Source organism: Cohnella sp. SGD-V74, assembly GCF_003001675.1.
Lineage (GTDB): Bacteria > Bacillota > Bacilli > Paenibacillales > Paenibacillaceae > Cohnella.
In genome coordinates, this window is the sequence record NZ_PVYW01000008.1 from 1 (window position 1) to 57671 (window position 57671).

A 57671-nucleotide genomic window follows, 5' to 3' on the forward strand; every position below is an offset into this window, starting at 1 on the left:
GGGCTTATCCTAACGAATGACACGACAAAGCAAGACACTTCACCTTCTTCTTCGCTCCACTTGGTTCGCATCCAGTTTTCAAGGCGTAAGCCTTGTTACAAATGATCTGGTCTGGTGATGACGGCGGAGGGGTTCCACGCGTACCCATCCCGAACACGACCGTTAAGCCCTCCAGCGCCGATGGTACTTGGACCGCAGGGTCCTGGGAGAGTAGGACGTCGCCAGGCCGGATACATGCCCGAGCAGTCGATGAAGTCGACGACCAGGGCCGGAGTAAACAGAGAAGCACCCTTAGCCGGGTGCTTTTTTGCGTTATTCGGAGGATTGAGCGTCAGCGGGGTAGCGGCATAACGGCCTGCCAGACCGTTAACAGCAGCGAAAGTGCTGGAATCTCCGGGTTAACGGCCTGTCGGACCGCTAAACGGAGAAATTCGCGCAAAAGACGCAATTAACGGTCCACCAGACCGTTAACAAACTAGATTCGCAAGAGGAATGCAGCTAACGGCCTGCCAGACCGCTAAATGGAGAATCGCATACGAACGCCAGAAGAGAACGTTATACTTTGTATCTATCTTTTATACTAATTCCCTGAATTAGGGGGAAGCACCTGGATTAATGAATCATTTGTTATATAGTGGAAGTAACTTGGCACAGAGGGGGGAGTGGTGTGCGCAAAGAAATGTTGGCGATGTTGGCGGCGGCGACGCTGGTAACGGGAGTCGCAGGATGCAAGGGCGGAGAAAAAGAAAAAAGGTTGGACCCGCTAGATAAAGAAGAGAAAGTGTCTATGAAAGTCATGTTTTGGGACAATTCGCTGTTTTACAGGCAGTACGGAAATTTCTTCGCAACGGAGTTTCCGAATGTAGATATTGAAGTTCTTGACATGCAACAGCTGTATTCCGATCCGAATGTAACGGCGGATGAGGGCTTGGACAAGTTCATCGAGGCGAACAAGCCGGACGTTCTGTTGCTGAGCGAAGCTCAATACGCGAAGTATGCCAAGGACGGCAAGCTGCTGGAATTGGATCCGATTATAGAAAAGGACGATTTTTCAATGGACGGCATCCATCCGGCAATGCCGAGCCTGCTGAGGGAACTGGGGGACGGCAAGCTGTACGGGCTCAGCCCCGAGATCGAAAGCGCCGGCTTATTTTACAATTCAGAGCTGTTCGAGAAATATGGCATCGAGACGCCTCGCGATTCGATGAGCTGGGACGAAGTGTTCGAGCTTGCGAAGAGATTCCCGGTGGACGGAGAGAGCGACAAAAGAGTTTACGGTCTTTCGCTGGGAAGCGAAATGACGGTTGGCAATTTCATTCGCACGGTCGGTCAGGCGCAAGGATTGCAATCGGTGAATGCGGATGGAAGCCGGGTGAGCTTTGACACGGCTTCGTGGAAGAAGGTCGCGGAGTCGGTCATTGATCTGATTCGTTCTGGAGCTTATCATGTCCCTGTGGAAGACGAAGCGGGCAACTTTTTAATGGAGGATATCTACCGAAGAGATGTATTTCTCCTCGGCGGCGCGGCGATGCGATTTGGCAAAAACAGAACAGTCATGAAGCTTCGACAGGCTGTGGAAGATCTGAAGTGGGAGCCGATCGAGTGGGGAGTCGTGACGGCTCCGGTCGATCCGAACAATCGCAACCAGAACCGTTATTTCGAACTGGGCGTTCAGATTTATGCAATAAGTACGGAGTCATCGAACGTACGTGCGGCGTGGGAATTCATTAAATACATCAACGGCGAGAAGTATGCGCAGCTCAACCATCGTTCGGTTTTCGGAGGACTTAAAACGTGGACGGACTATGAGGAGGAGCAGGATGGGCGGAGTATGGAACCGTTCCTAAAGCTTGATCCGGCGATGAATGCCGGCAGCGAGCAGCTAAAGGCGCCTCCACGATTTCTTGATCGTTTTTCCGAGATCATCACCTCGGAAGTCGATACAGTTTTATCCGGAGAACAAACATTAGACGAAGCGATGAGGAAAATCCAGGAGATAGGGCAGGAAGAGCTGAAAGAAAATAACGCATCCGACTGAATGAATTTAGACTTCTGGCTAGAAATCGCTGGATGCAGAAAATAGGGGGAACTGTTTTGAAGAAGAAAATAGGTTATGGCCTCATGTCCGCAGCCTTGATGCTCGGAGCGATCGGATGCAGCGGAAACGGAGAAGGAGGCGGCGATTGGGAGCCGCTGGATAAAAACACGGAAACGAAGCTTAAAGTGATGTACTGGAGCATGGAGCAGTTTCAACGGGAATACGGAATGCTGTTTCAGAACGAATTTCCCAATGTAGAAATCGAAGTTGTGAGCAGACAAGGAATCTTCAATGACACGTCCAAATCCAGAGAGCAAATTTTTAATGAGCTTGTGGATAAGGAGCAGCCTGATGTCCTGTTCCTGTTCGAAAACGAATATGAAAGCATGGCGAGGAACGGAAAACTGCTGGATCTCGACGTTCCGATCCAGATGAGTTCGTACGATATGGAAGGATACAACCCGGCGATCCTTTCCCTGCTCCGCAACGAGGGAGATGGCAAGCTTTACGGGCTTAGTCCTTTCTTCACGAGCGAAGCGCTTTTCTACAATATCGATCTGTTCAACAAATATAATGTCGAGCTCCCGCGGGATTCGATGACATGGGACGAAGTATTCGAGCTGGCTAAGAGGTTTCCGACAGACGGAGACGAGAAGAATAGAATTTACGGATTCACGATAGACGGGTTCATGTCTCCTCTGTTTAGTACGCTCAAAATCGGAGCTGCGCAAAATCTGCGTGTATTTAATGCGGAAGCAACTGAAGCCCAATTGAACAGCGACGCATGGCGCAAAGTATTCGAAACCATAGTCGGGGCCATTAAATCGGGCGCATTCTATCTGCCGACGGAAGAGGAGCAAAACAAGCAGATGAGAATGTTGGAAGACGATCGCTTCGTCATGGGCCGGTCGGCAATGACCTTCCAGTCTCCGAGCCAAGTCGGCGCGATCCTTAATGCGAAGAACTCCCTCAAGGACGTTACACCGGTCAACTGGGGGCTAGTCACCGCGCCGGTCGATCCCAACAATCGTACACAGAGCGGCTCATACAATTATAGCGCGGTTTTCGCGATCAATTCGCAATCCGGGAATGCCCAAGCGGCTTGGGAATTCATCAAGTATGCGAACTCGGCGGATTATGCCCAGATCAGGGCGAATTCCAGCAACGGTGAGTTATTCAGCCGCACGGAATTCAATCGTCCTCAGGACGAACGGGATATGGCCGCATTTTTCAAGCTTGAACCGAAGGCCGAACTGCGCAGTGAATTCAAGAACCTTCCCGACGGGTTGGACTGGATGGTAATGGAAATAATGGCCCGAGAGCTTACGGCAGCGGCAAATGACAAAAAAACGTTGGATGAGGCGATCCAGACGATACAGGAGGAAGCGCAAGCGACGCTCGTCAACATGAAAGCCAATCAGGAAAAATAAATCGCTCAGCTTTAACCAAGCTGTCCGCCGGAGAGAATGGAACTCATATTTGTTCAATAAAACCTCCATACTATCCCTGTAAAGCACAGGAGCGGAGGGAGCGTATGTCCGTATTCAAAACGGCAACGCTGATCGGAGTTTGCGTGTCGGCGGTTGTCGCTTGCGGGTACAATCAGGCGCAAGCGCAGCCGCACAAAAAGACGAGGGCATACTACGAAGAGCGGGAAGAAGTCGTATGGGAAGTGCCGATGAAGGAGAAGTTGATCGCCCTGACGTTCGACGACGGTCCCAACCCCGTCACGACTCCGAAAATTCTCGATTTGCTCGCGGCGAACGACGCCAAATCGACCTTTTTCGTAGTCGGCAAACGGATGGACCGGTATCCGGACGTCGTCAGGAGAGAAGCGAAGGAAGGTCATGAAGTCGCGAATCATACATACAATCATCTGTATCTGAACCATCGGATCAGCCAGCAGAGGCTGGAAGATGAGCTTAGCCGGACAGAAAAGCAGATCGTGAGCCTGACCGGAAAACACAGCCTGTGGTTCAGGCCGCCGGGAGGTTTCTTCAACGATTCTGTCGTTCGGATCGCGCGCGAGCGCGGGTATACGATGGTGTTATGGTCGTGGCATCAGGATACGAAGGATTGGAGCTCTCCCGGAACGCGCAGAATTGTCGACAGGGTGCTGAAGAACGTCCGCAACGGCGATATCGTTTTGTTTCACGATCATGTCGAAGGATCCATGCAGACGGTTCAAGCGCTGGAGACGATTCTTCCGGAGCTGAGAAGACGCGGTTACAGGATGGTGACCGTGTCCGAGTTGATTCAACACAAGAAGTCGAATTTGTTGTTGGGAAAACCGCATTCCTGAACAGGAGAGAGAGCCTGCCCCCCATACGGCAGGTTCTTTTTTTATACTCTGAATCGATTTTTTACACATTGACATTAAATCTAGGAAATTTATGAAATTCTCAAGGAAAGTCAGATATGATGAGGGGGAGTTCTATCTATATAGGGGGTTGTTCCGTGAAAAAGAACGTTATTACTTTACTGAGTCTCATTCTGGTACTCGGCTTGCTAAGCGCATGCAGCGGAGGAGGCAAGAAGGAGGGGGAACTGGCACCTCTCGGCAAAGACGAAGAAGCGAAAATCAAAGTGATGTTCTGGGATCAATCCATTTTTTTTCAAGAATACGGGAATATGTTTGCGACACAGTTTCCCAACATTGAGATCGAAGTGGCCAATATGCAGTCGATTTATAACCAAAGCGCTGCGGAGACGATGGAGGAGCAACTGGATAAGTTTCTCGAAGCGCACAAACCCGACGTACTGATGCTTCAAACGGCAGAATACGAGAGACTCGCCCAGAACGGGACGCTGTTTGCGCTGGACTCGGTGATCGGGCAAGACCAATTCGAGACGGAAGGCATTCATCCGGCCATTCTTAAGCTGCTGCGGGAGCAAGGAGGAGGCAAGCTGTATGGCCTGTCCCCGGAGTTCTCCAGTTCTGCGCTCTATTACAATATCGATTTGTTTAATAAATACGGCGTCGAGCTGCCAAGAGATTCGATGAGCTGGGAAGAAGTGTTCGAGCTGGCTAAACGGTTTCCGACGGATGGAGATAAGGACTCGAAAATATATGGCCTCTCAATGGATACATACTTGGACCTCTCCAATCTGATTCAGACCATCGGTTCCGGCCAGGACCTCAGAATGCTGAGCGCGGACGGTTCTTCGTTCAACATTGATACGGATTCCTGGAAAAAAGTATTCGAATCTGTGATTGGCGCTGTGAAGTCTGGAGCGTTATACGTGCCTGATGCAGAAGCCAGAGCATTCAACTTCAAGACGATGGAAGAAATGTTTCAGCGCAATCTGTTCGTGATGGGCAGGTCGGCCATGGCGGTGAAAAGGAGCTACGAGGTGCAGCAGATTCTTCAGGCCAAAGAGATGCTAAAGGAAGTAACTCCAGTGAATTGGGGAATCGTAACGGTTCCGGTTGACCCAAACAATCGGAATCAGAGCAGCTACTTCAACTTGGGCAGCATCTTCGCGGTAAGCTCCAACTCCGCGAATCCGCGTGCCGCATGGGAGTTTGTCAAGTACATTAACGGCGATTCGTTCGCCAAGCTCAAGTCCAAATCTCTCTACGGCAGCCTGCTGAGCCGTACTGAACATAATCCGGATAAGGACGGACGCAGCATGGAGCCGTTCTACATGCTGGAACCGAAGGCCAATGTGAACAACGAGTATACGAAAGCGCCGATTAACTTCTTCGGAGCGCTGAACGCTCTGGTCGAGGCGGAGGTCGACGCCGCGCTGAACGACAAGAAGACGGTGGAGGAAGCTTTAGAGGCGATTCAGGAGAAAGGAGAAGCCGAATTGCTGAAGGCAAGGAAAGCGGCTGAGGAAGCAAGTCCATCTCCGTCGGCTTCGTCCGCGAATTCCGAGTCGGAATCTTCGTCCGAATAGCGGCAGAAGACGGCGTACGGAATCCAAGAGAAAGGCTGCTGCGCGCAATGCATATGGACGGTTGTTTCAGGTATCCTCGGATGCTTGGAACAGCCGCTTTTTATTTTCCGAAAAGAGATTCGGGTGGTCATAACGCATGAACGCGACCGTACATATGTAAGAAGGGGAGAAAGGGGAGAGGGCGATGGAATGGTGGGCGATCTGGCTCATTGCGGCCGGGCTGTTGCTGATTGCCGAGCTGCTGACGCTAACCTATTACATGCTGTGGCTAAGCGCGGGAGCCGTGGTTGCGGCCGTCGTATCCTTATTGGCGCCGGACGACTTTTTGCTCCAATCGTTGATCGGAGGGGGTGCCGCTCTCGCGCTAACGGGCTTGACCAAACCGCTGACGAGAAGGTTCAAGGTAGGGAAGGGCTTTCGCGACACGCATGAGGATTTGGTCGGCAAACAAGGTGTTGTGATCGCGAAGATTTCCCCGGATCGTCCCGGCATCGTCAAGGTCGGTTCCGAAACGTGGAGCGCGGCTTCCAAGGAGGAGCTCGACCTGGATGAACGGGTAACGGTCGTTGGAAGAAGCTCCACCGTGCTCGAAGTTCAAAAAACGGGAGGTAATCCTGAATGATGTACGTCGTATTTCTGATCGTCATCGTCATCGTATTGGTCGTCGTGCTGTCGATCAAGATCGTGCCGCAGCAGAGGGTCGGCGTGGTCGAAAGATTGGGGAAGTTCAACCGGCTGCTGACGCCCGGCGTAAATGTGCTCGTTCCGTTCATCGACAACGTTCGCGTATTCCATGATCTGAGAATCCAGCAAGCGAACGTTCCGCCGCAAACGGTCATTACCAAGGACAACGTCCAGGTGCAGATCGACACGATTATTTTCTACCAGATCGTCGCTCCGGAGCAGGCTACATATGGAATTTCCGATTATGTGTACGGAGTGCGCAACATTACGACCGCTACGCTTCGTCAAATAATAGGGAACATGGAATTGGACGAGACGTTGTCCGGCAGGGAACGAATTTCTTCGAACATTCGACTGGCGCTGGATGAAGCGACCGAGAAATGGGGCGTGCGCATCGAGCGGGTAGAAGTGCTGGACATCAAACCGCCCGGCGACATTCAGGAAGCGATGGATAAGCAGATGAAGGCGGAGCGGAACAAACGGGCGATCGTCCTGGAGGCGGAAGCGGCCAAGCAGGATTTGATATTGCGGTCCGAAGGGGATAAGCAGAGTAAAATCTTGAAGGCGGAAGGCGAGAAAGAGGCGCGCATTCGCCAAGCGGAAGGCTTGCGTCAGGCGCAGGAGCTGGAAGCGCTGGGAGAGGCGAAGGCGATTCTGGCGGTGGCCGAGGCCGAGAAAGCGAGAATCGAGATGCTGCGGGCGGCGGGGCTCGACGAGAAAGTGCTGGCCTATCGCTCGTTCGAAGCGCTCGGGGAAATTGCCAAAGGTCCGGCGAACAAGGTGTTCCTCCCCTCAAGCGTCGCGGAAACGCTGGGAAGCTTGGGAGCGATGAGCGACTTGTTCAAGTCCAAGGGGTAGACATGCGAAAGGAGCTGTCCGCAGGGTTATGTAGAGCGGGTTCCGGGACAGCTCCGTCCTTGTGCTAGAGCACTCTTCTCGCTGTAATGTAACGTTTGGAGTAGCTGCTCAGTTTGCTGACGATAACGCCGTTGACGCTGCCGCCGATCGTGTTATGAATGAATTGTCCGTTGCCAATGTAGATGCCGACGTGATTGACTCTGCCCGGCTTGGATACGCTGAAGAAGACGAGATCGCCTCTTTTCAGATTGCTTTTGGACACGTAGACGCCTTGCTTGCTCTGCGCTTGGGAGCCCCACTTCAGGTTGACGCCTTGCTTGGCGAACACGTATTTCGTGAAGGAAGAGCAGTCAAACCACAATTTGGAAGGATTGTTGACTCCAAATTTGTATTTGACTTTGCCTTTAAGCTGCTGAGCTGCGGAAATGACCGCATTCGCTTTCTGGGTCGACGTCGCGCTTGCCGACACCGTGGTCGCCGCATGAGCGGACGGTTGTTCCAGCGCGCCAATGCCTGTCGCAAGGACCGCGAAGCAGGTCGCGCCGATTGCGATTTTCTTGAGCCGTTGTCCGAAGTTCATGTAAGTTCCTCCTGAAGTTGTTCTAGGTGACAAAATGGAGTATATCATGTTGCTTGTCCCTGTATTGAGAAATTAAGGGCATCTTAATGTTGGGAATATGTGCCGTCTGCCGTCCCCTCGTCTTCGCATTCGCAATCAGCGTTCAAATCGATCGCTTTAGCGATTGACGGTTCGAGGTTTCGTCTTCTATAATTAATAATTATCGGATAATTCTGTATATTTTAAGGGATGAAACGTTTCCATGAGGAAGGAGAGGATGCGCGTGCGGATGCGCGAAACGAATCGGAATCGAATCTTCGTCTTTACCGGACCGGACGGTTCCGGAAGAAAATCGGTTGCGGAAGCGGTCGGCCAAACCTTCGGCATGGAGAAGATCGTTTCTTACGCGACCAGACCTCCCAGGCCGGGTGAAGTGAACGGACAGGATTACGTGTTCGTCAACCATGACGAATACCGGGAGCTGGAGCAGAGGGGCGAATTTCTCGAAAGCGTGGAAATCGACGGACAGTTGTACGGCATTCGCAGCGCGGATATCGAAAGCAAGCTGGATCAGCACGATTCCGTCTATCTGATCTTGAATCATGAAGGCGCTAGCATTCTTAAACATATTTACGGGGATAAAGCGGTACGCCTGTTTCTCTACGTGGATCGGCGGACGGCAGAGGATCGTCAACGCAATTTGGGCCTGCCGGAAGAGGTCATCGCCAAGCATCTGGGGCACTATGAACGTGAGCTGGGCTATCGCGCCTCTTGCGAGCACGCATTCGAGAACTACGATCTGGCTCAGACCACCTACGAGATTACGAACACGCTGGAAACTTATTTGCAGCGGGATCTGGTCGACAAGGATTAAGCGTACTCGGAAACGCCCGTTGACGAGAATGGAAAGACATGGTATTGTAAGGCTACAAATTCAATAAGCGAAAGCGGAAGCACCGCAAATTTCGACGCGTTATGCGTCGGAGTTTGCGGTTTTTTGTTTTCCGGGAAGGAGGCGGACGATGGTCAAGAGGATCGTGGTGGCGGCGGAGGAGCGGGAGTACGTCGCCAAGTTGGCGGAATATTTGCGGGAGGAGGAGAAGGAGTGGGAGGTGGCTGCTTACACGCATAGCGGCGCGTTGAAAGTGGAATTGCAAGGCGGCGGGAAAATCGACGCTCTGATCGGAGAGCGGGAGATGGTGAGACGTGCGCTGGCCGACGGAGGGAAATCCGGGAAAATCATCGTTCTGGCGGACGGAAATGAAGGCGGGGAGGAGGACTGGGAGAAGCTTGTCCGCTATCAGCCTCTGCCGGCTTTGCTGAGCGGCATCCGAGGAGCGCTTGGGATGGAAGGGGCCAGACTGGAGGGGGGATGCCAGGTGTGGACGGTATTTTCGGCCTCGGGAGGCGTCGGCAAGACGACGGCGGCGTTAAACCTTGTTCGTCAAGCGGGGGGAAGGGGGCTGCGCGTTCTTTATCTTAATTTGGAGGAACTGAACGCGACATCGCTTCTGTTCGGCAGCGGAGAGCCGGACGCCTTGTCCAGCCTCCTCTATGCTCTGCAGGCGCGTCCCGAACATTGGGACGAGCTGTCGCGGCGGCTGTGCCGGCATCAGTCGCAATTGCGGGCCGATTATATCGACGCTCCGGAGCATCCCGGGGAGAGGCTCGCCCTCGTTCCGGAGATCGCGGCAGACCTGCTCGACAAGCTGAAACAAGCGAACCGGTACGACGTCATCGTCGTCGACCCCGATTCCGGCGCGGGAGAGTGGCATCGCAGCCTTCTTCAGCGGAGCGACCGGATCGTCTGGCTGACGCTGGACGATGCGCTAGGTTTGTTGAAGGCCGAGAAGCTGCTTCGCTACTGGGAGCCGCGTTTGGAAGGAGCGGCGTTCCATCCGACGTTCGTCATGAACCGGGCGGTGGGGGCAAGGCCCGTTAATCGTTGGACGCTGCCGGGAACGGAACCGGCGCTTACGCTCCCGTACATTCCGCAGTGGAAGGCGGTCGACCAGCCGGGAAGGCTGCTCTCGTCGCCCGCATACTCCGGGGCGGTTGAACGGCTTCTGGACATCCTGGGGGCAGGAACCGGCGGTGCGTCAGCGGAGCGCAGGAGGAGGGGAGAAGGACATGGCGGACAGCGGGCTCACGATCGAGGAGTTAGTTGAACTCCGGAACGCCGTTCGCGCCCGTATGACCTGGGACGATTCGATCACGGACGACGACTTGCGGAAGCTGATCGAAGACGAGCTGTTCCGCGGAGAGCGGGCAAGGCGAATGACGGCGGGAGAGCGCAAGGCGGCCGTGATGCGTCTGTATCACTCGTTTCGAGGGTTGGACGCGCTTCAACCGCTGCTGGAAGACCAGGAGATCACGGAAATCATGATCAATTCCCATAGAGAGATTTTTATCGAGAAGAGAGGGGAGTTAAGAGCGGTCGATCTTGGATTCGAGAGCAACGAGAGGCTGGAGGATCTCATTCAGAGCATAGTCGGGCGGGTGAATCGGATTGTCAACGAAGCTTCTCCGATCGTGGACGCGCGGCTTCCCGACGGTTCGCGGGTGCATGTCGTTCTTCCCCCGATCGCGTTGAAGGGTCCGACCGTGACGATCCGCCGGTTCCCGCACCAGCCGCTTGGAATCGAAGATTTGATCGCCAAGGAAGCGATCTCGAGGGAGGCGGCCGAATTTCTGCGGGACATGGTAACGGCCAAATACAACTTGTTTGTCAGCGGGGGCACCGGCTCGGGAAAGACGACGTTCCTCAACGCTCTGTCCCAGTGGATTCCCTCGCACGAAAGAGTCATTACAATCGAAGACGCGGCGGAGCTGCAGCTTCGCGGGATCGCCAATCTCGTCTCGCTGGAGACGCGCAATGCGAACAGCGAGGGCAAAGGGCAATTGGGCATTCGCGAGCTGATTCGGGCGTCGCTGCGGATGAGGCCCAACCGGATTATCGTCGGCGAAGTCCGCGGCGGGGAGGCGCTCGATATGCTGCAGGCGATGAATACCGGTCATGAAGGCTCGTTGTCCACGGGGCACGCGAACGGCGCCAAGGATATGATCTCCAGGCTGGAGACGATGGTGCTGAGCGGAGCGGATTTGCCGGTGCCCGTCGTTCGCCAGCAGATGGCTTCGGCGCTCGATATTGTCGTTCATTTGAGCCGCTTCCGGGATTCGAGCCGACGCGTGTCCGAAATATGCGAAGTGACAGGAATCGAGCAGGGTGAAGTTCGACTGAACACGCTGTTTCGCTTCGAGGAGGAAGGGGAGCGGGACGGCCGCATCGTCGGAAGCTTGCTCAGAGTCGCTCCGCTGCGTGATACGGGCAAGCTGCGCCATGCCGGATTGCTGAAGGAGGAGGGGGGATGACGGATTATTCGGTCTATCGTCTCAGCGCGAAGGAGAAGGCGTGGGCGATCTTCGTCGGCTGCGCGGCCTGTTACGCGATCGTATGGGTACTGTACCGGCATTCGGTTATCGCAGCCGTCGCCGCTCCGCTCGGGCTCCTGTACCCAAGGCATTATGCTCTCAGCCTATGCCGGCGTCGCAAGGATAAGCTGAGACAGCAGTTCAAGGACGCCCTGCAGGCGCTCACCTCCTTGCTGTCCGCAGGCAGGTCCGTCGAGAACGCCTTCATGGCTCTTGAGAGCGACTTGGTGCTGCTGATCGGCGACAGCCGCTCGGATCTGATCAGAGAGCTGAGGGCGATCGCCAATCGGCTGAACAACGGGGAGCAGCTCGAAGCCGGCTTGCAGGACTTCGCGGCGCGATCCGACTTGGAGGAGGTGAGGAATTTCGCGGAAGCGATCGCGATTTGCAAGAGAGCGGGAGGAGACCTCGTGGAAGTAGTCAGAAGAACATCGCTGCTCATTTCCGAGAAGATGGACGTCGAGCTGGAAGTGTCGGTACTGATCGCGCAGAAGAGATTCGAAGCGAGAATCATGATGGCGATGCCCTTCGCGTTCGTCGGAATACTTGGCTTCCTGGCTGCCGACTACATGCAGCCGATGAGAGAAGGGATGGGGGTCGTCGTGCTGACGGTTTGTTTGCTCTTGTTGGCGCTTTGCAGTTGGTGGATGATGCGCATCATGGACATCAAGCTATGAGCGGATGGCTGATTCAGATCGTCTGCGCGGCGCTCCTCATTGCCTACGTTTGCCTTGTCGCGATGTCCTGGCGCGATCTGAAAGGGCAACGAATCAGACTGCGTACAGATCCGTTTGCGATTGTACTGCGGATTCCCGCCGTGCAGAGAAGAGTGCTGCCGCTGCTGGACAGGGCGCGCGTCTCGTTGGCTTTGTTGAACGGAGGCTCCTGTTCGGAAAACAAGCTGATCGATTGGGCGGCTGAGGGAGCGGGACTTGCCTATGCGGCGCTGACGGGCATGAGTTTGCTGGCATGGGCGGCGGATACGCCGGAGCTGCTCGCCGTCGGGGGGCTGCTCGGAGGAGTGTTGCCTCTCCTGCGGATGAAGGAGGTTGCCGGACAAGTCGGCAAGCGCCGCCAGAGTATGGTAACGGAGCTGCCGGAGCTGTTAAGCAAGCTGCTGCTGATGGTGAACGCGGGAGAGAACGTCATGCGCGCTTTGGCCAGGTCGGCCGAGAAGAGGAGAGCCGCCTCCGACGACAATCCTCTGTACGCGGAGCTGAGAGCGGCGATCGAGAGCATGAAGCGGGGAGAAAGTCTGGCGGCGGCGCTCGAAGAGTGGGGAAGAAGATGCGCGATTCCCGAGGCCAAGCTGTTCGCGACGACCGTGCTGATCAACGCGAGAAGAGGCGGGGACGCGTTCGTTCCCGCGCTGCGGGAGCTGACCAGGCAGATGTGGGAGAAGAGGAAGGCGATCGCGAGAACGATGGGCGAGCAAGCCTCGTCGAGGCTGGCGTTCCCGCTGACAATCGTGTTTCTGCTGATCATGGTTCTGGTCGGAGCTCCGGCCGTATTTATGATGTGAGAGATCAAACTGATGAAAAGAAAGGATGATAGGAATGATCGGATTTTTGTATCAATACGGACTTAACGCTTTTCGCGCCTTGCGCGACGACGAAGAGGGAATCGGTACGCTGGAGCTGGTGTTGATCGTGGCGGTGCTGATCGCTATCGTGCTCGTGTTCCGGGAGGAGATCATCGGATTTCTGAAGATCTTGATGGAAAAGGTTGAGACCAAGTCGGATGAAGTATTCGATTAACCGCAGCGAGAGAGAGCACTCGGGGAGCGGACGGGGAATGAAGGACGCGTCCGGTTCGTTTACGCTCGAAGCGTCGATGCTGCTTCCCTGGGTGATGATGCTGACGTTTATGCTGCTCTTATTTGCTCTGTATATCTCGCAGGGGGCTCTGGTGTATTACAGTTCTTCCGTCATGACGGAGCGCGCCGCGTTCGGTTGGTCGAACTCATCTTCCGACTCGCTCACGGGCGGGTATCCAGCAGGCGAATACGATGGCCTATACTGGCGTCTGACCGACGATGCCCTCGTGCAGAGTCTGTTCGGACTCGCCTCGGGAGAGGCGGGAATACGGGTGGAGGTCTACCCGGGCATGGCGCCGGGGGAGGGGGGCTCCGCCGCGGATAAGCTTAAGAGCGCGGCTTATGCCGCTTCCGCCAAGCACCGCGTCGGCTCCGGGGAGCTGGGCTATCGGAACTTCGGCATTAAGCGCGAGATCGATGCGGAGCTCGTCAGCTCTTGGTTCTCGGTGCCGCTTGCCCGCTTCAAGGGAGGGGGGGCGGCGGATGCGAAGGTGTCCGCGCTCGTCGTGGAACCGGCGGAATTCGTCCGCTCGTTCGATTTGGTTCGTTACTATGCGGCCAAGCTGCGCAACGCCCCGGAAGGGAAGGAGAAATATCGCTCCCAGGCCGGCGAAGTCTTGAACAAGCGCAAAGCGCCGCTCGGGAAAGGGGGAGCCGAGGGATGAAAAAGGCGCGGCGACGGGGAACGTCGGGATCCGTTTCCGTCTACTTCATAGCGGCTACGGCCTCGCTGTTCCTGTTGACCTCTCTGCTCATCGATTTCGCCCGTATCGCGGCTTTCCGCAAGCAGGCCGAGCTGTCGGTCAAGTCCGGCGTGCGTTCGGCGATGTCGTCGTTCGATCCGCTCATTTATGCCAGATACGGATTGTTTATTCGGGGAGGGGAAGCCGCGAACGACGTGTTCCGAACGACGTTGGAAGGAAACTCCCCGTCGGGGGACGGGGATGCGTTTCCGTTCTTGGATACGCGCTGGGAACAGGCGGAGGTGACGGAGAGCCGGCCGCTTGCCGGCCACGACGTCTTCCGCAGGCAAGTTCTCGAAGAGATGAAGTATAAGGCGCCGATCGATCTTGCGATCGAGGTCGCTGCGCGATTCAAAGGGTTGTCGGGCACGATGAAGGAAGCGAACTGCACCGTGGACCTGCTGGAGAAGATGCGCAAAGCCTACGATCGCAGGGAGAAGGCGTTCGACGACGCGTACGACAGCCAGAAGGAGTACGGCGAGAAGGCGGAACGGAAGGCCGAATCCGCTCTTGGCTCGGCGGGAGGGGTCGCAGGGGGTTACGACGATTATGTCTCGAAGAGAGAGGAGGACAAGTCGCGAAGGGAATCGCTTAGACGATGGGAGGAGGAGAAAAGCGCAAGGCTGGACAGCGGGGAAGACCCGGAAGAGATCGAGAAGAGCAGGCCGGAAGGTCCGCGTTACGAGGCCGAAGTCGCCGCATACGAGTCTCGTGCCGTCTCGGCGGCGAGGGAGCTCGGGAAGGCGGCCGATGAAGCGCGAGCGGACTCCGACGGCTTCGTCTTCAAGGCGAAGGAAGCGCTGGGCAAAGCCAAGAGAGCGAACGAGGAGATGATGTCCATCGTGGAGCATTCGCGCGGCGCGGCCGGGACGATTGGCGGGGCGGACGAAGACGCAATGGAAGCCGAGCACCGGCAAACGATGGAGGAGCTTCGCAGGTCTGCGGAAGATTTGATTTTGCCGCCTTCTTTCTTCGAAGAGTACGAAGCCGAGATCGACCGGCAGTACGCACAGGGATTGTCTCTGGCAGGCGAAATCGGCTCCTTGTCGTCCTTGATCGGCTCAGTCCCAGGTTCAACTGGAATGGGAGCGGCGTTAAGCGCAGCGGAAGCGCGGGCGAGGGATCGTCTTTCCGAGTTTTCCGGCGACTACGGGCCGGGAGGAGGAGTCATTGCGAAGCGGCTGGAGATGTTGGAATCCCGTCGCTCCTACGACCAGGAACGCAAGCAGGAGGAAAGCAGGGCCGAATCCGAGTGGAGGAGCGCGGGAAACTTTCTCGGTTCGTTCTCCGGAAGATTAGGCTCGGACGAGGAGAAGGCAAGCTTTGAGCGGACGAGCGCGCTGTATGCAGCCAACCGGGAGTGGAATCGCTCCGAAGAGGAGGCCGGTCGAGCGCAAAGAAGCGGAGATTCTTCCCAGGGAAGAGACGAGGCGATGTCTTCGGTCAACGGTTTGCTGGATCTGCTGGAAGGAGCGGTGACGGGAGCGAGGGATCAGCTCTACTTCTCCGAGTATGCGCTTGGAAGAATGACGCATTTCGCTCCGTCGTCGGCGAAGGAATTGCTGGGCGGAGGGGAGGTTTCCCTGGATGTTCACAGTCAGGAGACCGAATACATCCTTTACGGACTGAATCATTCTTCCGGCAACATTGCGGCGGCATACGGGGAAATTTTCGCTTTTCGCCTCGCGGTCCGAACGATGGAGGGGCTGATCGAGTGCCGGGCGATGGGACATCCCTTGCTCGTCCTGGCCGCGGCCCTTGTCTACGGAATTACGCAAGCGATGGCGGATATGGGAGCGTTGCTAAGCGTCGGCAAAATCCAATTGTCAAAATACTTGAAGGTGGATACGTATTACACCGATTATTTGCGGCTGTTTCTTTTGCTGCACGGCGGAGGCGCGAATCCGACGGCAAGAACGATCGCGGTGATGGAGCACGCTTCCGGTCTCGACTTTCGCGGCGCCTATACGTATTCGAGCGGGGAAGGGACGGCATCGGTCCGATTGTGGTTTTTCCCCGGGTTGCTTAAGGCGATGGGGAAGGTTGGGAACCTGGGCGGATCGATAAAGGGGAATCGCTATGAGGCGACGTATATCGCGGATCATTCTTACGTATAGAAGGCTGCGATCGGAGCGGTCCAGCTCTGGCAGCGTGACGTTGGAGAGCGCGCTTGTCATGCCGATCTTCCTGCTGTTTATTCTGTTTTTGATCTTTCTCGCGCAGACGGCGCTTATCTCCATGGCGCTTCACGGCGCGTTGTCGCAGACGGCGAGGCAAGCGGCTGCCGCATGGTATCCGGTGGCGCTGGCGACGGACAAAGCGAGAGGGTCGGAACTGAACCGGCAGATCGAACAGTGGAACGACAAGTGGCTAAGCGTGGCCGAGTCGTTACGCGAGTACGGACAGTGGCTGCCTGCTCCGATGAATGAGTGGGCGGAGCGGGCTTCGAACGTATCGTTGTCGGTGGAGGAGCATGCCGCCAAGCTTGCGTTCGGAGAACTGATGAAGCAGTTCGCGGATCGGCGCGTGCTGAGGCTGTCAGACGTGCGGCTGACTTCCGTCGGGCTTCCGGACGTCGAGGACCGCGCCGACGCTTACTTGACCTTGGAGGCCGAATATACGCTGCCGATGCGTGTTCCTTTCCTCGGGCGAAGGCTTGTCCTCCGGGAATCGGCCAGAGAGCGGGCGTGGATCGGCGGAAGTCCTTCGACCTCCCGACAAGCCGAGGATGAAGGGGCGGGAGATCCGTTCGAGGTTTCGTTCGTATCTCTCGAGCCGAACCCGGTGAAGCCGGGGCGCAAAGCGACGCTTGTCATACGGACCGCGCCTGGAGCCGTCGTCGATCTGTCCATCCTGTACAAGAGCGGTCCGAGCCAAGCAAAAAATCTCGGAAGAGCGACCGCCGACGCATCGGGACTGGCGTCGTGGACATGGCACGTTTCCGGAAGGACGACGCCCGGCCAATGGGGCATGCAAGTATCGAACGGGGAAGGCGGAGTCTGGCAGCATTCGTTCGATGTTGCGGGCAAGACCGCGAACGAGGAGGAGAAGCGTTGAACTGGGGAGAGTGGCTCGTTGCCGGGGCGTTGTTGGCCGCGGCTTGCTGGACGGATTTGCGCAGCATGCGGATTCCGAACGCGCTGAATGCCGTCTTCGCGGCGGGCGGTTTGGCGTATCAATTTATCGCGTATGGAGGAAGCGGGTTGATCTGGGCTTGTATCGGGGCGCTATGCGGCATTGTGCCGCTGTACGCGATGAACCGTCTGGGCGGCATCGGCGGCGGGGACGTCAAATGGTTCGGGGCATTCGGCACTTGGGCGGGGCCTGCGCTGACGTTCGAGCTGCTGATGGTCTCCGTACTGGTCGGGGGAGGAATCGCCTGCGGAATTTTGGCGCTGAGGGCGCCCGGCTTGCGAACGCTGGGAAAGAAGCTGAAGTGGCCATGGGGAGAGCATCCGGCAAGCGGAGGGAGGAAAGCGAAGTTTCCTTTTATGCTGGCGGTTGCTCCCGGATTTCTGATTTTACTGGGGAAGGGATAGAAGCGAATGAAGGCATTGCCGCTATCGGTAAGGTTCGAGCAGCGCAGAGGACATGTCATGGTCGTGGAACGCGATCCGCCGTTGTCTCGCAGCGAGATCAACGAGACGCAGCTTCGCATGCTTCAGCGCTGCGAAGTTCGTTCGCTGCTTCCGCTTGAAGTGGAAGAGTGCGACGGCCGGGTCTCGCTAAGGTATTCTTTGGCCGGGACGCGGATGCTGTCGGAGGCGATGCGGGCATCTTGGTGGTCGATGAGCGAGATGATGGAGGCTCTGTGCAAGCTTGCGGATACGCTGGAGGAGTGCAGGCTGATTATGCTGGACGTCGAGCGGGTCCGGCTGCAGGACGAATTCATCTTCGCGGGGAACGAAGTTCAGGATTTGCGCTTTACTTATTTGCCTCTCGTCCTGCCTTCGCCCAACTGGAAGGACGATCTGGAGCGGCTGATCGTCAGATGGATGATGCGCGTGAAGGAGCCGGACGGGCCGATCTTCCAGCAAGTTTTGCGGTTGGTGTCCGGCGCGGAATTCATGCCGTCGGCATTGGGGCGATTAGGCAGGGCATATTTGGCCGAAGCGTCTGGAGGCGCGGCATTCTCTCCTGCCGGCGTTCGCAAGGAGGAGCCTGGCGCTCCGCCTGTTATACGGCCGAAGGCGGCAGCGCTTCAACAGGCCGAAGAAAATAAGCCGAGAAGCCGTTCGTGGGATCTTCTGCAGCCGGCTACCGAAGATCCGCAGCCGGTGTCCGAGCTGTGGGGAGAGCCGTCGCAGCATCGATACGACTCGGTAAGACAAAGGGACGAGGAGAACTCTGAAGAAGATGGCGGCGGCGAACGATTCGATCCTGCCCGCTGGCGAATCCTCGTCGTCTGCTCGGCAGTATTGTTGTTGGCAGCGGCTTGGAAGTTCGTGTACCTGGAACGGCCGGGTCAGCAGCAATTGCTGCTCTGCGTCTGCTTGACCTTGATCGCCGGAGCGGCGGCTATTCTGTTCTGGAATGGTCCGCCTATGCGGCTTGGACCTTTTCGTCGGGGAGAGGCATCTACCGAACCGGGACCGAGAGAGATCGAGGCCGCCTTCCGCAATCGATATGCGGCGGACGAAGCAAGCGGAGTCGGCCCGGGATGGTCGCCTCCGAGGTTTGCGGCGGCAACCAAGCCGCAGGAGCGGGATACGGGAGGCCCTCGTATTCCGGAGAGCGGCACGATTACGCCGGAGACGACGTGGATCTCCGGACAGGAGCGAACCGCTTTGCTGGATCGGCAGTCTTCTCCGGCAACGGAACCGTATTGCTTGGTGTGGAAGTCGAAACATGAGCAATTTCGAATCCCTCTGCGCGGCGATTCCCTCGTCATCGGACGATCCGAAGAGGCGGCCGACCATGTGGACGAGACGGACGGGATTTCTCGCTCCCATGTCGAGTTCGTGAAGGTGTCCGAGCAGTGGAAGGTGAAAGACCTGGGCTCGCGCAACGGATCGCGGCTTAACGACAAGCCGATGGCTCCCTATGAGCTGTATGCGCTTCAGCCGGGAGATTGCCTGACGCTGGCTTATTCGCAATATCGATTTCAACTGGCGGAGGGGGATTAGCCGAAACTATCGTACAACGCGCCTGGGAAGAGCGAATCCGGGAGGGAGTTAGCCGAAACTATCGTACAACGCGCTCCGGAGCAACATAAAGAAAAGCCCTAGCGGGACAAGTCCCGCAGGGCTTCTTCGAGTTTAGGGAAGGCGAACTTGAATCCGTGATCAAGCAGCTTGCGGGGCATCGCTTTCTGCCCGGTCAGCACGAGCGTGCTCATCTCGCCGAGGGCGCCGCGCAGCAGGAAGCCCGGAACCGGGAACCAGTGCGGCCGCTTCATGGCTTTGCCGAGCGCCCTGCCGAATTCGTCGTTGGACACCGGGTCGGGAGCGACCGAGTTCACGGGACCTTCGATCGACTTGTTATCCAGGCAGAACAAGATCAGGGAGACCATGTCCTGCAGATGAATCCAAGGCAAGCCCTGCTTGCCGTCGCCGATGCGTCCGCCTCCGAACAGCCGGTACGGCAGCCGGATCAGCGGGAAAGCCCCGCCTTCCCGGGCGCAGACAAGCCCAATGCGCAGCTTGACAAGCCGCTTGGCGGGAATCAGATCGGCCGCCGCTTCCCAGCGGACGACGGTCTCACCGAGGAAGTCGGCGGGCAGCGCAGGGGACGATTCGTCGAAAACTTGTTCGCCGGAGTGGCCGTACAGCGAAATTCCGGAAGCGTTCACGACAACTTCCGGCGGATAGCGCATGCGCTTCACGTGCTCGGCGATCCGCTGGGCGGCCTGCTCCCGGGAGCGGACGATCCGCTCCTTGGCCTTGTCGGTCCAACGCTGATTAATCGTCTCCCCGGTGAGGTTGACGATGCCGTCGAAGCCCGACAGGCGGTCGGGATCGGCCTCCCATTCATCCCAGGTCACGTAGCGAGGGTGGGGAAGCGCGCTGTCGTAGGACGCGGCGGCCGCCTTCTTCCTCGTGACGATCCACACTTCGTCCCCTCTCGACAGCAGGGCGTGCGTTAAAGCTTTGCCGATAAACCCGGTTCCTCCGCACAGCAACAAGCGCATGCCGCGCCCCTCCTCGGTAACGGTTATTCCTTGTCGATGGAGACGATCGTTTTCTGCTCGACCGTGCCCGCGTCTCCGTCTATTTTCTCAACGATATATTGGAATTTGACGGGAGTGTCCGGATCCCAGGAATCGACTTTCTCGGCGATTTCCGGGGTGACCTGGAATCCCGTCGGACCTTGCTCGGTCTCGATTTCGACGGAGTGGCTATCTTGAAGGCCAACGTATTTTCCCTTAGCTTCGATCCGTTCCGGAGAAGCGGACGGGCTCGGATTGTCCGAGTCGGGCGTCGGGCTCGCGGACGGACTGGCCGAGGCGGAGGGGCTGGCGGACGGAGAGGAACTCGAATTGTCGTTGCCGCTGCAAGCTGTCCCAATCAACGTCAGAGCCAGCAAGGCGGCTCCCAGTGTCATCGTCGTTCTGTTGCGTTTTTTCATCGTGTTGATGCACCTCCTAAGAGGTTAGACGAAGAATGTCGGCAAAGGTTTCGGTTTTTTCCGAACCGTCGCGGCGAATACGGTTATTTCAGCAGGTGGCTGTAAGCGGAATAGTCGATTTGTTTCTTCTCCAGGAAGCTGATGAGACTCTTATGGTCGCGAGCCGGAGTCGCGCGTATGTAGCCCTCGATGCAGTGTTCCTTCGTCACTTCGGACGCGCCGCTCTCCACGGCAATCTGCCCGATCTTGGCTGCGATGGAATGGCTTGCAATATCGCGGAATGGAGTCGGAACCGGAGACACGAGCGTCTGCAGCATTTCCTTGGACTCGGGAGTCCACAGATCGCGGCTTCGTTCCACCCAATAATTTTGCCAATCGAGCTTGGATTTCCCGTCTCTCTGCGGGAGCACCTTGAGGAATTTGCGGAACATGAAGAAGCCGCCTATGCTCATGAACAAGACGAGCACGACCGTCCAGAACGCGATGAAATAAATAAACCAAGTTGGGGTCTCACCCATAACGATCACCTCATCTTGAAATTATACCGCATTCCTAGATTTATTTCGACGTTCGCGATACAATAGGGAAATAATTGCGACAACAAGCCCCTGACATTCGGAAGGGGACGGAACGAAAGGCGAGAGGAGCCGGAAAATGTTGAAAATCGGATCGCATGTTTCTTTTTCGGACAAGGGTTTGCTAACGGCCGCGAAGGAGGCGTCCTCCTACGGATCCAGCACTTTCATGATCTACACGGGCGCGCCGCAGAACACCCGAAGGAAGCCGATCGAGGACCTGTACATTCCGCAAGGTAAAGAAGCGATGGCGCAAGCCGGCATCGGAGAGATCGTCGTGCACGCCCCTTATATCGTGAATCTGGGTTCTTATAAGGAAGATACTTATCGGTTGGCGGTCGATTTCCTTCAGGAGGAGATTCGCCGGACGCACAGCATCGGCGTCAAGAACATCGTGCTTCACCCCGGCGCGTATACGGAGAAGGACCCCGAATACGGCATCGCGCGCATTGCCGAAGGGCTGAACGAGGTGCTGGAAGGGACCAAGGAGACGGACGTGAACATCGCTCTGGAGACGATGGCGGGCAAAGGCACCGAGATCGGCCGTTCCTTCGAGGAGCTGGCGCAGATCATCGAGCGCGTCCGGCTGAACGAGCGTTTGACCGTCTGCATGGATACTTGCCACATTCACGATGCCGGCTACGATATTGTGGGCGACATCGACGGCGTGCTGCGCAAATTCGACGACATCGTCGGCCTTGACCGGATCGCGGTCGTGCACGTCAACGACAGCAAAAATCCGCTCGGAGCGGCGAAGGACCGTCATGCTCCGATCGGCTCCGGCTGGATCGGATACGAGGGGATCGCGGGAGTCGTCGGCCACGAGCTCTTGAAGGGCAAGCCTTTTATTCTTGAGACGCCGTGGATCGGCAAAAACGAACGCCCGATGTACGAAGCGGAGATCGCGATGCTCAGAGGGGACGCCGAAGAGAGATTCGGAGGCGAGTTCATGGTCGACGTCGAACGGCTGCACCATTTCTTCGATAAAGTCGGCATCGATTCCCGCCTGTACGTGCTGAGCACGTGGGAACTGCTGAAGTCCGACGCCAAAGCGAGAAAAGCCGACCCTCGCGAACCGATGGAGCGGCTGTACGACATGCTGCTGGAGAATCGCGTGTTCCCCGAAGATTACAGCGAAGAAGCGGTGAACCATCGCTTGCTCGCGTACTTGGCGGGCGAAGATTGGCTGTCCCAACAATAACTTTCCTGCCTGACTGCAGGCAGCGTCCATAAGAGAGGTAGAAGAAGAACGATGAGTCACACTTACCAGACGCAAGGAAACAAACGGCAGGATGACAAGAGCGTGCGGGCCCGCATGCTCATCTCCTGTCCGGACAAGGCGGGAATCGTCGCGGCGGTGTCCCAGTTCCTGTACGAGCAAGGAGCGAATATCGTCCAGTCGGATCAGTATACGATGGACCCGGAGGGCGGCATGTTCTTCATGCGGATCGAGTTCGATCTGCAGGAACTTGAGCAGCGCCTGCCTTCGCTTCAAGAGGATTTCACCCGCGTCGCCGATCGCTTCTCGATGAGATGGAGCGTTTTTCGCGCGGCGCGCCGCAAAAGAATCGCGGTGTTCGTCTCCAAGGAGGACCACTGCTTGCTGGAGCTGCTCTGGCAATGGCAGGCCGGAGACCTCGACGCGGAGATCAGCATGGTCATCAGCAACCACGAGGACATGAGAGGCATCGTGGAATCGTTCGGCATTCCGTATCACTACGTGCCGGTCACGCCGGATACGAAAGCCGAAGCCGAGCAGAAGCAGCGCGAATTGACCGCCGGCAAGGTGGACCTGATCGTGCTCGCCCGCTACATGCAGATCGTGTCCCCGAAATTCATCGAGCAGTACCACAACCGGATCATTAACATCCATCACTCCTTCCTTCCGGCATTTGTCGGGGGCAAGCCATACCAGCAAGCTTACAATCGCGGGGTTAAGCTGATCGGAGCAACGGCACACTATGTAACGGAAGAGTTGGACGGAGGCCCGATCATCGAGCAGGACATCCAGCGCGTCAGCCATCGCGACAACGTTACCGAGCTGAAGCGGATCGGACGCCACATCGAGAGAATCGTTCTGGCTCGCGCCGTGAAGTGGCATGTGGAAGACAGACTGCTCGTCTATCAAAACAAAACCGTCGTGTTCGTGTAAGACAATGTGCCATTAACGAAAACCGCGTGTTACAATCAATCGAGCGCTAACTGTACGACTGCGGCGCAATCGCCGGCAGCGTACGCGAATAGACAAGAGGAGGGTTCTGTTTCATGACAGCCAGCACGAAAACGATCGATCAATTATCCGTAACGACGATCCGCACGCTTTCCATCGACGCGATCGAGAAAGCGAAATCCGGCCACCCCGGCATGCCGATGGGAGCCGCCCCGATGGGGTATCAATTGTTCGCCAAATCGATGAAGCATAATCCGTCCAATCCGCAATGGATCGACCGCGACCGGTTCGTTCTGTCCGCGGGCCACGGTTCGATGCTGCTCTACTCCCTGCTGCACTTGAGCGGGTACGATCTCCCGATCGAAGAGTTGAAGAACTTCCGTCAATGGGGCTCCCTGACTCCGGGGCATCCCGAATTCGGCCATACGGCCGGCGTAGACGCGACGACAGGCCCGCTGGGCCAAGGCATCGCGATGGCCGTCGGCATGGCGATGGCGGAAGCGCAGCTGTCCGCTACGTATAACCGCGACGGCTTCGAGGTTATTAATCACTTTACATACTCCATCTGCGGAGACGGCGATTTGTCCGAGGGCGTCGCCTCGGAAGCCGCTTCGATGGCCGGCCATCTGAAGCTGGGCAAGCTGGTCGTCCTGTACGATTCCAACGATATTTCGCTCGACGGCGAGCTTAGCCTGTCGTTCTCCGAGAACGTCGGCCAGCGCTTCGAAGCGTACGGCTGGCAATATCTTCGCGTAGAGGACGGCAACGATCTCGACGCGCTGAGCAAGGCGATCGAAGCCGCGCAAGCGGAGCTGGGCAAGCCGACGCTGATCGAAGTGAAGACGGTCATCGGCTACGGCTCCCCGAACAAGGGAGGCAAGGGCGGCCATGCAGGTCCGCACGGTTCCCCGCTCGGAACGGACGAAGCGAAGCTGACGAAGTCGTTCTACGAATGGCCTCACGAGGAATTCCACGTGCCCGAGGAAGTGCGCGCTCATTTCGCGGCGATCAAGCAAGCGGGCGAGCAGGCGAATGCGGCTTGGGAAGCTCAATTCGCCAAGTACAAAGCCGCCCATCCCGAGCTCGCAGCACAATTCGAGCAGGCGCTGTCCGGTGCGCTGCCGGAAGGCTGGGACGCGGATCTGCCGGCGTACTCCACGGAGGACAAGCCGCTGTCCACGCGCGTCGCTTCCGGCAACGCGATCAACGGCCTGGCCAAGAACGTGCCTTATCTCGTAGGCGGCTCCGCCGATCTGGAGAGCTCGACGATGACGCATATGAAGGGACTGTCCGTCTATAAGCCGGGCAGCTACGACGGCCGCAACATCTACTTCGGCATTCGCGAATTCGCGATGGCCGCGGCGATGAACGGAATTATGCTGCACGGGGGCTTGAAAGTATTCGGCGGCACGTTCTTCGTGTTCACCGACTACCTGCGTCCGGCCGTTCGTCTGGCGGCTCTGATGGGCTTGCCGGTCGTATACGTTCTGACGCACGACAGCATCGCGGTCGGCGAAGACGGCCCGACGCACGAGCCGATCGAGCAGCTCGCTTCGATCCGCATCATTCCGAACCTGACGGTTATCCGTCCTGCCGACGGGAACGAGACTTCCGCGGCATGGGCGTATGCGCTGCAGAACCGCGACAATCCGGTCGCGCTCGTACTGACTCGTCAGAACCTGCCGATTCTCGAAGGCACGGCAGCTTCCGCCCGCGACAATATCGCCAAGGGCGGCTACGTGATCTCCGAAGCGGCGAACGGCCAGCCTCAAGGCATTCTGATCGCGACGGGCTCCGAGGTGCAGCTTGCGGTCGCTTCCCAGAAAGCGCTGGCCGAGCAGGGCATCCACGTCCGCGTTGTGAGCCTGCCGAGCTTCGACCTGTTCGAGAAGCAGGACGCGAGCTATAAGGAAAGCGTGCTGCCGAAGGCGATCAAAGCCCGTCTGGCGATCGAGATGGCGCATCCGTTCGGATGGGAGCGTTACGTCGGCGATAACGGAGCGGTGCTGGGCATCTCCACGTTCGGAGCTTCCGCGCCGGGAGACCGCGTCATTAAAGAGTACGGATTTACGGTCGACAACGTCGTTGCCGAGTTCAAAAAATTGGTATAATACAGACAAGGGAGCTGGAGAGAAACGATGTCGCAGTTCAACAATGTATCCGTAGTCAAGAAAGCCAACGTGTATTTCGAAGGCAAAGTCACGAGCCGGGCGGTTCTGTTCGAGGACGGAACCAAGGTTACTCTGGGCATCATGCTCCCGGGCGAATACGAATTCGGCACGGCGCAGAAGGAAATCATGGATATTCAAGCGGGAGAGCTTTCCGTGCTGCTTCCGGGCAGCGACGAATGGTTGGACATCTCCGAGCCGACGAAGTTCGAAGTGCCGGCCAACTCCAGCTTTAAGCTCAAGGTCAAGACGGTAACGGATTACATTTGCTCGTATCTCGACTGAGCGAATTCCGATAACGCCGGACAACCACTGCCGCCGAAGCAAGCGGCGGTGGTTGTTTTGCGTGAGCGCCGTATTCGGGTGTGGAGGCTTTAATGATGAAAAAGAGACTGTTGGATTTCGTCATGCTCGCGGCGGGAGCGCTTCTGTTCGCGCTCTCGATCAATCTGTTCGCGATTCCGAACGAGTTCGGCGAAGGCGGCGTAACCGGGGTTACGATCATCCTCTATTATTTGTACGGGTGGTCGCCGGGCCTCGTCAGCCTGATTCTGAATTCGTTCCTGCTTATTGTCGGGTATAAATTCCTTGACCGGACGACCGTGGCGTATACGGTAATTAGCGTGCTGCTGCTGTCCCTGTTTCTGTATTTGACGGAAGGCATGCGCATCGAGTCCCATGAGATCGTCGTGAACGCGATTTTCGGAGGGGTGATCGGCGGAGCGGGCATCGGCATTATCGTCCGGGCGGGCGGAACGACGGCCGGTTCGGTCATTCTGGCGCGGATCGCGCACAAGTACCTCGATTGGAACGTCAGCTATGCGCTGCTGTTCTTCGACCTGCTCGTCGTGTTCGGATCGTACTTCATTATCGGTGCCCAGGCGGTCATGCTGACGGTCGTCATGCTGTACATCGCGACGAAGGTGATGGATTTCATTATCGAGGGGCTTAATCCGAAGAAGGCGGTTACGATCATCTCTGCGGAGCATGCGAAGATCGCCGACCAGGTCAATACGCTGATGGATCGGGGAGTGACGGTGCTGCACGGCCACGGATACTATACGAAGGCCGAGAAGCAGATTCTGTACATCGTCATCAGCAAGCAGGAGCTGAGCGTGCTCAAGCGCATCGTGAAGGCGATCGACAAGAACGCGTTCATCACCATTCACGACGTACGCGACGTGTTCGGGGAAGGGTTTATTGAATTGTCGAAATAAAAACGGAAAAGAGCATCCGCTCGCCTGGGGATCCAAGCGTACGGATGCTCTTTTTCACACAACGGGCGGTCATTCCTGAGCCGCGATATAATCTTGAAGCTGAAGGCGCTGATACAGCGGCAGGCCCGACAGGAGGCAGCCGTACTTGAAGGCGCCTTGCTTGCGTTCGATACGAATGATCCGGGCGGTCATCGGCGGAAGCTGCGATTCCTGCAGGAAGTGGATGACGATGAACATATCGTTCTCCAGCGGAAATTCCGATTCGATCTGGAGGCCGTCCTCCGACAGGTCGAGCAGGCGGCCGCGAACGGATTGTCCGCGAAAGCCTCCGTCGCCTTCCCATTGATAGACGGACATCATAAGCGGAATGTCCAGCGGAACCCGCGTTTTCTTGCGGCGGTCCGATCCTTCCGAGTGGGCCGGAGCATCCGCCGGAAGCGCGGCTTCGAGAGCCGCCGCGGAAGGTTCGCCGATCTTCCGGCCGATCCAGCTCTCGTACACGCGCGCAAGAGCCGCAAGATCGAGCTCGCCGTATCCGGCGGCTTGTCCGAGCTGGAACAGGCTCTTGGCGGACTCCAGCATCGGGGTCGAGACGCCGAGCGTGTCGGTCAGAACCGACGACAGCTTCAAGTCCTTCAGCATGAGCTCCAGCGAGAACTGTACGCTGTAGTCCTCCTCGATGATTTTCCTGCCTTTCAGATCCGCTTGTTTGCTGGCCGCTCCGCCTCCTTGCACGACGCGGAGGAAGGCGGATGCGTCGATGCCGCTCTTGGCGGCGATCGCCATGCCTTCGATCAAGCCCGCGGCGTTGATGCCGACGATCGTGTTATGGGCGAGCTTGGCGTTCGCGCCGCTGCCGCTCGGTCCCATATAGATCACTTCCCGCCCCATGGCCAGCAGCAGCTCCTCATGCTCGGCAACCGTCTTCCTGTCTCCTCCCGCCATGAAGAGCAGCGTGCCTTCGATGGCGGCCGGCTTGCTGCCGGTGACCGGCGCGTCGATGAAATCGCTGAACCGGTTCGCGGCTTCGGAGGCGAGCCGCCTGGCAAGCGCCGGAGAGATCGTGCTGCTGTCGATGATCGCCGTGCCGGGCTTCAACGCTTGAAACAGACCGTTGTCTCCGAAGTACACTTCTTCGATCGCCTGGTCGTTGCTGATCATCGTGATGACGACGTCGACGCGCTTGGCAATCTCGATGGGAGTAGCGGCGACGTCGGCTCCGAGTTCAACCAGGCGGTCGGCTTTGCCCGGAGTGCGGTTGTAGACGAGGACGGGATAATCTTTACGCAGCAGATTGGCGGCCATCGGCTCTCCCATCGTGCCGAGGCCGATAAATCCGATCGATTTCATCTGAATCGTCTCCTTGTTCGATATATGTCTCTATTATCCCGTTCTTTCGCCGTTAGCGGAAGAGTTCGACTGCAATTCGCCAAAATTCTTTTCGCGAGAGGTGGAAATGAAATTCCAAAAGTGATATCATATAAATATCAAATAAATATTAGAGATGGAGTGGTGCCCCTATGACGACAACGAAAGCTTGGCATGTGAACGGATTTCTGGCGCTGCTGCTGGCGTTGGCATCTATTGTCGGAAGCGTGGTTCTGTTCGTCAATGCCGGCTCGGAGACGAGCGGCTTCCCGGGCGCTGAGCCTGAAGTAAACGGCTGGTTCATTGTCGGGGGAATTGCGCTGATACTCGTGTTCATCGTTTTGCTGACCTCGCTGACGATCGTGCAGCCCAATCAGGCGAAAATCATTACGTTTTTCGGACGGTACAAGGGGACGATTACGGAGAGCGGCCTGTGGCTGGTCATTCCGTTTACGGGCAAGACGAAAGTATCGCTGAAGGTGCGCAACTTCAACAGCCAGACGCTGAAGGTGAACGACGCGGAAGGCAATCCGATCGAGATCGGCTGCGTCGTCGTGTTCAAGGTCGTCGATACGGCGAAGGCGGTATTCGACGTCGACAACTACAGCAAGTTCGTGGAAGTGCAGAGCGAGACGGCGATCCGGCATATCGCGGCTCATTACGCCTACGACACGTTCAACGACGAGCAAAAGACTTCGCTTAGAGGGAACGCGGACGAGGTATCGCAGGAGTTGACGCGCGAGCTGCAAACCCGGCTTTCCCTTGCGGGCGTCCAGGTGCTTGAGACGCGGCTTACCCATCTGGCGTACGCGCCCGAGATTGCCAGCGCGATGCTGCAGCGGCAGCAGGCGATCGCGATTATCGCGGCGAGACAGAAGATCGTGGAAGGGGCCGTGACGATGGTGGAATCCGCGCTCCAGCAGCTGAAGGACAACGGAATCGAGCTGGATGGGGAACGTCGCGCAGCGATGATCAACAATCTAATGGTCACGATCGTATCCGACCGGGCGGCGACGCCCGTGATCAACACGGGTACGATGTACGGGTAACGTACGATGGCGAGGGAAAAGAAGGCGTTCCCGCTGCGGCTGGACGCCGAAATTCACCGCGCGGTGGAGAGGTGGGCGGAGGACGAGTTCCGCAGCGTGAACGGGCATATCGAGTATCTCCTTCGCGAGGCGCTGCGCAGGGCCGGAAGACTCCCGACGGGGAACCGGCAAGCGCCGCCGGACTCTTCTCCGGACAATACGGAACCATAAATCGGAGTCTGCTTGCATCCATCGGGGATGGCAAGCGGGCTCCTCTTTTTTTAATCCAAATAGACGGTATCGTAAGGGTGCTCGATCGTGAGTCGCCGGAATTCTCCGGGCGTCAGCTTCAAATAGTGGCGGAAGATTTTGCCGAAATAGCTTGGGCTGTCGAATCCGCAGCGGGCTCCGACCGACTGGATGCTGGCGTCGGTTCTTCGCAGCATCGTCACCGCGGCTTCGACTCTTCTTCGCTGAAGATAGGCGAGCGGCGAGTCGTTCTCCTTCCGCTGGAACAGTCTGCACAGGTAGGAGCGGGAGACGCCGCAGTGCGCCGCGATGTCTTCGAGCGAGAGCGGACGCGCGAAATTGTCGCGCATGAATCTTTTCGCCTGGCGGATCGCCGGATGTATGCCCGTTTCCTTGGCGGCGTAATTCGCGTCCGGCCGAAGAAGGGAGAGCAGCCACCTGTACAGCAGAACGGAAAGCTCCGCCGGATCCGACAATCGATCGACGGATACGGCGCGGTACATCTCCCAGAAAAGCGCGAGCGGCTGGGATTCGGCCGACAGCCGGACGACCGGCCCCTGCTTCTCGACGATTCTGTCCCACATGCGAAGCACGTCTTCCCCGCAGGCGTTCAGCCAGATAAAGGCCCAAGGCTGCGTGCCCTCGGGAGGGTAGTAGTACCGCTGCTCGCTCGGCACCCGGACGAGAAAGCCGCTTCCGACAGGAACTTCCCAGGTCTGTCCGTCGGTGTCGACGCGGCCCTCCCCGCTTAACGTGTATTGGAATATCACGTGACCCTTGTCGCTGCGGACCCGGCAATCGTTGCCGTAGCCGGCTTCGGCGTCCGTCGTCCAGCCGAGCGAATCGAGCGTCATATAGGGCAAAGCTTCGGAAGGGCGAAAGGCGAATGATCCCGGCTGCAGCATGATGAATTCTCCCGGATAACATTTTTTTATTCATTATACTATATGAACCGAAATATAAGGGATATTTCATTTTCGATTCCGATCATTGTGGTCAATATCGTTATAGAAAAGTGGAATATGTTCAGATTGTCGCCGGTATACCCGCTTGATAAGATAGAGCCATCTTCAATATGCGATCCACGAAGGAGCCTCGATGGGAATGACAGATCATCAACCGCAGTTTCAAACACGCTGTATCAGCTCGCTGGCGAAAGTGTTCGCCGACGAGGCTTTGTCGGAAGCGCCCCGCAATCGCGGGACGGCGCTATGGTCGGAGACGTATGCTTTTCAGGTCGCGTATCGTTCCGCCAGCTCCCTCTATCCGCTGCGCGTCGTCGTATCGTCCGAACTCGCGCCGTGGACGATCGTACGTTCCGTCGGCTTGTCCCCTTCCGAGCTGCCAACGTTCGCGCATTCGGACGATTATGTGCTGAGAAAGGCGCCGGGCTTGTATCCGGATCCGCTGTATCCGCTTCCCGAGGCCGGCTTGCGCGCCTATCCGGGGCAGTGGAGAACTCTGTGGGTTACGGTCGAGCTGCCGACAAGAGCGGCATGGGAAGCGGCGGCAGGTTCTTCCGGTTCCGAGGACGTTCGTGCGTTTGCGCTGGACATCCGGTTCGAGGACGAAGCCGGAACGTCTCTGGGCAGTGAGCGATTTGTGTTGGACGTTCTCCCTGCCGAACTGCCTGAGCAAAGACTTATTCATACAGAATGGATGCACTGCGATTGCTTGGCCGTCTACTATAGAACGGAAATTTTCGGAGAGAAGCATTGGGAACTGATCGAGCGCTATGTGGAAAACGCGGTTCGGCACGGCATGAACATGCTGCTCACGCCGCTGTTTACGCCTCCTCTGGATACGGAGATCGGAGGGGAGCGGCCGACCGTCCAACTCATCGACGTCGAGCGAACGCCCGAGGGGGGATACCGCTTCGGCTTCGGCAAGCTGCTCAGATGGGTGGAGATGTGCGACCGCGCAGGCATTCGCTATCTGGAATTCTCCCATCTGTTCACCCAGTGGGGAGCGAAGCACGCGCCCAAGATCGTGGCGACGGTTACCGAAGGCGGAGAGACACGGGAGCAGCGAATTTTCGGCTGGGAGACGGATGCGGCAGGCGAGTCCTACCGCCACTTCCTGTCTCGGTTTCTGCCTGCGCTCGACGGCTTCATTCGCGAGCATAAGCTGGAGGACAGAAGCTACTTCCACGTCTCCGACGAGCCGAACCTGGAGCAGCTGGAAGATTACCGGAGAGCGAGCGCCATTCTGAAGGAGCACCTGGGGGCGTATCCTTTTATCGAAGCATTGTCGGATTACGGCTTCTACGAGCAAGGCCTCGTGCCGGTTCCGATTCCGGCCAACGATCATATCGACAAGTTTCTGGAGAACGGGGTTCCAGGGTTGTGGACGTATTACTGCTGCGGGCAATCGGTCGACGTGTCCAACCGTTTCTTCAACATGCCGTCGGCGCGCAATCGGATTTTGGGTTATCAGCTCTACAAGTACGGCATCAAGGGTTTCTTGCAGTGGGGCTTCAACTTTTGGCATACGCAGCATTCCCGGGAAGCGATCGATCCGTACCGGGTGACGGATGCAGGAGGCGCGTTCCCTTCCGGCGACGCGTTCGCCGTGTACCCGGGAGAGGAAGGTCCGCTCGATTCGATTCGCTGGGAAGTGTTCCGCGAAGCGCTGCAGGATCTGAGAGCCTGCGAGCTGCTTGAATCGCTGGCGGGACGCCAGGAAGTGCTGGAGCTGCTCGACGCGGGATTGCCGGAGCCGATCACATTCCGCAATTATCCTCGGGAAGCGTCCTGGCTGCTGGCCAAACGGGCGGAGATTAACGAACGGATTGCCAAGCTGGCCGGTGTATAACCCCTTTTCGACCATAGCTCAGGGAGGAGAATGCAAGAATGAAAGAGAAAGTGATAATCGGTATGATCGGACTGGGGGCGCGCGGCGCCTCTCTGCTGGAAATGATCGTTCGCAACGCGAAAGACGTTGAGGTCGCGGCGGTATGCGATCTGTACGAGGATCGACGGGAAGCGGCTGCGGATTTGGTTGAGAAGGCGGGAGGCAAACGTCCTGTCGCGGTTGCGCGGTACGAGGACGTATTGGCGCTGGCCGATATCGACGCCGTCGTGATCGGCGCTTCCTGGGCCGCTCACATGGACATCGCCATTGCGGCGATGGAAGCGGGCAAGTACGTAGCCAGCGAGGTCGGCGGAGCTTATTCGGTTCAAGAGTGCTGGAAATTGGTAGAGACGTACGAGAGAACGAAAACGCCGGTCATGCTGATGGAAAACTGCTGTTACGGCAGAGAAGAGCTGATGGTGCTGAACATGGTGAAGCAGGGCGTCTTCGGGGAGATCGTCCACTGCGCCGGAGGTTACCATCACGATCTTCGCGGCGAAATCGCGGGCGGGGAGGAAAACCGGCACTATCGGCTGAACGAGTACATTCATCGCAATTGCGAAAACTATCCGACTCATGAGATCGGTCCGATCGCGCGGGTGCTGGACATTAACCGCGGCAACCGGATGATGTCGCTCGTATCGGTGGCTTCCAAGGCAAGCGGAATGAAGGATTACATCAAGCGGGAGAAGGGCGCGGAGCATCCTCTGGCGAACGTCGAGTTCGCGCAGGGCGATATCGTGACAACCGTCATTCGCTGCGCCCGCGGCGAGACGATCACGATTACGCTCGATACGACGCTGCCGCGATCGTATTCCCGGGGCTTCACGGTCAGAGGGACGAGAGGCATGTACATGGAGGACAATCAATCCATTTTCATAGACGGGCAGCACGATGAGCACCACTTCGACTGGAAGGGCCAGTGGGGCAACGCGGAGAGCTACTTCGAGCAATACGACCACCCGATCTGGAAAAAATTCGTCGAGGACGGCGTCAAAGGCGGGCACGGAGGCATGGACTGGCTCGTGTTCGAGGATTTCTTCGACTGTGTCAAAAACGGGAAGCCGACTCCGATCGACGTCTACGATATGGCGGTATGGATGAGCATCTCCGCGCTGTCCGAGGAATCGATCGCCTTGGGCGGGCATCCGGTCGCGTTTCCGGACTTTACGAACGGCAAGTGGACGACGAGGCGTTAGGAGGCAGACAGCTTGAATTTGGAGCGACTTTGCGAGGAGATCCGCCTTCCGCGGGAAGCGGTGGAAGTGCTTGAAGCATACCGCTCAATGGACGAAGGAACGTATGACGGCTACAGACGCGCGTTTCACGGTAACCGTGTTGCCTTTTTCGAAGAAATCACACGCGATCCCCGGTACAGGGGACTGCTGCTGTATCTGTTCCTCCGGTTTGCCGTCGATGCGCACGAGCGGTACCGCGCGCTTGGGATCGGGGACGACGTCTATTTCGATACGTTTGCCGATATTCGGATCTGGTGTCTGAACTGCGCGCGCGACTACGGCGAATACGGAATCGAGCAGTACGGCTGGCTGCAGGAGCATGTCCAGCTCAGACTGTTTCGTCTCGGCCGGCTGCAGTTCCAGCCCTGTCCGATCGACCGCGACGTCGTCGTGGACGGCAGGACCGTCTTCCGCGGGCAGATCGTGCTGAACGTGCACATTCCCGAAGGAGAGCCGCTGGATACGGGCTTGGCGGAGGAATCTTTCGCGCGTGCGGGGACGTTCTTCAGGGGTATTGAGCCGGTGTTCATGTGCCATTCGTGGCTGCTGTATCCGGAGCTGGCGGACATTCTGCCTCCGGACTCGAATATCGCCAAGTTCCAGCGCTTCTTCCAAATCTACGACATGGACCCTAGTTCGCGGGAAGCGGAGCAGCGCATCTTCATCCGGACGTCGGACGATCCGTCCGCCTACGAAGCTCGTACGACCTTGCAGCGCAGCGCCAAGGCCTACCTGGAATCCGGCCGCAAGCTCGGCAGCGGCTCGGGCATCTCGCTCGGGCTCCTCCGCTGAGATTGCGCCTCGTATGCGTCAAGCCCGCCAGAGTGGTTAAGCTCGGGCGGGCTTTGGGGTGCTGGCTTCGTCGATAGAGTCGCAGTGCGAGCTAATCCGTCGCCAGCCTCCCGTGACCTCGTCGATAGAACCGTCACGCGAGCTAATCCGTCGCCAGCCTTCCGTGACCTCGTCGATAGAACCGTCACGCGAGCTAATCCGCCGACTTCCTCCCGTGACCTCGTCGATAGAACCGCCGTGCGTGCTTATCCGTCGCCAGCCTCCCGTGACCTCGTCGATAGAACCGTCACGCGAGCTAATCCGCCGACTTCCTCCCGTGACCTCGTCGATAGAACCGTCACGCGAGCTAATCCGTCGCCAGCCTTCCGTGACCTCGTCGATAGAACCGCCGTGCGAGCTAATCCGTCGACTTTCTCTCGTTCCCCGGCCAATAGAGCCGCCGTGCGAGCTCCTGACACCCAGTTTCCGGCGGAGAGGGGAGGGCGGCCTGAGCAATGCCGGCACATTTTAGAAATTTCCTTCTTGTCTTTCGTGAATACGGTAGAATAGACTATATTATTGAAAGCGCTTATTCTGAAATCGATACCACATTCAACGGATTTCGAAAAAATATCAAACTGGCTTATCGCCCCTCTTCGTACAGGGAATAACGTCTCAAGTTAGGGGGCGCTTGGTCAAATAGCCTGTTCGCCGAATTCGTACACGGCCTTATGCGTCAGAAACATTGGATGAACGAAGGGAAGGTTATCTATGCGCCGAACTATGGTTGCGGCCCATACGGGCTGCGGAATTCATCCCGACAATACGATCGCTTCGTTCCTTGAAGGAATGGAACTGGGCGCGGACATCGTCGAAGTGGACGTGCGCGCGACCCGTGAGGGGCGCGCCGTCCTGCTCCATGACGATTCGCCGTATTTGCGTACCCACGACTATGAACGATTGAATGAAATGGCCGTCCGGCAGAGGCTCGATCCGATTTACGCCGAGCATGAAATAGCCACCCTGGAGCAAGTGCTGAGACTGTCGGCGCCGCACGGCACGAAGCTGAACCTGGATTTGAAATCGCTCGACAGCATCGAGCCGGCCGTCAGGCTCGTTCGGGAGTTCGAAGCGCAGAGTCGCGCGTTCATTACGGGCTGCTCGGATCGCATGACGGAGCTGTATCCGGACATTCAAGTGATGCGGAACACGCCGAATGCGCTGACGATGGAGCAGATGGAGCGTTACGGCGATTTCGCGGAGTTCGTATGCGCGGATGCGCTTCGCGCCGGATATGCGGGACTGAACATGAACGGCTTCACTTGCCTGCCGCCGATCGTGAAGCGGGCGCACGAGGCGGGACTGAAGGTATGGGTGTATACGATCAACGAGCGGCCGTTGATGGAATGGTTCCTGGGCATGGGCGTGGACGCTATTACGACGAGGAAGCCGAAGCTGCTGCAGGAGCTCGTCGTCGGCTGAGAAATGAGGGGTATGAGTTGCAGGTTAAAATCAAAGACGTGGCCAAAAAGGCGGGCGTGTCCGTGACGACCGTATCCAGGGTCCTCAACGGGGAGAAATACGTCAAAGACGATCTCAAAGCCAAAGTGAACCGGGTCATCGAAGAGCTGGGATACGCTCCGAGTCAAATCGCCCGCAGTTTGGTACGCAAAAAAACGAACCTCATTGGCGTCATCGTGCCAGATCTAACGTCCAGCTTCTATTCTACGATTCTGAGCAGCATCGAGGAGCGGGCGAGCGCCAACGATTACAATCTGCTCGTCTGCAACATCAGCGAGGATATCGACAAAGAGTACAAGTACTTAAACGTGTTCCAGGAAATGCGGGTCGAAGGCATCATTATCATGCATGAGAAAATCAACGAGCAAATTCGCGCTTTCATTCATAAAATCAACACGCCCGTTGTATTTTCCAGCGTTAAGCCGATGGACCAGAAGTTTATTTCGGTCATCGTCGACGACTACGCCGCCGCTTACGAGGCGACCCGTTATTTGATCGAGCAGGGGCATGAGACGATCGGATTTATCGGCGGGGACATGCGTGACGTGACGTCTGGCCAGAACCGGTACAGCGGCTATCGCAACGCGATGTCGGATTTTAACAAGAAGCTCGTGTTCGAGCATATCCGATTCGGCGATTACAAGGTACAGAGCGGTTACGATCAGATGAAGGAAATGCTGAGCGCCGGCAATCCGCCTTCCGCGGTATTCGCGGTCAGCGACGACATGGCCGTCGGCGCCATGAACTGCATCCGGGATCACAACTTGCGAGTGCCGGAAGACATTGCGGTCATCGGCTTCGACGGAAGCCAACTGACCGAGCTTGTGCGCCCCACGCTGACTTCGATGGAGCAGCCGATCCACCAGATGGGTAGGGTGACGATGGACGTGCTGCTGAAGCTGATCTCTGGCGAGACGCTTCCGGACGGCGACGTCGTGCTGGAGCATCGCTTGGTCGTCCGGGAGAGTTCGCGAAGTCGGGCCGAACGGACGGAAGATCTGCACATGGAATAGGAATTGCAAGCCAACCCAAAATCAACCTCGGGGAACTGAACATGGACAGCATCGCCGAGGCAGAACGATGTCGGTCAGCCAGTACGGAGGCAATACGGGTACGCCGGACGGACCGGTTCTGGAGAGGTGCGTTGCGGAGAAGATCGGCTATACGACGGACAGTTGGGAAGTCGCACTCTGAAAGGGCGGGCGGCGAGAGGGGTTCCAGACGAGGAGGATAATGCATGAGCTTCGATTTAAAATTCAACGAGGACGGCACGTTTAAGATTGTGCAGTTTACGGATATGCATTTCGGGGACGACAAGGAGGAGGCTCGCGTCAAGGACGGCAAGACGACTGCACTCGTTGAGCGGATCATTGCGGCGGAGAAACCGGATTTGATCGTGCTGACGGGGGATATGATCTGGAGTCACGGCGTTCCAGATCCGAAGGCGGGCTTCCGGCGGGCGATCGCTCCGATCGTCGCTTCCGGCCTGCCTTGGGCCGCGGTGTTCGGAAATCACGACGCCGAAGCGGGCGTGACGCGGGAAGAACTGCTGGACATCCAGCAGCAATATGGGACATGCCTTTCCGTTGCCGGTCCTGCCGACATCCATGGGACCGGCAATTATGTATTAACGGTGCGCGGAAGCGGATCTGCTGAGGGTCCCGAGGGGGAAGGCGCGGCGCTGTACTTCTTCGATTCTGGCATTAACGCTCCGGAGCCGATCGGCGGATACGCTTGGATTCACCCCGATCAGGTGAATTGGTATACGCAGCAGGCCCAGCAGTTGGCGAAGCGCACGGGAACGGTGGCGGGAGTAGGAAAAGGTGCAGGAGCAGGTTCTCCGCTTCCCGCACTCGCGTTTTTCCATATTCCGGTGCCGGAATACGACGAGGTATGGAACGCAGGGCTGGCGACGGGCACGAAGGAAGAGAAGGTCGAGTGTCCGAAGATCAACACCGGGTTGTTCGGCGCGATGGTTCATATGGGCGACGTGATGGGCACGTTCGTCGGGCACGACCACGACAACGATTATTGCGGCACCTTGCACGGCATCCGTCTCTGTTACGGACGGGTGACGGGATACAACTGCTACGGCAAGCTCCAGCGGGGCGCGAGGGTCATTCGGCTGACGGAAGGCAAGCGGGATTTCGAGACGTGGATCGTCGAGGCGGACGGAGGAATCGTACGATAAATTCGAGCTTGCTGAGGCATGGAGTGCGGGTGCTGCAGAGGCTGCGGGGGATTGCGCTAACCTAGAGAGACTGCCCGAAAGCGACTTGCGGGCGGTCTCTTTTTCTCATAGGAAGGGAACCTCACCTTGATCGCAAGCTGGCTCTCCGCCAATCTTCATCAAAACTTCATCGAAGTTTGCTTGTATGAAGTCCGATAATTCAGTATTCTATAGCTAATGTTTCATGATCTTACGAGGTCGAGAGAGAAAGGGAGATGGCAATGAGCAAAACCATTCAGTTCGACTATTCCAAAGCGTTGCAATTCGTCGGTCAACATGAGATAGACAATCTGGCGCCGGCCGTCAAGCTGGCTCACGAGCAATTACATAACGGAACGGGAGCGGGGTCCGACTATCTGGGCTGGATCAACCTGCCGTTCGATTACGACAAGGAAGAGTTCGCTCGCATCCAGAGCGCGGCGAAGAAGATCCAATCCGATTCGGACGCGCTGATCGTCATCGGCATCGGCGGCTCCTACCTCGGGGCGCGCGCTGCGATCGAGATGCTGCAGCACTCTTTCTACAATACGTTGTCGAAAGAGCAGCGCAAGACTCCGCAAATTTTCTACGCAGGCAACAACATCAGCTCCACTTACGTCACGCACCTGCTGCAAGCGCTCGAAGGCAAGAACTGGTCGATCAACGTCATCTCCAAGTCGGGCACGACGACCGAGCCGGCGATCGCTTTCCGCATTTTCCGCGAAGCGTTGGAGAATAAATACGGCAAGGAAGAAGCCCGCAAGCGCATCTACGCGACAACCGACAAAGCTCGCGGAGCGCTGAAGGTGCTGGCCACTGAGGAAGGCTACGAATCGTTCGTTATCCCGGACGACGTCGGAGGCCGCTACTCCGTGCTGACGGCTGTCGGCTTGCTGCCGATCGCTACTGCCGGCATCGACATCGAAGCGATGATGAAGGGCGCGCAAGACGCCGCTACCGCTTATAACAACCCGAACCTGAGCGAGAACCAGGCGTACCAATACGCGGCCGTCCGCAACGCGCTGTACCGCAAAGGCAAGACGGTCGAAATTCTCGCTAACTACGAGCCGGGACTGCACTTCGTCTCCGAATGGTGGAAGCAGCTGTACGGCGAGAGCGAAGGCAAAGACTACAAAGGCATCTACCCGGCTTCCGTCGACTTCTCCACGGATCTGCACTCGATGGGGCAGTTTATCCAGGAGGGCAATCGGATCATCTTCGAAACGGTGCTCCAGGTCGGCGAAGTGTCCGAGCAGATCACGATCCAGAAGAGCGAAGACGACCTGGACGGCTTGAACTTCCTGGCCGGTCAGACGCTCGACTTCGTCAACAAGAAGGCGTTCCTCGGAACGCTGCTGGCGCACACGGACGGCAACGTGCCGAACCTGATCGTCAACCTGCCGGACACGAGCCCGTATACGTTCGGCTACATGGTCTACTTCTTCGAGATCGCTTGCGGCGTCAGCGGCTACCTGCTCGGCGTTAACCCGTTCGACCAACCGGGCGTCGAAGCGTACAAGAAGAACATGTTCGCGCTGCTCGGCAAGCCGGGCTTCGAAGAACAGAAGAAAGCGCTGGAAGCAAGACTGTAATCGAATGTAAAATAAGAAGAGCGCCTCCGGGCGCTCTTTTTTCAAAAGCGGACAAAATGCCGTATAGAACTGCGGTTGAAGGAGCAAATCGATGGAACATTCGTCTGTATTGCGGGTCGCTAGAGGAGGCGGCGTCATATGGTTGGCTGTCGCTGCGGTTCTCGTCGCTCTATGGGCCGGATCGCTGAATCCGTGGCTGACCTCGGCGGCAAGTTGGGCTGCGGTAGCGGCGGGATGGGTCATCGTAAAAAGGATCAAAGGCACAATCCATTCGTCGGATGCTTGGGGCGCGTTGGCCGCGCTGGCGTTACTCGCCGCATTCGCATGGGCGTGCAGCGAGGCTCTCGTCCAGTTGAGGCTTAGGTTGTTTAATCCTTTCGGACCGACGTTGGAGCCGTTAATCGAGGGTCAGGGTTGGATCGTCGCCGTCGCGCTGGGGCTGCTTGTCGCGGCGATCGGCGGCGCATGGCTGCTGTCGTCTTCCATCACGGCTTCGTCGGGGCAAGCGGGGGTTCGTGTTCACGAAATTATGATCCGAGCTTTCCGACATTTGAAGCGGAGCCGGGCAGCCGGCTCGTTCGCCGCAGCCGCGGGAGGCATGACCGTCGCAGCTGCCATGATCGGCGCCCATGCGGAGACGCCTTGGCGAATCGTCGCAGGATTGGCAGCGGCCTATGCGCAGATCTATTGGTTTGCGCTGGCCGATCGCCGTAAGCCCGAGTCCGAGCATACGGCTTCGGGCAACGTGAGAGAAGCGAGAACAATTCGGAGAAGCAGAAAAGTCGTGCTTGGTTCTTTAATTGCGTTTCACGCCATTTTTGTAGCCTTCTATGCCTTGTTGTTCGGCGCGTACTACGGTTGGACTTGGAAGATTCCCGCCCTCTATATTTTAACCTGGATCGGTGGAGCCGTCTGGGCCTTGATCGCTTGGCTGTTTGCGTTATCGAGAATCGTGTACGCGATCGTCATAATTCTGCTCGGATTGGCATGCGCGCTGCTCCTGGGGATGATCGTCGGTTCGTACGATTGGGATGCGCTGGCCTGAGTCCGATTACGGAATAACCACTTAGAGGGGAGCGAAGAGCGGAATGATCGATATACATACGCATATTCTACCCGGTCTGGACGACGGGGCGTCGGACTGGAACGATACGCTGAACATGGCTCGGGCCGCCGCCGCGGACGGCATCTCGACGATTATCGCAACGCCTCACCATGCGAACGGACGTTACGATAACCCGGCCGCGGCCATTCGGGAACACGTATCCCGAATCAACGAACGGTTGGCGGAGGCCGGCGTGCCCGTCACGATCGCGGCGGGGCAAGAGATCCGCGTGCACGACGATCTGCTGGACGCGTGGCACAGGGGAGAGCTGCTGACGCTGGCGGGTTCCGATTACGTGCTGATCGAAATGCCATTCTCCCATATCCCCAAACATATGGAGGAGCTGCTTCACGAGCTAAGCGTCCTGAACCTGCGGCCGATTATCGCTCATCCCGAGCGCAACGCGGAAATCGCGGGGCGGCCCGGCCGGCTCGCGGAGCTGATCGAGCTCGGCGCCTATGCGCAGATGACGACGCATTCGCTGCTGGGCGGATTCGGCAGGCAGATCCAGAGAGCCGCATGGGAACTGTGCGAGAGCGGTCTCGTTCATGTCGTGTCGTCGGACGCCCACGATACCGGGCGAAGGGGATTCTGCTTGAGCGAGGCGTACGAGGCGATTCGCGCGCGGCAGGGAGAGCCGTGGGAAGCCTACTACAAGTATAATGCGCGCTGCGTGGCGGACAACAACCCTTTCGGAAGCCGGCCGGCGGTATCGCGTTCCGGGGACAACGCGCTTAGGAGGATGATCTCCTATTTGACCGGGCGAAGGGGGTAACCGGACCGAAATTAATGCTGAAGATGCAAATCCGACGGCCGAGCGACCGGGACTCGTCGAAGCGAAACGGTCGACACAGGGCGACTTAATATGAAAATATTTAATGAATAAGAAAAATAAGGATATTGTTCATCGGCAAAATGACCAAATATTTTAGATCCATGCACAACTGAAAGCGATTGCATCTTCACGATGAAATCGGCGGTCAAAACGTTGCATCCCTTCGTAAAATGGTTTAATCTTCCTACTCTGTTTCCAATGACGGCCCTAAGTCCCCCTTTTTGCCCCGATTCCAACCGCCTTCCCCGGCCGCCCGCCGTCCGAACAATCGACATAGGCATTCGAAATCCCTGATTATATAAGGTCGAACGGAGGCGGGATCGTCTCCGGGCCGCGGGTCTATAGTCTGTATAGGACCTCTGGAGAGTAGAGCGCTTCCATGGATTGAAACGACCGCCGTACACGCCCGAAAACGCGAACTCCTCCGCCTGGCCGCCCCGCAAAAATGAGCAGGAATGGCTAATCGGCATCATGTCTTTAATCCCTCTTGAAATTTTATTTTCTATGTCATACTAAATTACAAGTCGCGGCAGTACCCGCTCAACGACGACTCGGACGACTACACGGGTAGAGGAGAAAAGTTCAAAACTTCTACGGCAAGCGAAGGTGATTGAAGATGAACGTTTCGAATCCGGCGCAGAAGCAAGAGAAGCTGAAGCGGTTTTTGGACATGCTTTCGCGAGACGCTTCTCTGAGCCGCCGTCACGATTCCGCAAGCGCGTGGTCGTGGGAAGAGCTTCTATCCTACACCGGGTACGATCCCGGGGACGGAACGATCGACGTGGCCGAGCTGGTTTCTCTCGCGCTGGGAAAGCTGGGCATCGACGCCGACACGAAAGCGATGATGGAACACGTTCTGAACGGAGGAACGGTCGGGGAATTTATTAACGCTTCCTGGCCCAAACCCGACTCGACCGGCATGGACGGCTCCCACGAGGCTTGCGGCGGGGGCTGAACGCAGCAGGGGAGTTCGCGAATCGAATATGACGGCCGGATGGGGCGGCGCTTCGTCCGGATTATTTTGGCCCAAAAGTTCTCGTTTTGAATAATAAAATTCTAATCTTATTCTAATTGAACTAATTTTCAGGCCTGGAGAGCGCGAGAACATTAAGAGCGACGGAGGAAACGAGATGGAATTGAAACAATACTGGCTCATCGTCAAAAAAAGGCTGCTGCTGATCGCTCTGATCGCGACCGTCGTCTGCTTGAGCGTCGGCATCTATTCCTACTACTTCATCACGCCGCAGTATCAGGCTTCGGCCAAGCTGATCGTCAACCAGTACAAGGACAGCAGCTCGCTGCTTCCGAGCATCGACGTCGGCTCCATCAACTCCACGATCGGCCTCATCAAAACCTACAAAGAGATTATACGGACGCCGCGCATCATGAAAAGCGTCAGCAAGGATTACCCCGAGCTGAATATGTCCTACGGCGAGCTGATCGGCAAGGTCAGCGTAAGCTCGGTGAACGAAACGCAGGTCATGTCGATCTCCGTCCGCGACCATTCTTACGAGCGGGCGGCCAAGGCGGCCAACGCGGTGGCGGTCGTCTTTCAGAAATCGGTTCCCGAGCTGATGAAGGTCGACAACGTATCCGTCCTGGATTTCGCCGATCCGAAGGAAGCGCATGGCCCGGTCGCTCCTAATCCGAAAATGAACATCGCCGTCGCCTTCCTCTTGTCGCTCATGCTCGGCGTCGGCATTGCTTTCCTGCTGGAATATTTGGACGACACGATCAAGACGGAAGAGGACATCGAGGCGCTGTTCCAAGTACCGGTGCTGACCGCGATTCCGAGGTTCAAGGAGAAGGACGCGTCCGAGCGCGGCGGAGGGAAAGTGCAGTTGCAGACGAACGGGAGGGAAAATCATGTCTCGTTATAAGTGGAGCGTCATTACCGACGCGAATCCGAAATCCCCGATTTCTGAGGGGTACCGGATGCTGAGAACCAACGTCGAGTATTCCGCGATCGACCAGACGCTGCAAGTCATCATGGTCACCTCCTCCAAGCCGGGGGAAGGCAAGAGCACGACATGCGCGAATCTGGCCGTCGCGTTCGCCCAGACGAGCAAGAAGGTGCTGCTGATCGACGCGGATCTGCGCAAGCCGTCGCAGCATCATCTGTTCGGCAAGTCGAACCGGATCGGCCTCACGACCGCCCTGTTCCGGCAGAAGGAGCTTGAAGACGTGATCCAGCAGACGAACACCGACGATCTGGCGATCATCCCCGCCGGTCCGACGCCGCCGAATCCGTCGGAATTGCTCGCTTCCAAGCGGATGGCCGCGCTGCTGGAGACCGCGAGGGAACGGTACGACGTCGTCATTATCGACACGCCTCCGCTCATGTACGTGACGGACGCGCAGATCGCGGCCGCCCAGAGCGACGGCGTCATCCTCGTCGTCGAAGCGGGCAAGGTGAAGAAGGACGTCGCGCTCAGAGCGAAAGCGTCGCTGGACCACGTGAAGGCCAGACTGATCGGCGTCGTGCTCAATAACGTTCCGCGCAAGCACTCGGATACCTATTACTACTATTACGGCGACCGCAACGACGCCTGATCGAAGGCGTTCGGTCCGGACCGCAAACGCGTTAGGTAATGTCTCCTGCACCTCTATCACCGGAGGCACTCGGTCATGCTGTGGGTCAGCCGACCTTAGACGTTTATCGTCAAGGGTATGACGTGAGGAAGGGTTAAATGCCCAAGCAAATTCAAGCGAAAGGGCTGCCCCTTCTTAGAGTAAGTGGGGTTAACAAGATGATCAAAGAAGCGAGAAGTGCATCTGTCTCCTGGAGACTGCCTCATACGGTCTTGAAATTACATTGTGACGGGTCTACCTATTCAAAATTTCAAGATCGTATAGCATCGGAAGGAGATAGATGCACGAAGCGTTCATTCATCGAGAATCTTCGTACAGCCCTACTTACTCACGGGACAGTCCCACAGACATAAATCAAAAGGATAGGTGAGATCAAAATGGAGAGAGTGAAAAAAGCGATTATACCCGCGGCCGGTCTAGGCACCCGTTTTTTGCCGGCCACGAAAGCGATGCCCAAAGAGATGCTTCCCATTGTTGATAAGCCGACCATCCAATATATCGTCGAGGAAGCGATCGAATCCGGCGTCGAGGACATCATCGTCGTCACCGGCAAAGGCAAACGGGCGATCGAAGACCATTTCGACATCGCGTTCGAGCTGGAGCACACGCTGGAGGAGAAAGGGAAGCTGGACATTCTCGAGAAGGTCCGCAAGTCCTCCCAGGTCAATCTGCACTATATCCGGCAAAAGGAGCCCAAAGGGCTTGGACACGCCGTATGGTGCGCGCGCAACTTCATCGGCGACGAGCCGTTCGCGGTGCTGCTCGGGGACGACATCGTCGAGGCCGAGGTTCCCTGCACCCGGCAGTTGATCGAGCAGTACGAGCGTACGGGACGTTCGATCATCGGCGTGCAGACGGTGGGCGTCGATCAGACGCATCGCTACGGCATCGTCGATCCGGGCGAGAGGACGGATCAGCTGTACCGGGTCAACCGCTTCGTGGAGAAGCCGCCGCAAGGACAAGCTCCCTCCAACCTGGCGATTATGGGCCGCTACGTGCTGACGCCAGACATTTTCGAGTATTTGGGCCGTCACGAGCGGGGAGCGGGCGGAGAAATTCAGCTGACCGACGCGATTCAGAGGCTGAACGAGGACCGGGGCGTTTACGCGTACGATTTTCAAGGCGTCCGGTACGACGTGGGCGAGAAAATCGGCTTTATTATGACGACGATCAATTTCGCGCTGCGCAATCATGAATTAAGGCATGTACTGATGACCGAACTGGAGGAGATCATGGAGCGCGAGCTGGTGCAGCAATTGATTGCGGGAAGGGGAGATACCTGATGAATATCGGTCCGCATTACCGGAGCGAAGCGATGGATTATCGTCCGAACGTCCTGCGGGAGCGGGAGGCGCGGCGAACGTTCTCCCTCTATTCCGCGATGAAGCGGACCGTCGATCTGCTCGGTTCGCTGGCGGGATTGGCGCTGGCAAGTCCGGTGCTGGCCGTCGCCGCCGCGCTGATCAAGTGGGAGGACCCGCAAGGTCCGGTTATTTTCAGCCAGACGAGAATCGGCAAGGACGGGAAGCCCTTCCGCATGTACAAGCTTCGCTCGATGTACACCGACGCGGAGGACAAGCTGAAGGAACTGCTCGACCGCAACGAGATCAACGGCGCGATGTTCAAAATGAGGGAAGATCCGCGCGTGACGAGGGTCGGCAGGTTCATTCGCAAGACGAGCATCGACGAGCTGCCGCAGTTGATCAACGTGCTCAAAGGAGAAATGTCGCTCGTTGGTCCCCGGCCGCCTCTGGCCAGGGAAGTGGCGGAATACACGGAGCACGACAAGAAGCGGCTGTCGGTCACGCCGGGCTGCACGGGATTGTGGCAGGTAAGCGGGAGGAGCAGCCTCAGCTTTAAGGAGATGGTCGAGCTGGACATCGCCTATATCGAGAAGAGGTGCCTCTGGCTGGACATCAAAATCATGCTGAGAACGTTCAAAGCCGTCGCAGGTTCCCGGGACGCATTCTAAAACAGACAACGGAGGTGATACGATGGCGAAAATCCTTCATCTGTCGGAGTTCACGAAGGGCGGCGTCGAAACCCACCTCAACGAGGTGCTCAAGCACCAGGCCGGCCGCCACGACATTTATTTGATGGCCTCCGAGCATAATTCCAACCCGCATTCGCTTCAGATCAGTCCCGAACGTCTCATTCTGTACCCTTACCAGCGGAAGCCGGCCTATTTTCTTAAAGCGATGAGGGAGATTCGGAAAAAAGTCAACGAGCTTCAGCCGGATATCGTGCACATACACGGAACGTTCGCGGGCGTCTTTCTGCGAACGTTGTTTTTTTTCAGGAGGAAGCGTCCCGTCGTCGTGTACTGCTCGCACGGCTGGGCGTTTCTGATGGACACGAAGTCATGGAAGCGCAAGCTGTTCGCGTGGGCGGAGAAGCTCCTGGCCCTGCGCACGGACGCCATCATCCACATCTCGAAGCACGAATACGCGATGGCGATGAATTACGGGCTGCCGCCGCGCAAATCGGTCGTCGTATACAACGGCGTGTCGGATGCGTCCGCCGCCGCGGAGCCTGCGCCGCTTTCCGTTAAGCCGGACAAGATCAACCTGCTCTTCGTCGGGCGTTTCGACCGGCAGAAAGGGTTGGATCTGCTGCTCGACGTGTTTAACGAGCAGCAGCTGTCGCACATCGACTTGTACTTGGCCGGCGATTCCGTGCTGGCGCAAAGCGAGCGCCGATATCCGGACAATGCGATCCGGCTCGGCTGGGTGGAAAATTCGGAGATCGACCGCTACATGAAGGCGTGCGACGCGGTGATCGTTCCGTCTCGCTGGGAGGGGTTCGGCATCGTCGCGATCGAGGCGCTGCGCAACGGCAAGCCGGTCATCGCCAGCAATCGGGGCGCGCTTCCGGAGATCGTGCGGAACGGCGTGAACGGATACGTGTTCGATTTCGAACGCAAGGAGCAGCTTGCCGATCTTCTGCGGACGCTGGACAAGCGCAAGCTGGCGGAGATGGGGCGGGCCGGAGAGCGCATTTTCAACGAGCAATTCCATTCCGGCCTCATGAACCGGCAGATCGAACGATTGTACGACGCGGTGCTAAGAAGGCCGGACCAACGGTATTCCGCAACCGTCAAGAAATACGTGTAAGCGCGGGAGCGGAGAGCGGGTGAATGGAATATGCGCAACAATCCGGCGATGCCCGGGGTCGCAGACGGCCAAACCGGCGGCAACCAGACGCTCTGGGCGCTGTATCTCGTTATTGTGCTGCTGCTGACCGTCTATCAGGATTTTCCCTTAGTCAATGTGATCGGAGAGATCGGCCGGTCGCCGATCGTCCTGCTGCTTCCGCTGTTCGCCGTCTGCGAGGCGGCGATGCTGGCGAAGCATAAGCGGGTGATGCACAGCTCGAAGCTGCAGCGGTATTTGCTCGTTTTTATCGTTTATTTGAGCTTTATCAGCGTCGCTTACGTGCTCGCGCAATTTCTGCAAGGCAGCTACAGCTTCGGGCAGGAGAACCTGCTGGGCAAGGCGATCAAAGTGCTGACTTATTTCGTGCTGATCTTGCTCTACGTCAGGCACATGCAGCTGCTGTTCGCGAAGATTGGCAGCGGACGCGTGCTTTACGTCTGCTTCTTCGTCGTCGTCGCGCTGCTGACGGTCATTATGATCGCGGAGCTGGCGAGCATTCCGAACGCGCTGGCGCCGCTGCATGCGGGGAGCCATCCCTACTGGCGGGTTAGGCTGCTCACCTCGGAGAGCAGCACGACCGGCACGATCGTGGTCGTCTATTCGGCGATTCTCGTCTATCTGACCCGGTATTTGAGCGGGCCGGGCAAGGTGCTGTCGATCGTGTTCATCGCCGGTTTTTTCCTGTTTTATCTGTTCGTGACGGGCTCGAAGGGGTTTCTGATCGTCGCTTTGCTGACGATCGTCGTCACGATGGCGAAGTTTCTCGATTTCCGGAAGAAAAGAAACTTCCTTCTGCTTCTGGGGGCGGCGGGGGCGATGTATTTGTTCGTTTCCCATTTCTCCGCCGGCGTATTGGGCTCGCTGAGCAACGACATCGAGAACTACACGTCGTCCTATACGAGAATGGGCACGATTCTGATCGCGCTGGCTACCGTCGCCCATCATCCGCTGGGCGTGGGCACGGGCGCTTATTTGATGTATTTCGACCAGTACGTGGACGGCGCGATCGGCATGATGTCGCGGTTTTATTACGATGCGTTCGGCATCGGCCAGATCAACGCGGGGGAGCTGCTGCAGTATTCCGACACGGACCGGAACGTGGGCGTGAAATCGGGCTTTTTCCAATGGGTGATGTTCGGAGGAGTCGCGGCGGTCATCTTCTTCTATCTGCTGGCCGCCAACCTGCTGCGGAAGGCGATGGTCAGTTCCATTCTGTTTCCCGCCTTGGTTTTCGTGCTGCTGTCCCTGCTGTTCGTCGCGCTGGAGATCAAATACGAAATCTGGCTGTTTTTCGCTTTTATCAGCTATGTCACGACATCGACAAGGAGGGCCGAGACGTGAAAATATTGCTCGTATGCAGCGATTTCCCGTATCCTCCGAACCATGGCTTAAGAGTCGATACTTGGGGGAGGATCAAGGCGCTCGCCGAGCTCGGCTGCAAGCTGCACCTCGTCGTATGCGGCAAGCAGCGGCCGGGCGACGCGGACATCAAGGCCGTCGGCGATTACGTCGAGGAGATCGTGCTCTGTCCGCGGAGGAGCAAGCTCGCCGACGCGCTTCGGCTCGTCCCAATGCAGGCCCAGTCGAGAGCCGAGCTGGGGCGCATTCCGCTGGCGGACGATTACGATTACGTGCTGCTGGAGGGCGACTACGTGTACCCGATCCTGAACAATCCGCGAATCAGGCGCGAGCGGGCGATTCTGCGGGTGCACAACGACGAGGCGGTCTATTTCAAGGCGCTGGCGAGGAGCGCCACCAGCCTGCTGCACAAGCTGTACTATCGGATGGAAAGCGGCAAGTTCGCGGCGCTGCAAAGGAAGATGCGGTCCAGGATCGACAAGTATCTGTTCATCTCCAGCAAGGAGTTCGAGCGGTTTCGCGCGCTCGATCCGGCGGCCCAGAGTCAGTTCCTGCCGCCCCCGGTCGACGGGGAGGCGTTCCGGCCCGGCACGTTCCGGACGCGTCACGTCGTGTTCGTCGGCTCGCTGTTCATGCCCAACAACCGGGAAGCAATCGAGTGGTATTTGGCCCATATTCACCCGGGGCTGCTGGACGTGCCGGGCTACAGGTTTGTCGTGGCCGGTAACAGCCGCAACCAGAGCCTGGGCTGGCTTGAAGCGTATGACCTGACGAACGTGGATGTGCACGATACGCCGGCCAGCCTGGAGGACATCTACGCGAACGGTTATTTGTTCGTCAATCCGATGCGCAACGGGGCGGGTGTGAAGCTGAAGACGATCGAAGCGATCCAGAACGGCCTGCCGGTCGTCTCCACCTCGGTCGGCTGCGAAGGCACCGGACTGATCGACGGCGAGCATATGCTGCTGGCCGACGAGCCGCGTCATTTTCTCGGACATATCAAGACGCTGCTTGCCGATCCGATCAAGGCTCAGGCTTTGCTGGAGGCTTCGCAGCATTTTATACGGGGACAGTACGATCACAAGGAAGTTCTGAGAAGGTATCTGCAATCGTTAAACGCCAAGTTATCAAGCTAAGCGGGGGAATGCGAATGGACAGGAGCAGAACGAACGTCTTGTTCGTGACCCATGCGGACAAGAAAGGCGGCGCGGAGCAGAGCCTGATCCATCTGATCAATTATTTGGACACGTCCAAGTACCGGATCTACTTGCTCTGTCCCGGCGACGCCTCCTATTTGCACGAGATTCGGACGGAATACGAGCTTTTTCCGCTTCGTCTCAACAGCATCAAGAAGAGACTCGGCTTTGGTTATGTGGACACCGTGTTGCGCATGCGGGCATTCGTGAAGAAAAAACGGATCGACATCATCCATGCCAACGGCTGGCGAGCCCCGTGGTATGCGGCACCGTTGAAGTTCATGGCAAACAGCAAGCTTGTCTGGCATCACCGGGACTACACTCATCTGCGCATGTTCAATCGGGTGCTGCCCCGGTTTTTCGATCAGGTGATCTGCATTTCGCGTTTCGTCGCCAGCTCCGTTCAAGGCGGCAACAAGACGATCATCTACAACGGCGTCGATCCGGAGACGGCGCGAATGCCGAAGAGCCGCGCGTTCATGGAGGACGACACGCTCGTCATCGGGACGTTCGGCCGGATCGTGGAATGGAAGAGATACGATCTCGTCATCGAGGCGGTCAAGAAACTTGCCGACGACAAAGCCTACAACTGGAAGCTGCTGATCGTGGGCGACGCGTCCGTCGACGGATCGGAGAGTTATTATGCCGAGCTGGTGCGCAAGGTGCGCGACTACGGGCTGGAGGAGAACGTCGTCTTCTACGGTTACAGCCCGAGACCGCTCGACGTGATGAAGGAGTGCGATCTGACGATCAATTTCTCGCTGAACGAGCCGTTCGGCAGAGTCATTATCGAGTCGATGCTCGTGCGCACGCCGGTCATCGTATCGGATTCCGGGGGCGCGCCGGAAATCGTCGAAGAGACGAAGGGCGGCTGGATCGTCAAGGACGGGGACGTCGAGGCGCTGTACCGGACGATCCGGCTCGTGTACAGCAAAGCCGTCGATTACCAGGAGCTTGCCGAACGGGGATACGAGGCCGTCATGAGCGAGTTTAATATGAACGCGATTGCCAGAAAGGTAGAGACGGCCTACCGTTCGCTGCTGGCCGGGGGCGGCGCGGCGGAGACGGCGGGGGCAGGGTAGCGCATGGGTATCCCGTTCCGTCAGATTCGCGTCGGCAAGCTGCTCGCCGTGCTCAAGGGCGCCGTCGTATTGCCGGTCAAGGCCGATTCGGCCGGCCGTCTGGGCCGGATCGCGGGCAAGCTGGCGATCTCGAACAAAGGAGAGCTCATTCTCGGACGAAGCGTCTCCTTCCATGCCAAGCCGTTCCCGTCGTCCATCTCGGTGGGCAAGGGGGCCAGGCTGTGGATCGGCGATAACGTCTTCTGCAATTACGGGCTGGATATCGGCTGCACGGCCTCGATCCGGATCGGCAGCCACACGATCATCGGCCCGATGGTCAACCTGATCGATGCGAACTTCCATCCGGTGGACGCGGAGGACGGTTCCCGGAGCCTGCCGATCGTCGTCGGGGACAACGTCTGGATCGGCAGAGGCTGCATCGTGCTGCCCGGCGTTACGATCGGATCGGGCAGCGTGATCGCCGCGGGCAGTGTCGTGACGCGGGATATTCCCGCGAACGTGCTGGCCGGCGGCGTTCCGGCCAAAGTTATCCGCGAGCTGTCCGTGCCGGAGGGCTGGATTCGCAGGAACGTGCAAGGAGCGGATGCGAGATGAAAGTATGGATGTGGCCGAAATATAGCGAATTGAATTTGTACAACAATCTATTGACGGATTCGCTCTGCGGCGCAGGGGTCGAAGTGATGGACCTGACGCATGGCCGACTGGCGCTGCGGGTCGCGCGGGCGAAGCCGGGAGACGTCGTCCACGTGCATTGGATGCACCACGCCTACCAGAATCGCAATCCGCTGCTGTTCGCCGCCAAGTCCGCCCTGCTCCTGACGACGCTGCTCGTGCTGAAGGCGAAGCGGGTGCGGCTGGTCTGGACGCTGCACAATCTGTACCCGCACGAGGTGAAATACCGGCGGATGGAGCGCGCGATGCGCACGCTGATCTGCCGGTTCTGCTCCCGGCTGATCGTCGCGTCGGAGGCGGCCAAGCGGCAGGCGATGGCGGAGTTCGATGTGCCTGCCCGCAAGCTGACCGTCGTGAAGCACGGCCACTACGCGGACGCGTACCAATCGAACGGCACGAACTTCAGGCGGCGGTACGGCATCGGCGAAGACGCCGAGGTCTATCTGTTCCTCGGAGCCATCAAAGCCTACAAGGGCGTTGAAGAGCTGATTGAAGCTTATCGCGCGATCAAGACCGACAATTACTCCCTGATTATCGCAGGCAAGGCGGATCGGGAGATGGAGGCGTACCTTCGCAGCGCGAAGGATATCGCGAACCTCGTTCTGGATTTGCGTTTTATCCCGAACGAAGAGGTGGCCGACTTGATTGGAGCCGCGGATGTCATGGTGATGCCCTATAAAGAGATTACGACATCGGGCTCCGCGATTCTCGGCCTAAGCTTCAGGAAGCTGATCGTCATGCCGGACAACGGCTTTATCGACGAATATTTCGAGGAGGGCATGGTCGTCCGCTACGATCCCGGCGTCGCCGGCGGTCTGGCGGCCGCGATGGAGAAGGCCATGCGAAGCGTCAAGGAAGGGAGGTCGCCAGATTACGATCGGGCGCTGCGGGAGCTCGAATGGGGTGCGATCGCCGAACGGATCAAAAACGTGTATCAAGGGCGGGATGAACGATGAAGGTAACGGTAGCCATCTGCACGCACAACCGGGCGAAGGATACGGCGGAAGCGATCGGCAGCGTGCTGGTTCAGGACTTCGATAAGAAGGAGCTCGAGATCGTCGTCGTGGACAACGGCTCGACGGACGGGACGGCGGAGACGGTCCACGGCTTGCGGCAGCGGCACGGCGAGCGAATCCGCTACGTGTTCGAGCCGAAGCTGGGGCTGTCGACGGCCCGCAACCGGGCGATCCGCGAGGCGAAGGGAGAATGGATTCTGTTTCTCGACGACGACGCGCTGGCGGGAAGCCAGTGGGTGCGGCACATCGTCGACGTCTTCGCGAGAGATCCGGCGATCGGCTGCGTGGGAGGCAAAATCGATCCGCTATGGGAAGGCGAGGAGCCGAGCTGGATTCCGGCGGAATACCGGTCGGTGTTCACCATTCTCGATTACTCGGGCGTTGTCGTCGAGATGCCCGCGCCCGCGATTCCTTACGGCGCGAACGTCGCGTTCCGCCGAAGCGTGTTCGCGGACATCGAGCCGTTCCGCGAGGATCTCGGCCGAGTCGGCCGCAACCTGCTGTCGAGCGAGGAGAGCGAGCTCATCGCCCGGCTTCGCGTCAAACACAAGGTCTATTACACGCCTTACGCCTCGGTCAGGCATAAGGTTGCCAAGGAGCGCACGACGAGGAAGTGGTTCCTGAAGCGGATGTTCTGGCAGGGAGTAAGCGACGCGGTCAAGCGGAGGGATGCTGGTGCGACGGCCGTTCTGAAGCATAGCGTTCGCATGGTTCAAGCGATCGGAACGTCGCTGCTGTCGATTTTCCAATACGAAAGATTTATCCGGCAGATCGTGAAGGTCTGTTACCGTAACGGGGCGCTGATCGGCGTTCTTCGCTATGGCGGCAGGAGCTAAGTCGATGGCGCAGCAGCTCGCGGCCGGGAGAGCGTGGAAGGGCGGCGGACTCGTCCAGACGATGCTGCGGACGAGCGCGACCAACTTCCTCATGATGGCGATCGCCACGCTGACGTCGATCGTGACCGCCCGCATGTTCGGCGTCGTCGGCAAAGGCGAGCTGTCCGCCATTCTGTTCTGGCCGACGCTGCTGGCGGGACTGGTCGGCTTCGGGCTGCCGACCTCGCTCATCTACAATCTGAAGCAATCGCAAGCCGCTGGCGGGGGAGAGCTTGTCCGGGCGGGTTTTCTGTTTCAGATCCCCGTCAGTCTCATCGCAGGATTCGTCGCCTGGCAGGGGCTGCCGATCTGGCTTGCGGACTATCCCGAGCCGGTCGTGCGGACGGCCCGCTGGTTTACGGCGCTGATGCTGCCGACGATTCTCGCGGCCAATCTGGTAGCCGCATTGGCGCAGAGCGCGAACCGCTTCAACGTCTACAACGGCGTGCGGCTGTTCGGTCCGCTGCTGAATCTGCTCGGCTTGCTCGCGCTGTGGACGGCGGGCCATCTCAGCCTTGTCTCCGCCGCGGCCGTGTTTCTGGGGACAAGCGCGCTCGTCCTGCTCTGGTCGCTGTACGGCATGAGGGACGCGCTGCGGATCGACTGGTTCGGCAGGCTGCGGAATACGTCGGCGGCCAAGGCGCTGTTCGGATACGGCAGCAAGGTGTTCGGAGTGGAACTGCTCGGCACCTTGTATTCCCAGTTCGACAAGCTCGTCATCCTCTCGATGCTGACGGCCAAGGATCTGGGCCTGTACACCGTCGTCTATGCGCTGTCCCGCGTCTTTAACGTCGTGCAGACCGCCGTCTCCAGCGTCGTTTTTCCGAGGGTGACCGGGTTGGACAAGACGCGGATCGTGGACACCGTTGGACGGGCGTTCCGGCTGTCGCTGCTCGTCATGGCGATCGTGCTCGTCCCCAGCTTGTTCATCGGGCGATTCCTGATGGGGCTGCTGTTCGGCGAACCGTTCCTGGAAGCGGCGAGCGCCTTCTATCTGCTGTCCGTCGAATGCATTATTGGCGGCGGTTCGTGGATTCTCGCTTCGGCTTTTAACGCGGCAGGACGTCCCGGACTTGTGCTCGTCAGACAGGCGATATCGCTGGCGGCTACGATCGGTTTGTTTTTTATTTTCACCCCGCTGTACGGTTTGAACGGTATCGCTCTCGCGCTGTTGATCGGGGCCGTAATCCGCTTGACCGTTACGCTGGTCGCGATGAAAATGGCGTTCGGCGTCAAGGCGGGCAGCTTGCTGTTCGACAAAAACGACCTGGGTTTTCTGCTCGGGCGGCTTAAAGAGAGAGTGCGGAGCAAAGGAGAGAGCGGACATGCCAACTGAACGACAGGCTCATCCGATGGACGGGCTGAAGGAGCGGCTTTGCCAGATTTTGCAGGCGATTCCTCCCGGCTCGAGCATCTACTACATCGACTGCCCCGTGTACAATAACGGCGGCGATCTGCTGATCATGAAAGGGGCGGAGGCGTTCTTCCGGGACAACGGCATTCGCGTGAAGGCGCGGTACAGCGCGCTTGATTTTCCCGACAGGCTGAGTATTCCCGGAGACCAGATTATCGTGCTTCAGGGCGGGGGCAACTTCGGGGATTTGTACCCGGTGCATCAGAGGCTGCGGGAGAAAATCGTGACCGAGTATCCGTTTCATCGCATCGTCGTGCTGCCTCAGACGATTTTCTACAGGGACGAGGAGCAGTTCGACCGTTCGGCGCGCGTGTTTGGCAGGCACAGGGATGTCCATCTGTTCGTCCGCGATCCGTCGTCTTATGCGATGGCGGCCAAGAAGTTCGATCGATGCTCCCTCTACCTGTCGCCCGACATGGCGCACCAGCTGTGGCCGATTCGACCGGCGGCGAGCCCGGGCAAGGAGCTGCTCTGCTTTTTCCGGACCGACATCGAGCGCACGGGGGATCAGGGGCGGCTGGAGACGAACGCGCACGGCGATTATCTGGACTGGGGCTCCCTGTACAACAAGGTGGAGAGAAAGTCGATTACGATGATTGGGAAAATGATGGCCAAGGGCGGCGGAACGCTGCCGCTTCATGCGATCTGGGGCAGGTACAGCGATTATTTGGTGGAGAAGGCGATCAAGCGCTTCAGCGCGTATCGGCGGGTACAAACGTCCAGGCTGCACGGGCATATCCTGTCCTGCCTGATGGACAAGCCCAACGGCCTGCTCGACAATTCGTACGGCAAAAATTCCAGCTACTATCACACTTGGACGAGCGGAATTCCTACCGCCAGATTGGAGGCTATGCTATGAAAATCGTGCTTCTGTCCGGCGGCTCCGGCAAGCGCCTGTGGCCGCTGTCGAACGAGTCGCGCTCCAAGCAGTTTCTGAAGGTGCTGAATAACGGGGACGGCGGACGGGAATCGATGGTCCAGCGGGTATGGCGGCAGCTTGGGGCGGCCGGACTCCGCGACGATGCGGTGATCGCGACCGGCAGATCGCAGACGGAGATGATCCAGAGCCAGCTCGGCAGCGAGGTCGAGCTCGTCGTCGAGCCGGAGCGGAGGGATACGTTCCCCGCGATTGCGCTGGCCGCCGTCTATCTGTACTCGGTTCAAGGCGTCGGCCTGAGCGAGACGGTTGTCGTCATGCCGGTCGATCCGTATGTGGGGGAATCGTTTTTTGCCCGGGCGAAGGAGCTTGATGCCATCCTGCGGCAATCGGGCGCCGATCTGGCGCTCATGGGCGTGAAGCCGACGTTCCCCTCGGAGAAATACGGCTACATCGTGCCGGAGCCGGAGGACGGGGAGCGGCCGGACAAGCCGTTCGTTAAAGTGCACAGCTTCAAGGAAAAACCCCGCCAGGAAGAAGCGGCAGCGATGATCGAACGGGCTGCGCTTTGGAACTGCGGGGTTTTCGCGTTTAAGCTCGATTTTCTGATCAACATCCTGATCGCCTACGAGCTGCCGATCCAGTACGAGGAACTGCAGAAGCAGTACGCCAGACTGCCGAAAATCAGCTTCGACTACGAGATCGTAGAGCGGAGCCGACAGATCGTGGCGATGCCGTACGACGGGGAGTGGAAGGACCTCGGCACGTGGAACACGCTGACCGAGGAGATCGACAGTCCGCTGACCGGCAACGGAACGATCGCGGGCGATTCGCGCAATACGCACGTCGTCAACGAGCTGGACATTCCGATCACGCTGCTGAATCTGTCCGACGTCGTCGTCGCGGCCAGCCCGGACGGCATTCTGGTGGCGGACAAGGCGTCCAGCCCGCTGATCAAGGAGGTGATGAAGCATTCGGGGCAGCGTCCGATGTACGAGGAGCGGCGTTGGGGCGGCTACCGGGTGCTCGATTACTTGAAGTATGCGGACGGGACGGAGGTGCTGACGAAGCGCATTCGCGTCGCGGCCGGCCGCAATCTGAGCTATCAGTACCATGAGCTTAGGGACGAGGTGTGGACGATCGCCGCCGGACGCGGGGAGATGGTGCTCGGCGGCAGGAGGTTTCCGGTGAAGCCGGGCGACGTCGTGAAGATTCCGCGAACCTGCAAGCACAGCCTGAGGGCGGAGGCGGGGGAGGAACTGGACGTCATCGAGGTGCAGACCGGATCCGAGCTGATCGAGGAGGACATCGTCCGGCTCGCGTTCGACTGGGACGAGATTCTGCAGATCTGCGCGGCGGAAGGAGCGCTGGCGCTTCTGCGCGAGGGGCTGTCCCATAAGTAAGGGCGAACAAGATTATCGATGAAAAAGAAGGGCATCTATCTCCTGGAGACTGCCTCATACGGTCCTGAAATCACCTTTTGACGGGTTTACCGTTCCCATTTCAGGATCGTATAGCATCGGAAGGAGATAGATGCCCATTACCATTCACCTATCGATAATTGTTCGGTACGTCTCTTTTTACTTTTGGGGCAGCCCCGTTCGGCACGACTTCATAATCAGAGGAGGGTTGCGGGTATGAACATTACGATAATCGGCACCGGCTACGTCGGACTCGTATCGGGGGCTTGCTACGCGGAGTTGGGCCATCAGGTCGTCTGCGTCGACAAGGACCCGGAGAAGATCGCCATTCTGAATTCCGGCGGCGTGCCGATCTACGAGCCAGGCCTCAAGGAGCTGGCCGCCAAAGGCCGGCTCGCGGGCAATCTCGTCTTCACGACCGACCTGGCCTCCGCGGTGCGCAGCTCCGACATTATTATGATCGCCGTCGGCACGCCGCCGTTGCCGAGCGGGGAAGCGAACCTCGCCTATATC

55 protein-coding genes, 1 rRNA gene and 1 pseudogene (1 of these 57 running past the window's edge) are annotated in these 57671 nt (G+C 57.9%); 50 read left to right on the plus strand and 7 right to left on the minus strand.

Annotation, left to right across the window (positions count from 1 at the left end; genetic code table 11):
• The first annotated feature begins 110 nt into the window (after window positions 1-110).
• From rrf to B0G52_RS13630, 7 genes are all read left to right on the plus strand, one after another.
• Window positions 111-227: ribosomal RNA gene (gene rrf / locus B0G52_RS13600) — 5S ribosomal RNA — on the plus strand.
• 440 nt (window positions 228-667) lie between these two features.
• Window positions 668-2038: an ABC transporter substrate-binding protein gene (locus tag B0G52_RS13605; RefSeq protein ID WP_094045122.1), complete on the plus strand. Its 1371-nt coding sequence runs from the start codon at window positions 668-670 to the stop codon at window positions 2036-2038.
• 56 nt (window positions 2039-2094) lie between these two features.
• A complete protein-coding gene (locus B0G52_RS13610) occupies window positions 2095-3468 on the plus strand; it encodes an ABC transporter substrate-binding protein (protein ID WP_158223701.1) in 1374 nt (457 codons plus the stop codon).
• 104 nt (window positions 3469-3572) lie between these two features.
• Window positions 3573-4340, plus strand: a complete 768-nt coding sequence (locus B0G52_RS13615) for a polysaccharide deacetylase family protein (protein ID WP_094045126.1) — start codon at window positions 3573-3575, stop codon at window positions 4338-4340.
• Window positions 4341-4495: 155 nt separating this feature from the next.
• Window positions 4496-5941 (plus strand): ABC transporter substrate-binding protein, encoded by a 1446-nt coding sequence (locus tag B0G52_RS13620; RefSeq protein WP_158223702.1) that lies wholly within the window; start codon window positions 4496-4498, stop codon window positions 5939-5941.
• A gap of 184 nt (window positions 5942-6125) precedes the next feature.
• A complete protein-coding gene (locus tag B0G52_RS13625) occupies window positions 6126-6563 on the plus strand; it encodes an NfeD family protein (RefSeq protein ID WP_094045130.1) in 438 nt (145 codons plus the stop codon).
• Window positions 6560-7483: an SPFH domain-containing protein gene (locus tag B0G52_RS13630; RefSeq protein ID WP_094045132.1), complete on the plus strand. Its 924-nt coding sequence runs from the start codon at window positions 6560-6562 to the stop codon at window positions 7481-7483. Before B0G52_RS13625 ends, B0G52_RS13630 begins: the two co-directional genes overlap by 4 nt.
• Before the next feature lie 64 nt (window positions 7484-7547).
• On the opposite strand, the gene B0G52_RS13635 is transcribed toward B0G52_RS13630, so the two are convergent.
• Window positions 7548-8063: a C40 family peptidase gene (locus B0G52_RS13635; protein ID WP_094045134.1), complete on the minus strand. Its 516-nt coding sequence runs from the start codon at window positions 8061-8063 to the stop codon at window positions 7548-7550.
• A 268-nt stretch (window positions 8064-8331) separates the two neighbouring features.
• Here B0G52_RS13635 and B0G52_RS13640 point away from each other — a divergent pair, with 268 nt between their 5' ends.
• The 11 genes from B0G52_RS13640 to B0G52_RS13685 all read left to right on the plus strand — a co-directional run bounded on the left by B0G52_RS13640 (window position 8332) and on the right by B0G52_RS13685 (window position 19159).
• The gene (locus B0G52_RS13640; protein WP_233162662.1) at window positions 8332-8916 is read left to right on the plus strand and encodes a guanylate kinase; all 585 of its coding nucleotides are present in this window, start codon (window positions 8332-8334) and stop codon (window positions 8914-8916) included.
• 148 nt (window positions 8917-9064) lie between these two features.
• Entirely contained in the window at window positions 9065-10210 is a 1146-nt protein-coding gene (locus B0G52_RS13645; protein WP_094045138.1) for a nucleotide-binding protein, read from the plus strand.
• A complete protein-coding gene (locus B0G52_RS13650; RefSeq protein ID WP_094045140.1) occupies window positions 10173-11414 on the plus strand; it encodes a TadA family conjugal transfer-associated ATPase in 1242 nt (413 codons plus the stop codon). Before B0G52_RS13645 ends, B0G52_RS13650 begins: the two co-directional genes overlap by 38 nt.
• On the plus strand, window positions 11411-12151 hold the full coding sequence (locus B0G52_RS13655; RefSeq protein ID WP_094045142.1) for a type II secretion system F family protein: 741 nt from the start codon (window positions 11411-11413) through the stop codon (window positions 12149-12151). Before B0G52_RS13650 ends, B0G52_RS13655 begins: the two co-directional genes overlap by 4 nt.
• Window positions 12148-12996: a type II secretion system F family protein gene (locus B0G52_RS13660; RefSeq protein ID WP_094045144.1), complete on the plus strand. Its 849-nt coding sequence runs from the start codon at window positions 12148-12150 to the stop codon at window positions 12994-12996. Before B0G52_RS13655 ends, B0G52_RS13660 begins: the two co-directional genes overlap by 4 nt.
• Window positions 12997-13030: 34 nt before the next feature.
• Window positions 13031-13231, plus strand: coding sequence for a Flp1 family type IVb pilin (locus tag B0G52_RS13665; RefSeq protein ID WP_094045146.1), 201 nt, complete (start codon window positions 13031-13033; stop codon window positions 13229-13231).
• A gap of 37 nt (window positions 13232-13268) precedes the next feature.
• Window positions 13269-13955, plus strand: a complete 687-nt coding sequence (locus B0G52_RS13670; protein ID WP_094045148.1) for a hypothetical protein — start codon at window positions 13269-13271, stop codon at window positions 13953-13955.
• Entirely contained in the window at window positions 13952-16150 is a 2199-nt protein-coding gene (locus B0G52_RS13675) for a hypothetical protein (RefSeq protein WP_094045150.1), read from the plus strand. Before B0G52_RS13670 ends, B0G52_RS13675 begins: the two co-directional genes overlap by 4 nt.
• Window positions 16113-17090 carry a TadE/TadG family type IV pilus assembly protein gene (locus B0G52_RS35260; protein WP_143762558.1) on the plus strand — a complete coding sequence of 326 codons (978 nt, stop codon included), beginning with the start codon at window positions 16113-16115 and terminating at the stop codon, window positions 17088-17090. Before B0G52_RS13675 ends, B0G52_RS35260 begins: the two co-directional genes overlap by 38 nt.
• The gene (locus tag B0G52_RS13680; protein ID WP_158223704.1) at window positions 17087-17572 is read left to right on the plus strand and encodes an A24 family peptidase; all 486 of its coding nucleotides are present in this window, start codon (window positions 17087-17089) and stop codon (window positions 17570-17572) included. The genes B0G52_RS35260 and B0G52_RS13680 overlap by 4 nt, the downstream gene beginning before the upstream one ends.
• Before the next feature lie 6 nt (window positions 17573-17578).
• Window positions 17579-19159: a DUF6382 and FHA domain-containing protein gene (locus B0G52_RS13685; protein WP_094045154.1), complete on the plus strand. Its 1581-nt coding sequence runs from the start codon at window positions 17579-17581 to the stop codon at window positions 19157-19159.
• Between the two features lie 98 nt (window positions 19160-19257).
• Here B0G52_RS13685 and B0G52_RS13690 read toward each other — a convergent pair whose 3' ends face one another.
• The 3 genes from B0G52_RS13690 to B0G52_RS13700 all read right to left on the minus strand — a co-directional run bounded on the left by B0G52_RS13690 (window position 19258) and on the right by B0G52_RS13700 (window position 21118).
• Window positions 19258-20163: a TIGR01777 family oxidoreductase gene (locus B0G52_RS13690; protein ID WP_094045156.1), complete on the minus strand. Its 906-nt coding sequence runs from the start codon at window positions 20161-20163 to the stop codon at window positions 19258-19260.
• Window positions 20164-20186: 23 nt separating this feature from the next.
• Window positions 20187-20600: a hypothetical protein gene (locus tag B0G52_RS13695; RefSeq protein WP_094045158.1), complete on the minus strand. Its 414-nt coding sequence runs from the start codon at window positions 20598-20600 to the stop codon at window positions 20187-20189.
• Window positions 20601-20683: 83 nt separating this feature from the next.
• Window positions 20684-21118 carry a DUF2621 family protein gene (locus B0G52_RS13700; RefSeq protein WP_094045160.1) on the minus strand — a complete coding sequence of 145 codons (435 nt, stop codon included), beginning with the start codon at window positions 21116-21118 and terminating at the stop codon, window positions 20684-20686.
• A gap of 136 nt (window positions 21119-21254) precedes the next feature.
• Between B0G52_RS13700 and B0G52_RS13705 the strand changes: the two genes are divergently transcribed.
• The 5 genes from B0G52_RS13705 (at window position 21255) to B0G52_RS13725 (ending at window position 26730) form a co-directional block, all read left to right on the plus strand.
• The gene (locus tag B0G52_RS13705) at window positions 21255-22376 is read left to right on the plus strand and encodes a deoxyribonuclease IV (RefSeq protein ID WP_094045162.1); all 1122 of its coding nucleotides are present in this window, start codon (window positions 21255-21257) and stop codon (window positions 22374-22376) included.
• A 51-nt stretch (window positions 22377-22427) separates the two neighbouring features.
• A complete protein-coding gene (purU, locus tag B0G52_RS13710; RefSeq protein WP_094045164.1) occupies window positions 22428-23327 on the plus strand; it encodes a formyltetrahydrofolate deformylase in 900 nt (299 codons plus the stop codon).
• 113 nt (window positions 23328-23440) lie between these two features.
• Complete coding sequence (gene tkt, locus B0G52_RS13715; protein ID WP_094045166.1) at window positions 23441-25456, plus strand: transketolase; 2016 nt, start codon at window positions 23441-23443, stop codon at window positions 25454-25456.
• 27 nt (window positions 25457-25483) lie between these two features.
• Window positions 25484-25798 carry a pyrimidine/purine nucleoside phosphorylase gene (gene ppnP, locus B0G52_RS13720; protein ID WP_094045168.1) on the plus strand — a complete coding sequence of 105 codons (315 nt, stop codon included), beginning with the start codon at window positions 25484-25486 and terminating at the stop codon, window positions 25796-25798.
• A 95-nt stretch (window positions 25799-25893) separates the two neighbouring features.
• Entirely contained in the window at window positions 25894-26730 is an 837-nt protein-coding gene (locus B0G52_RS13725; RefSeq protein ID WP_094045170.1) for a YitT family protein, read from the plus strand.
• Window positions 26731-26799: 69 nt separating this feature from the next.
• On the opposite strand, the gene B0G52_RS36165 is transcribed toward B0G52_RS13725, so the two are convergent.
• Entirely contained in the window at window positions 26800-27216 is a 417-nt protein-coding gene (locus tag B0G52_RS36165) for a PilZ domain-containing protein (RefSeq protein WP_255407495.1), read from the minus strand.
• A pseudogene (locus B0G52_RS13730) lies at window positions 27199-28080 on the minus strand (NAD(P)-dependent oxidoreductase); the annotation flags it as partial. The pseudogene B0G52_RS13730 and the gene B0G52_RS36165, both read right to left, overlap by 18 nt.
• 170 nt (window positions 28081-28250) lie before the next feature.
• On the opposite strand from B0G52_RS13730, the gene B0G52_RS13735 reads away from it, so the two are divergent.
• The gene (locus B0G52_RS13735; RefSeq protein ID WP_094045174.1) at window positions 28251-29147 is read left to right on the plus strand and encodes an SPFH domain-containing protein; all 897 of its coding nucleotides are present in this window, start codon (window positions 28251-28253) and stop codon (window positions 29145-29147) included.
• A gap of 6 nt (window positions 29148-29153) precedes the next feature.
• Window positions 29154-29357: a type II toxin-antitoxin system antitoxin gene (locus tag B0G52_RS13740; RefSeq protein ID WP_094045176.1), complete on the plus strand. Its 204-nt coding sequence runs from the start codon at window positions 29154-29156 to the stop codon at window positions 29355-29357.
• Between the two features lie 50 nt (window positions 29358-29407).
• On the opposite strand, the gene B0G52_RS13745 is transcribed toward B0G52_RS13740, so the two are convergent.
• Entirely contained in the window at window positions 29408-30280 is an 873-nt protein-coding gene (locus tag B0G52_RS13745) for an AraC family transcriptional regulator (protein WP_094045179.1), read from the minus strand.
• Window positions 30281-30479: 199 nt separating this feature from the next.
• Between B0G52_RS13745 and B0G52_RS13750 the strand changes: the two genes are divergently transcribed.
• From B0G52_RS13750 to B0G52_RS13865, 25 genes are all read left to right on the plus strand, one after another.
• Window positions 30480-32189 carry a DUF4091 domain-containing protein gene (locus tag B0G52_RS13750; protein ID WP_094045181.1) on the plus strand — a complete coding sequence of 570 codons (1710 nt, stop codon included), beginning with the start codon at window positions 30480-30482 and terminating at the stop codon, window positions 32187-32189.
• 38 nt (window positions 32190-32227) lie between these two features.
• The gene (locus B0G52_RS13755) at window positions 32228-33427 is read left to right on the plus strand and encodes a Gfo/Idh/MocA family protein (protein ID WP_094045183.1); all 1200 of its coding nucleotides are present in this window, start codon (window positions 32228-32230) and stop codon (window positions 33425-33427) included.
• A gap of 12 nt (window positions 33428-33439) precedes the next feature.
• On the plus strand, window positions 33440-34258 hold the full coding sequence (locus tag B0G52_RS13760) for an acyltransferase domain-containing protein (protein ID WP_094045185.1): 819 nt from the start codon (window positions 33440-33442) through the stop codon (window positions 34256-34258).
• Window positions 34259-35008: 750 nt separating this feature from the next.
• A complete protein-coding gene (locus B0G52_RS13765) occupies window positions 35009-35719 on the plus strand; it encodes a glycerophosphodiester phosphodiesterase (RefSeq protein WP_094045187.1) in 711 nt (236 codons plus the stop codon).
• A 17-nt stretch (window positions 35720-35736) separates the two neighbouring features.
• Window positions 35737-36771: a LacI family DNA-binding transcriptional regulator gene (locus tag B0G52_RS13770; RefSeq protein WP_094045189.1), complete on the plus strand. Its 1035-nt coding sequence runs from the start codon at window positions 35737-35739 to the stop codon at window positions 36769-36771.
• 224 nt (window positions 36772-36995) lie between these two features.
• Entirely contained in the window at window positions 36996-37949 is a 954-nt protein-coding gene (locus B0G52_RS13775; RefSeq protein WP_094045191.1) for a metallophosphoesterase family protein, read from the plus strand.
• Window positions 37950-38209: 260 nt separating this feature from the next.
• Window positions 38210-39559, plus strand: coding sequence for a glucose-6-phosphate isomerase (locus B0G52_RS13780; RefSeq protein WP_094045193.1), 1350 nt, complete (start codon window positions 38210-38212; stop codon window positions 39557-39559).
• 91 nt (window positions 39560-39650) lie between these two features.
• Window positions 39651-40604, plus strand: coding sequence for a hypothetical protein (locus B0G52_RS13785; RefSeq protein ID WP_143762559.1), 954 nt, complete (start codon window positions 39651-39653; stop codon window positions 40602-40604).
• Between the two features lie 43 nt (window positions 40605-40647).
• Window positions 40648-41439 carry a tyrosine-protein phosphatase gene (locus B0G52_RS13790; RefSeq protein ID WP_198960646.1) on the plus strand — a complete coding sequence of 264 codons (792 nt, stop codon included), beginning with the start codon at window positions 40648-40650 and terminating at the stop codon, window positions 41437-41439.
• 676 nt (window positions 41440-42115) lie between these two features.
• Window positions 42116-42454 (plus strand): hypothetical protein, encoded by a 339-nt coding sequence (locus tag B0G52_RS13795; protein ID WP_143762560.1) that lies wholly within the window; start codon window positions 42116-42118, stop codon window positions 42452-42454.
• Window positions 42455-42629: 175 nt separating this feature from the next.
• On the plus strand, window positions 42630-43379 hold the full coding sequence (locus B0G52_RS13800; protein ID WP_094045199.1) for a YveK family protein: 750 nt from the start codon (window positions 42630-42632) through the stop codon (window positions 43377-43379).
• Window positions 43366-44052: a CpsD/CapB family tyrosine-protein kinase gene (locus B0G52_RS13805; RefSeq protein ID WP_094045201.1), complete on the plus strand. Its 687-nt coding sequence runs from the start codon at window positions 43366-43368 to the stop codon at window positions 44050-44052. Before B0G52_RS13800 ends, B0G52_RS13805 begins: the two co-directional genes overlap by 14 nt.
• A 416-nt stretch (window positions 44053-44468) precedes the next feature.
• Window positions 44469-45374 carry a UTP--glucose-1-phosphate uridylyltransferase GalU gene (gene galU, locus B0G52_RS13810; RefSeq protein WP_094045203.1) on the plus strand — a complete coding sequence of 302 codons (906 nt, stop codon included), beginning with the start codon at window positions 44469-44471 and terminating at the stop codon, window positions 45372-45374.
• 32 nt (window positions 45375-45406) lie between these two features.
• Entirely contained in the window at window positions 45407-46063 is a 657-nt protein-coding gene (locus B0G52_RS13815; protein ID WP_094045548.1) for a sugar transferase, read from the plus strand.
• A 22-nt stretch (window positions 46064-46085) separates the two neighbouring features.
• Window positions 46086-47204, plus strand: coding sequence for a glycosyltransferase (locus tag B0G52_RS13820; RefSeq protein ID WP_094045205.1), 1119 nt, complete (start codon window positions 46086-46088; stop codon window positions 47202-47204).
• A 30-nt stretch (window positions 47205-47234) separates the two neighbouring features.
• On the plus strand, window positions 47235-48587 hold the full coding sequence (locus tag B0G52_RS35575; RefSeq protein ID WP_158223705.1) for a hypothetical protein: 1353 nt from the start codon (window positions 47235-47237) through the stop codon (window positions 48585-48587).
• Window positions 48584-49741: a glycosyltransferase family 4 protein gene (locus tag B0G52_RS13825; RefSeq protein WP_158223706.1), complete on the plus strand. Its 1158-nt coding sequence runs from the start codon at window positions 48584-48586 to the stop codon at window positions 49739-49741. The genes B0G52_RS35575 and B0G52_RS13825 overlap by 4 nt, the downstream gene beginning before the upstream one ends.
• A gap of 14 nt (window positions 49742-49755) precedes the next feature.
• Window positions 49756-50883, plus strand: coding sequence for a glycosyltransferase (locus B0G52_RS13830; RefSeq protein ID WP_158223707.1), 1128 nt, complete (start codon window positions 49756-49758; stop codon window positions 50881-50883).
• A 3-nt stretch (window positions 50884-50886) separates the two neighbouring features.
• Window positions 50887-51477: a DapH/DapD/GlmU-related protein gene (locus B0G52_RS13835; RefSeq protein ID WP_094045211.1), complete on the plus strand. Its 591-nt coding sequence runs from the start codon at window positions 50887-50889 to the stop codon at window positions 51475-51477.
• Window positions 51474-52511, plus strand: a complete 1038-nt coding sequence (locus B0G52_RS13840; RefSeq protein ID WP_094045213.1) for a glycosyltransferase family 4 protein — start codon at window positions 51474-51476, stop codon at window positions 52509-52511. Before B0G52_RS13835 ends, B0G52_RS13840 begins: the two co-directional genes overlap by 4 nt.
• Entirely contained in the window at window positions 52508-53407 is a 900-nt protein-coding gene (locus B0G52_RS13845) for a glycosyltransferase family 2 protein (RefSeq protein ID WP_094045215.1), read from the plus strand. Before B0G52_RS13840 ends, B0G52_RS13845 begins: the two co-directional genes overlap by 4 nt.
• A 4-nt stretch (window positions 53408-53411) precedes the next feature.
• Entirely contained in the window at window positions 53412-54782 is a 1371-nt protein-coding gene (locus tag B0G52_RS13850; protein WP_094045217.1) for a lipopolysaccharide biosynthesis protein, read from the plus strand.
• Window positions 54772-55719 (plus strand): polysaccharide pyruvyl transferase family protein, encoded by a 948-nt coding sequence (locus B0G52_RS13855; RefSeq protein ID WP_094045219.1) that lies wholly within the window; start codon window positions 54772-54774, stop codon window positions 55717-55719. The genes B0G52_RS13850 and B0G52_RS13855 overlap by 11 nt, the downstream gene beginning before the upstream one ends.
• The gene (locus B0G52_RS13860; RefSeq protein WP_094045221.1) at window positions 55716-57140 is read left to right on the plus strand and encodes a sugar phosphate nucleotidyltransferase; all 1425 of its coding nucleotides are present in this window, start codon (window positions 55716-55718) and stop codon (window positions 57138-57140) included. Before B0G52_RS13855 ends, B0G52_RS13860 begins: the two co-directional genes overlap by 4 nt.
• Before the next feature lie 234 nt (window positions 57141-57374).
• A protein-coding gene (locus B0G52_RS13865) for a UDP-glucose dehydrogenase family protein (protein ID WP_094045223.1) crosses the window boundary here: on the plus strand, window positions 57375-57671 show its 5' end (the start). It continues 1044 nt past the right edge of the window; only the first 297 of its 1341 coding nucleotides appear in the window; its start codon is at window positions 57375-57377; its stop codon lies off the right edge, out of view.

Bases quoted from the DNA above. Each gene is read 5' to 3' on its own strand.
- B0G52_RS13790 (WP_198960646.1), top strand. From the start codon at position 40,648: ATGATCGATATACATACGCATATTCTACCCGGTCTGGACGACGGGGCG.
- B0G52_RS13650 (WP_094045140.1), top strand. From the start codon at position 10,173: ATGGCGGACAGCGGGCTCACGATCGAGGAGTTAGTTGAACTCCGGAAC.
- B0G52_RS13675 (WP_094045150.1), top strand. From the start codon at position 13,952: ATGAAAAAGGCGCGGCGACGGGGAACGTCGGGATCCGTTTCCGTCTAC.
- B0G52_RS13615 (WP_094045126.1), top strand. From the start codon at position 3,573: ATGTCCGTATTCAAAACGGCAACGCTGATCGGAGTTTGCGTGTCGGCG.
- B0G52_RS13850 (WP_094045217.1), top strand. From the start codon at position 53,412: ATGGCGCAGCAGCTCGCGGCCGGGAGAGCGTGGAAGGGCGGCGGACTC.
- B0G52_RS13830 (WP_158223707.1), top strand. From the start codon at position 49,756: ATGGACAGGAGCAGAACGAACGTCTTGTTCGTGACCCATGCGGACAAG.
- B0G52_RS13735 (WP_094045174.1), top strand. From the start codon at position 28,251: ATGACGACAACGAAAGCTTGGCATGTGAACGGATTTCTGGCGCTGCTG.
- B0G52_RS13750 (WP_094045181.1), top strand. From the start codon at position 30,480: ATGACAGATCATCAACCGCAGTTTCAAACACGCTGTATCAGCTCGCTG.
- B0G52_RS13655 (WP_094045142.1), top strand. From the start codon at position 11,411: ATGACGGATTATTCGGTCTATCGTCTCAGCGCGAAGGAGAAGGCGTGG.
- B0G52_RS35260 (WP_143762558.1), top strand. From the start codon at position 16,113: ATGAGGCGACGTATATCGCGGATCATTCTTACGTATAGAAGGCTGCGA.
- B0G52_RS13725 (WP_094045170.1), top strand. From the start codon at position 25,894: ATGAAAAAGAGACTGTTGGATTTCGTCATGCTCGCGGCGGGAGCGCTT.
- B0G52_RS13755 (WP_094045183.1), top strand. From the start codon at position 32,228: ATGAAAGAGAAAGTGATAATCGGTATGATCGGACTGGGGGCGCGCGGC.
- purU (WP_094045164.1), top strand. From the start codon at position 22,428: ATGAGTCACACTTACCAGACGCAAGGAAACAAACGGCAGGATGACAAG.
- B0G52_RS13815 (WP_094045548.1), top strand. From the start codon at position 45,407: ATGGATTATCGTCCGAACGTCCTGCGGGAGCGGGAGGCGCGGCGAACG.
- B0G52_RS13860 (WP_094045221.1), top strand. From the start codon at position 55,716: ATGAAAATCGTGCTTCTGTCCGGCGGCTCCGGCAAGCGCCTGTGGCCG.
- B0G52_RS13765 (WP_094045187.1), top strand. From the start codon at position 35,009: ATGCGCCGAACTATGGTTGCGGCCCATACGGGCTGCGGAATTCATCCC.
- B0G52_RS13780 (WP_094045193.1), top strand. From the start codon at position 38,210: ATGAGCAAAACCATTCAGTTCGACTATTCCAAAGCGTTGCAATTCGTC.
- B0G52_RS13635 (WP_094045134.1), bottom strand. From the start codon at position 8,063: ATGAACTTCGGACAACGGCTCAAGAAAATCGCAATCGGCGCGACCTGC.
- B0G52_RS13795 (WP_143762560.1), top strand. From the start codon at position 42,116: ATGAACGTTTCGAATCCGGCGCAGAAGCAAGAGAAGCTGAAGCGGTTT.
- ppnP (WP_094045168.1), top strand. From the start codon at position 25,484: ATGTCGCAGTTCAACAATGTATCCGTAGTCAAGAAAGCCAACGTGTAT.
- B0G52_RS13785 (WP_143762559.1), top strand. From the start codon at position 39,651: ATGGAACATTCGTCTGTATTGCGGGTCGCTAGAGGAGGCGGCGTCATA.
- B0G52_RS13820 (WP_094045205.1), top strand. From the start codon at position 46,086: ATGGCGAAAATCCTTCATCTGTCGGAGTTCACGAAGGGCGGCGTCGAA.
- tkt (WP_094045166.1), top strand. From the start codon at position 23,441: ATGACAGCCAGCACGAAAACGATCGATCAATTATCCGTAACGACGATC.
- B0G52_RS13745 (WP_094045179.1), bottom strand. From the start codon at position 30,280: ATGCTGCAGCCGGGATCATTCGCCTTTCGCCCTTCCGAAGCTTTGCCC.
- B0G52_RS13665 (WP_094045146.1), top strand. From the start codon at position 13,031: ATGATCGGATTTTTGTATCAATACGGACTTAACGCTTTTCGCGCCTTG.
- B0G52_RS13640 (WP_233162662.1), top strand. From the start codon at position 8,332: ATGCGCGAAACGAATCGGAATCGAATCTTCGTCTTTACCGGACCGGAC.
- B0G52_RS13670 (WP_094045148.1), top strand. From the start codon at position 13,269: ATGAAGGACGCGTCCGGTTCGTTTACGCTCGAAGCGTCGATGCTGCTT.
- B0G52_RS13805 (WP_094045201.1), top strand. From the start codon at position 43,366: ATGTCTCGTTATAAGTGGAGCGTCATTACCGACGCGAATCCGAAATCC.
- B0G52_RS13845 (WP_094045215.1), top strand. From the start codon at position 52,508: ATGAAGGTAACGGTAGCCATCTGCACGCACAACCGGGCGAAGGATACG.
- B0G52_RS35575 (WP_158223705.1), top strand. From the start codon at position 47,235: ATGCGCAACAATCCGGCGATGCCCGGGGTCGCAGACGGCCAAACCGGC.
- B0G52_RS13840 (WP_094045213.1), top strand. From the start codon at position 51,474: ATGAAAGTATGGATGTGGCCGAAATATAGCGAATTGAATTTGTACAAC.
- B0G52_RS13625 (WP_094045130.1), top strand. From the start codon at position 6,126: ATGGAATGGTGGGCGATCTGGCTCATTGCGGCCGGGCTGTTGCTGATT.
- B0G52_RS13630 (WP_094045132.1), top strand. From the start codon at position 6,560: ATGATGTACGTCGTATTTCTGATCGTCATCGTCATCGTATTGGTCGTC.
- B0G52_RS13645 (WP_094045138.1), top strand. From the start codon at position 9,065: ATGGTCAAGAGGATCGTGGTGGCGGCGGAGGAGCGGGAGTACGTCGCC.
- B0G52_RS13835 (WP_094045211.1), top strand. From the start codon at position 50,887: ATGGGTATCCCGTTCCGTCAGATTCGCGTCGGCAAGCTGCTCGCCGTG.
- B0G52_RS13695 (WP_094045158.1), bottom strand. From the start codon at position 20,600: ATGAAAAAACGCAACAGAACGACGATGACACTGGGAGCCGCCTTGCTG.
- B0G52_RS13685 (WP_094045154.1), top strand. From the start codon at position 17,579: ATGAAGGCATTGCCGCTATCGGTAAGGTTCGAGCAGCGCAGAGGACAT.
- B0G52_RS13855 (WP_094045219.1), top strand. From the start codon at position 54,772: ATGCCAACTGAACGACAGGCTCATCCGATGGACGGGCTGAAGGAGCGG.
- galU (WP_094045203.1), top strand. From the start codon at position 44,469: ATGGAGAGAGTGAAAAAAGCGATTATACCCGCGGCCGGTCTAGGCACC.
- B0G52_RS13700 (WP_094045160.1), bottom strand. From the start codon at position 21,118: ATGGGTGAGACCCCAACTTGGTTTATTTATTTCATCGCGTTCTGGACG.
- B0G52_RS13800 (WP_094045199.1), top strand. From the start codon at position 42,630: ATGGAATTGAAACAATACTGGCTCATCGTCAAAAAAAGGCTGCTGCTG.
- B0G52_RS13775 (WP_094045191.1), top strand. From the start codon at position 36,996: ATGAGCTTCGATTTAAAATTCAACGAGGACGGCACGTTTAAGATTGTG.
- B0G52_RS13660 (WP_094045144.1), top strand. From the start codon at position 12,148: ATGAGCGGATGGCTGATTCAGATCGTCTGCGCGGCGCTCCTCATTGCC.
- B0G52_RS13740 (WP_094045176.1), top strand. From the start codon at position 29,154: ATGGCGAGGGAAAAGAAGGCGTTCCCGCTGCGGCTGGACGCCGAAATT.
- B0G52_RS13690 (WP_094045156.1), bottom strand. From the start codon at position 20,163: ATGCGCTTGTTGCTGTGCGGAGGAACCGGGTTTATCGGCAAAGCTTTA.
- B0G52_RS13705 (WP_094045162.1), top strand. From the start codon at position 21,255: ATGTTGAAAATCGGATCGCATGTTTCTTTTTCGGACAAGGGTTTGCTA.